48 protein-coding genes, 4 tRNA genes and 1 pseudogene (1 of these 53 running past the window's edge) are annotated in these 56687 nt (G+C 73.6%); 26 read left to right on the top strand and 27 right to left on the bottom strand.

Annotated elements, in window-relative coordinates:
• Both ABZW14_RS15450 and ABZW14_RS15445 read right to left on the bottom strand, forming a co-directional pair.
• Window positions 1-823, bottom strand: partial view of a nicotinate phosphoribosyltransferase gene (locus ABZW14_RS15450; protein ID WP_355345864.1) — the 5' portion only. Its footprint begins 464 nt before the window's first position; 823 of the gene's 1287 nt are visible here — the first part of the coding sequence; the start codon lies at window positions 821-823; its stop codon lies beyond the left edge, outside the window.
• Window positions 824-839: 16 nt separating this feature from the next.
• Complete coding sequence (locus ABZW14_RS15445) at window positions 840-3518, bottom strand: LuxR C-terminal-related transcriptional regulator (protein WP_355345861.1); 2679 nt, start codon at window positions 3516-3518, stop codon at window positions 840-842.
• 198 nt (window positions 3519-3716) lie between these two features.
• Between ABZW14_RS15445 and ABZW14_RS15440 the strand changes: the two genes are divergently transcribed.
• The 7 genes from ABZW14_RS15440 to ABZW14_RS15410 all read left to right on the top strand — a co-directional run bounded on the left by ABZW14_RS15440 (window position 3717) and on the right by ABZW14_RS15410 (window position 9076).
• Window positions 3717-5282 carry a hypothetical protein gene (locus ABZW14_RS15440; RefSeq protein WP_355345858.1) on the top strand — a complete coding sequence of 522 codons (1566 nt, stop codon included), beginning with the start codon at window positions 3717-3719 and terminating at the stop codon, window positions 5280-5282.
• A 115-nt stretch (window positions 5283-5397) separates the two neighbouring features.
• Window positions 5398-5688 (top strand): ATP-dependent Clp protease adapter ClpS, encoded by a 291-nt coding sequence (gene clpS / locus ABZW14_RS15435; protein ID WP_091269570.1) that lies wholly within the window; start codon window positions 5398-5400, stop codon window positions 5686-5688.
• Window positions 5685-6188: a DUF2017 domain-containing protein gene (locus ABZW14_RS15430; RefSeq protein WP_355345855.1), complete on the top strand. Its 504-nt coding sequence runs from the start codon at window positions 5685-5687 to the stop codon at window positions 6186-6188. Before clpS ends, ABZW14_RS15430 begins: the two co-directional genes overlap by 4 nt.
• Window positions 6189-6243: 55 nt before the next feature.
• The gene (locus tag ABZW14_RS15425; protein ID WP_355345852.1) at window positions 6244-6729 is read left to right on the top strand and encodes a M67 family metallopeptidase; all 486 of its coding nucleotides are present in this window, start codon (window positions 6244-6246) and stop codon (window positions 6727-6729) included.
• Window positions 6730-6800: 71 nt separating this feature from the next.
• Entirely contained in the window at window positions 6801-7136 is a 336-nt protein-coding gene (locus ABZW14_RS15420) for a MoaD family protein (protein ID WP_254331931.1), read from the top strand.
• Between the two features lie 11 nt (window positions 7137-7147).
• Window positions 7148-8113 (top strand): pyridoxal-phosphate dependent enzyme, encoded by a 966-nt coding sequence (locus ABZW14_RS15415; protein ID WP_091269574.1) that lies wholly within the window; start codon window positions 7148-7150, stop codon window positions 8111-8113.
• 216 nt (window positions 8114-8329) lie between these two features.
• The gene (locus tag ABZW14_RS15410; RefSeq protein WP_355345847.1) at window positions 8330-9076 is read left to right on the top strand and encodes an MBL fold metallo-hydrolase; all 747 of its coding nucleotides are present in this window, start codon (window positions 8330-8332) and stop codon (window positions 9074-9076) included.
• Between the two features lie 79 nt (window positions 9077-9155).
• On the opposite strand, the gene ABZW14_RS15405 is transcribed toward ABZW14_RS15410, so the two are convergent.
• Window positions 9156-11987, bottom strand: a complete 2832-nt coding sequence (locus ABZW14_RS15405; RefSeq protein WP_355345844.1) for a M36 family metallopeptidase — start codon at window positions 11985-11987, stop codon at window positions 9156-9158.
• Window positions 11988-12337: 350 nt separating this feature from the next.
• On the opposite strand from ABZW14_RS15405, the gene ABZW14_RS15400 reads away from it, so the two are divergent.
• Window positions 12338-14107: a hypothetical protein gene (locus tag ABZW14_RS15400; protein ID WP_355345841.1), complete on the top strand. Its 1770-nt coding sequence runs from the start codon at window positions 12338-12340 to the stop codon at window positions 14105-14107.
• A gap of 56 nt (window positions 14108-14163) precedes the next feature.
• Here ABZW14_RS15400 and ABZW14_RS15395 read toward each other — a convergent pair whose 3' ends face one another.
• Window positions 14164-14838 (bottom strand): DUF305 domain-containing protein, encoded by a 675-nt coding sequence (locus ABZW14_RS15395; RefSeq protein ID WP_355345838.1) that lies wholly within the window; start codon window positions 14836-14838, stop codon window positions 14164-14166.
• A 170-nt stretch (window positions 14839-15008) separates the two neighbouring features.
• Here ABZW14_RS15395 and rph point away from each other — a divergent pair, with 170 nt between their 5' ends.
• Together rph and rdgB are read left to right on the top strand one after the other, a co-directional pair.
• On the top strand, window positions 15009-15734 hold the full coding sequence (gene rph, locus ABZW14_RS15390) for a ribonuclease PH (protein WP_355345835.1): 726 nt from the start codon (window positions 15009-15011) through the stop codon (window positions 15732-15734).
• A 34-nt stretch (window positions 15735-15768) separates the two neighbouring features.
• Window positions 15769-16386 carry an RdgB/HAM1 family non-canonical purine NTP pyrophosphatase gene (gene rdgB / locus ABZW14_RS15385; RefSeq protein ID WP_355345832.1) on the top strand — a complete coding sequence of 206 codons (618 nt, stop codon included), beginning with the start codon at window positions 15769-15771 and terminating at the stop codon, window positions 16384-16386.
• A gap of 49 nt (window positions 16387-16435) precedes the next feature.
• On the opposite strand, the gene hutH is transcribed toward rdgB, so the two are convergent.
• The 6 genes from hutH to ABZW14_RS15355 are packed head-to-tail and all read right to left on the bottom strand — an operon-like array spanning window position 16436 to window position 24359.
• Entirely contained in the window at window positions 16436-17974 is a 1539-nt protein-coding gene (hutH, locus tag ABZW14_RS15380; protein WP_355345829.1) for a histidine ammonia-lyase, read from the bottom strand.
• Window positions 17962-19194 carry an imidazolonepropionase gene (gene hutI / locus ABZW14_RS15375; RefSeq protein ID WP_355346280.1) on the bottom strand — a complete coding sequence of 411 codons (1233 nt, stop codon included), beginning with the start codon at window positions 19192-19194 and terminating at the stop codon, window positions 17962-17964. Before hutI ends, hutH begins: the two co-directional genes overlap by 13 nt.
• Window positions 19195-19238: 44 nt before the next feature.
• Entirely contained in the window at window positions 19239-20591 is a 1353-nt protein-coding gene (locus ABZW14_RS15370) for a formimidoylglutamate deiminase (RefSeq protein ID WP_355346277.1), read from the bottom strand.
• Window positions 20588-21787 carry an allantoate amidohydrolase gene (locus ABZW14_RS15365; protein WP_355345826.1) on the bottom strand — a complete coding sequence of 400 codons (1200 nt, stop codon included), beginning with the start codon at window positions 21785-21787 and terminating at the stop codon, window positions 20588-20590. Before ABZW14_RS15365 ends, ABZW14_RS15370 begins: the two co-directional genes overlap by 4 nt.
• 55 nt (window positions 21788-21842) lie before the next feature.
• Entirely contained in the window at window positions 21843-23498 is a 1656-nt protein-coding gene (gene hutU / locus ABZW14_RS15360; RefSeq protein WP_355345823.1) for a urocanate hydratase, read from the bottom strand.
• A 12-nt stretch (window positions 23499-23510) separates the two neighbouring features.
• A complete protein-coding gene (locus ABZW14_RS15355) occupies window positions 23511-24359 on the bottom strand; it encodes a MurR/RpiR family transcriptional regulator (RefSeq protein ID WP_355345820.1) in 849 nt (282 codons plus the stop codon).
• Window positions 24360-24533: 174 nt separating this feature from the next.
• Between ABZW14_RS15355 and ABZW14_RS15350 the strand changes: the two genes are divergently transcribed.
• Window positions 24534-26612, top strand: a complete 2079-nt coding sequence (locus tag ABZW14_RS15350; RefSeq protein WP_355345817.1) for a trypsin-like peptidase domain-containing protein — start codon at window positions 24534-24536, stop codon at window positions 26610-26612.
• A gap of 23 nt (window positions 26613-26635) precedes the next feature.
• Here ABZW14_RS15350 and ABZW14_RS15345 read toward each other — a convergent pair whose 3' ends face one another.
• Window positions 26636-27613, bottom strand: a complete 978-nt coding sequence (locus ABZW14_RS15345) for an acyltransferase (RefSeq protein ID WP_355345814.1) — start codon at window positions 27611-27613, stop codon at window positions 26636-26638.
• 150 nt (window positions 27614-27763) lie between these two features.
• On the opposite strand from ABZW14_RS15345, the gene ABZW14_RS15340 reads away from it, so the two are divergent.
• A complete protein-coding gene (locus ABZW14_RS15340; protein ID WP_355345811.1) occupies window positions 27764-29923 on the top strand; it encodes a sialate O-acetylesterase in 2160 nt (719 codons plus the stop codon).
• An 8-nt stretch (window positions 29924-29931) separates the two neighbouring features.
• Here ABZW14_RS15340 and ABZW14_RS15335 read toward each other — a convergent pair whose 3' ends face one another.
• The 6 genes from ABZW14_RS15335 to ABZW14_RS15310 all read right to left on the bottom strand — a co-directional run bounded on the left by ABZW14_RS15335 (window position 29932) and on the right by ABZW14_RS15310 (window position 37425).
• On the bottom strand, window positions 29932-31278 hold the full coding sequence (locus ABZW14_RS15335; RefSeq protein ID WP_355345808.1) for an O-antigen ligase family protein: 1347 nt from the start codon (window positions 31276-31278) through the stop codon (window positions 29932-29934).
• A 1-nt stretch (window position 31279) separates the two neighbouring features.
• Window positions 31280-32614: an oligosaccharide flippase family protein gene (locus ABZW14_RS15330; RefSeq protein ID WP_355345805.1), complete on the bottom strand. Its 1335-nt coding sequence runs from the start codon at window positions 32612-32614 to the stop codon at window positions 31280-31282.
• The gene (locus ABZW14_RS15325; protein ID WP_355345802.1) at window positions 32611-33675 is read right to left on the bottom strand and encodes a glycosyltransferase; all 1065 of its coding nucleotides are present in this window, start codon (window positions 33673-33675) and stop codon (window positions 32611-32613) included. The genes ABZW14_RS15330 and ABZW14_RS15325 overlap by 4 nt, the downstream gene beginning before the upstream one ends.
• A complete protein-coding gene (locus ABZW14_RS15320) occupies window positions 33675-34640 on the bottom strand; it encodes a glycosyltransferase (protein ID WP_355345799.1) in 966 nt (321 codons plus the stop codon). Before ABZW14_RS15320 ends, ABZW14_RS15325 begins: the two co-directional genes overlap by 1 nt.
• A 66-nt stretch (window positions 34641-34706) precedes the next feature.
• Window positions 34707-36164 (bottom strand): sugar transferase, encoded by a 1458-nt coding sequence (locus tag ABZW14_RS15315; protein ID WP_355345796.1) that lies wholly within the window; start codon window positions 36162-36164, stop codon window positions 34707-34709.
• 190 nt (window positions 36165-36354) lie between these two features.
• A complete protein-coding gene (locus ABZW14_RS15310; protein ID WP_355345793.1) occupies window positions 36355-37425 on the bottom strand; it encodes an LCP family protein in 1071 nt (356 codons plus the stop codon).
• Between the two features lie 120 nt (window positions 37426-37545).
• On the opposite strand from ABZW14_RS15310, the gene ABZW14_RS15305 reads away from it, so the two are divergent.
• Both ABZW14_RS15305 and ABZW14_RS15300 read left to right on the top strand, forming a co-directional pair.
• Window positions 37546-38379 (top strand): class I SAM-dependent methyltransferase, encoded by an 834-nt coding sequence (locus ABZW14_RS15305; protein ID WP_355345790.1) that lies wholly within the window; start codon window positions 37546-37548, stop codon window positions 38377-38379.
• 67 nt (window positions 38380-38446) lie between these two features.
• The gene (locus ABZW14_RS15300; protein WP_355345788.1) at window positions 38447-39457 is read left to right on the top strand and encodes an expansin EXLX1 family cellulose-binding protein; all 1011 of its coding nucleotides are present in this window, start codon (window positions 38447-38449) and stop codon (window positions 39455-39457) included.
• A gap of 62 nt (window positions 39458-39519) precedes the next feature.
• Here ABZW14_RS15300 and ABZW14_RS15295 read toward each other — a convergent pair whose 3' ends face one another.
• The 3 genes from ABZW14_RS15295 to bcp form a co-directional block, all read right to left on the bottom strand.
• Window positions 39520-40050, bottom strand: coding sequence for a GNAT family N-acetyltransferase (locus ABZW14_RS15295; RefSeq protein ID WP_355345785.1), 531 nt, complete (start codon window positions 40048-40050; stop codon window positions 39520-39522).
• 67 nt (window positions 40051-40117) lie between these two features.
• Window positions 40118-40201, bottom strand: a tRNA-Leu gene (locus ABZW14_RS15290).
• Window positions 40202-40275: 74 nt separating this feature from the next.
• Entirely contained in the window at window positions 40276-40746 is a 471-nt protein-coding gene (bcp, locus tag ABZW14_RS15285) for a thioredoxin-dependent thiol peroxidase (RefSeq protein ID WP_355345782.1), read from the bottom strand.
• Between the two features lie 122 nt (window positions 40747-40868).
• Here bcp and ABZW14_RS15280 point away from each other — a divergent pair, with 122 nt between their 5' ends.
• Genes ABZW14_RS15280 through ABZW14_RS15265 form a run of 4 tightly spaced genes read left to right on the top strand, consistent with a single transcriptional unit; the run spans window position 40869 to window position 43561 of the window.
• On the top strand, window positions 40869-41588 hold the full coding sequence (locus ABZW14_RS15280) for an energy-coupling factor ABC transporter permease (protein WP_355345779.1): 720 nt from the start codon (window positions 40869-40871) through the stop codon (window positions 41586-41588).
• Window positions 41585-42025: a PDGLE domain-containing protein gene (locus tag ABZW14_RS15275; RefSeq protein ID WP_355345776.1), complete on the top strand. Its 441-nt coding sequence runs from the start codon at window positions 41585-41587 to the stop codon at window positions 42023-42025. The genes ABZW14_RS15280 and ABZW14_RS15275 overlap by 4 nt, the downstream gene beginning before the upstream one ends.
• Window positions 42026-42032: 7 nt before the next feature.
• Complete coding sequence (gene cbiQ, locus ABZW14_RS15270; RefSeq protein ID WP_355345773.1) at window positions 42033-42803, top strand: cobalt ECF transporter T component CbiQ; 771 nt, start codon at window positions 42033-42035, stop codon at window positions 42801-42803.
• Entirely contained in the window at window positions 42800-43561 is a 762-nt protein-coding gene (locus ABZW14_RS15265) for an ABC transporter ATP-binding protein (protein ID WP_355345770.1), read from the top strand. Before cbiQ ends, ABZW14_RS15265 begins: the two co-directional genes overlap by 4 nt.
• A gap of 73 nt (window positions 43562-43634) precedes the next feature.
• Here ABZW14_RS15265 and ABZW14_RS15260 read toward each other — a convergent pair whose 3' ends face one another.
• Genes ABZW14_RS15260 through ABZW14_RS15245 form a run of 4 tightly spaced genes read right to left on the bottom strand, consistent with a single transcriptional unit; the run spans window position 43635 to window position 46594 of the window.
• The gene (locus tag ABZW14_RS15260; RefSeq protein ID WP_355346274.1) at window positions 43635-44723 is read right to left on the bottom strand and encodes a hypothetical protein; all 1089 of its coding nucleotides are present in this window, start codon (window positions 44721-44723) and stop codon (window positions 43635-43637) included.
• 17 nt (window positions 44724-44740) lie between these two features.
• Entirely contained in the window at window positions 44741-45457 is a 717-nt protein-coding gene (locus tag ABZW14_RS15255) for a thioredoxin domain-containing protein (protein ID WP_355345767.1), read from the bottom strand.
• Window positions 45450-45965: a MauE/DoxX family redox-associated membrane protein gene (locus tag ABZW14_RS15250; protein ID WP_355345764.1), complete on the bottom strand. Its 516-nt coding sequence runs from the start codon at window positions 45963-45965 to the stop codon at window positions 45450-45452. Before ABZW14_RS15250 ends, ABZW14_RS15255 begins: the two co-directional genes overlap by 8 nt.
• Before the next feature lie 38 nt (window positions 45966-46003).
• Window positions 46004-46594 carry a sigma-70 family RNA polymerase sigma factor gene (locus ABZW14_RS15245; protein ID WP_355345761.1) on the bottom strand — a complete coding sequence of 197 codons (591 nt, stop codon included), beginning with the start codon at window positions 46592-46594 and terminating at the stop codon, window positions 46004-46006.
• Window positions 46595-46702: 108 nt separating this feature from the next.
• Here ABZW14_RS15245 and ABZW14_RS15240 point away from each other — a divergent pair, with 108 nt between their 5' ends.
• The 4 genes and pseudogenes from ABZW14_RS15240 to ABZW14_RS15225 form a co-directional block, all read left to right on the top strand.
• Complete coding sequence (locus tag ABZW14_RS15240) at window positions 46703-47347, top strand: zf-HC2 domain-containing protein (RefSeq protein WP_355345758.1); 645 nt, start codon at window positions 46703-46705, stop codon at window positions 47345-47347.
• 44 nt (window positions 47348-47391) lie between these two features.
• Window positions 47392-49074 carry a copper resistance protein CopC gene (locus ABZW14_RS15235; protein ID WP_355345755.1) on the top strand — a complete coding sequence of 561 codons (1683 nt, stop codon included), beginning with the start codon at window positions 47392-47394 and terminating at the stop codon, window positions 49072-49074.
• 16 nt (window positions 49075-49090) lie between these two features.
• Entirely contained in the window at window positions 49091-49822 is a 732-nt protein-coding gene (locus tag ABZW14_RS15230) for a YcnI family protein (protein ID WP_355345752.1), read from the top strand.
• 668 nt (window positions 49823-50490) lie between these two features.
• Window positions 50491-50916 (top strand): annotated as a pseudogene (locus ABZW14_RS15225) (hypothetical protein); the annotation flags it as partial.
• A gap of 140 nt (window positions 50917-51056) precedes the next feature.
• Here ABZW14_RS15225 and ABZW14_RS15220 read toward each other — a convergent pair.
• On the bottom strand, window positions 51057-52328 hold the full coding sequence (locus tag ABZW14_RS15220) for a glycosyltransferase 87 family protein (protein ID WP_355345749.1): 1272 nt from the start codon (window positions 52326-52328) through the stop codon (window positions 51057-51059).
• A 68-nt stretch (window positions 52329-52396) separates the two neighbouring features.
• On the opposite strand from ABZW14_RS15220, the gene orn reads away from it, so the two are divergent.
• Window positions 52397-52993: an oligoribonuclease gene (orn, locus tag ABZW14_RS15215; RefSeq protein ID WP_355345746.1), complete on the top strand. Its 597-nt coding sequence runs from the start codon at window positions 52397-52399 to the stop codon at window positions 52991-52993.
• A 102-nt stretch (window positions 52994-53095) separates the two neighbouring features.
• Window positions 53096-53171 (top strand) — tRNA-His (locus tag ABZW14_RS15210).
• Between the two features lie 105 nt (window positions 53172-53276).
• Here ABZW14_RS15210 and ABZW14_RS15205 read toward each other — a convergent pair.
• Entirely contained in the window at window positions 53277-54575 is a 1299-nt protein-coding gene (locus tag ABZW14_RS15205; protein ID WP_355345744.1) for an Ig-like domain-containing protein, read from the bottom strand.
• A gap of 214 nt (window positions 54576-54789) precedes the next feature.
• On the bottom strand, window positions 54790-56055 hold the full coding sequence (locus ABZW14_RS15200; RefSeq protein ID WP_355345741.1) for an Ig-like domain-containing protein: 1266 nt from the start codon (window positions 56053-56055) through the stop codon (window positions 54790-54792).
• Between the two features lie 187 nt (window positions 56056-56242).
• Between ABZW14_RS15200 and ABZW14_RS15195 the strand changes: the two genes are divergently transcribed.
• Window positions 56243-56315, top strand: a tRNA-Lys gene (locus tag ABZW14_RS15195).
• A gap of 142 nt (window positions 56316-56457) precedes the next feature.
• A tRNA-Lys gene (locus ABZW14_RS15190) sits at window positions 56458-56530 on the top strand.
• The last annotated feature ends 157 nt before the right edge of the window (window positions 56531-56687 follow it).

Here is a 56687-nt window from a genome sequence, read left to right as displayed (position 1 = left end):
TGGCGCCGAGCGAGTCGAGCAGTTCGCGGGACTGCTGGGCGATCACCGCGAGGTCGCCCGAGTCGATGCGGACCGCGCGCAGGTCCGGCCCGGCCACCGCGATGGCGTTGCGGATGCCCTGGCTGATGTCGTAGGTGTCGACCAGCAGCGTGGTGTCCTTGCCCAGCGTGGCGACCTGCGAGGCGAACGCGGTCCGCTCGTCGTCGTGCAGCAGGGTGAACGCGTGGGCGGCGGTGCCGGCGGTGGGGATGCCGTAGCGCTGGCCGGCGGCCAGGTTGGAGGTGAACCGGAACCCGGCCAGGTAGGCCGCCCGGGCGGCGGCCACCGCCGCCTCCTCGTGCGCCCGGCGGGAGCCCATCTCGATCAGTGCCCGGCCCCGGGCGGCGGTGACCATCCGCGCCGCGGCGGCGGCCACCGCGCAGTCGTGGTTGAGCACCGACAGCGCCAGCGTCTCCAGCACCACGCACTCGGCGAAGGTGCCGGAGACGGTGAGGATCGGTGAGCCGGGGAAGAACAGCTCACCCTCGGCGTACCCATCGACGTCGCCCGTGAAGCGGTAGTCGGTCAGCCACTGGGCGGCGCGGTCGTCCACCACGCCGGTGCGGCGCAGGAAGTCGACCTCCTCGGGGTCGAACCGGAAGTCGCGGATCAGGTCGATCAGCCGCCCGGTGCCGGCGACCACGCCGTAGCGCCGGCCGGCCGGCAGCCGCCGGCTGAACACCTCGAAGACGCAGCGACGGTCGGCCGTGCCGTCCCGCAGGGCGGCGCTGACCATGGTCAGCTCGTAGTGGTCGGTCAGCAGCGCGGGGCGAAGGGTGCTCACCGCCCCAGCCTAGAGTTCAGGCCGGAGTCCCGCCGTCGTGGCCCGGCATCGACCGCAGCGCGGCCCGCAGCTCCGTGCGGCCGGTCACGCCGAGCTTGCTGTAGACCCGCTGGAGGTGGTTCTCCACGGTGCGGGTGGAGAGGAACAGCCGCTCGGCGATGGTGCGGCTGGTCACCCCGTCGGAGGCGAGCCGGGCGACCTCCCACTCCCGGTCGGTCAGCGTCGGGCGGAGCAGCCGCAGCGCCGGCGTGGCCACCTCGTCGCAGCGGCGGAGCAGATCGGCGAGGCGTTCCCGCACCGGGCCGGTCGCACCCGCCCGGCCGCCGCGCATCCGGTGCAGCGCCATCGCGGTCGCCTCGGCGGCGTAGACGGTCAGCTCGCGGGCGGCGAAGCCGTCGGCCACGGCGAGCAGATCGTCGGGGGAGCCGTCGACGGCGGCCCGGGCGTACCGGGCGACCAGCGGCGGCAGCACCCCGTCGACCCGCTCGGACAGCTCGGTCAGGCGCTGCGCCACGGTCCGCCGGCCGCCGTCGGTGCAGGTCGGCCCGACCGCCGCGGTGGCCTGGTCGAACCGGACCAGGTCGAGTAGAACCAGCAGCTCGTGCCCGGCCAGGCCGTCCTCCCGCAGCCGGTCGGCCAGCGCCGAGAGATGCTTCGTGGCCGCCGGAAGGTCGCCGACCGCCGCGTGCACCGCACCCCTGGCCTGTTCCAGCCAGGGGTAGAGCACCGCCATGCCGGGCGCGTGGGTCCGGTCCGCCTCGGCCATCGCCTCCATGGCGTGCGCAGGATCGCCGCGCAGCGCCGCCGCCTGAGCGCGCTCGGCGTGCGCCAGGCCGGCGTAGACCCGGCTGGTGGCGAGCACGGCGCAGGCGCCGAGGCTGGTCTTCAGCGCCTCGTCGCCGCGCCCGCGCAGCCGCGCCGCGTACGCCTGGAGGATGGCCAGGTAGCCGGTGCCGAGCCGGAAGTCCCCGGCGCCGGCCAGGTCGGCGAACTCGTCGGCGACGATCGCGTCGATGCCGGCCAGGTCGCCGGAGAGCGCGAGCCGGGTGCCGCGGGCCAGCTCCATGGCGAGCTGGAGGTAGGGCATGTCACCCCGCCAGCGCGCCGCCTCGGCCTGCACCCGGGCGATCGCGGTGGCGCTGCGCCGGTACTGCCCCTGCGCGGCTTGGAGGTGCGCGAGGGTGCACCGGGCCAGTTCGCGCGCGGCCATCGGGGCCGCCGGCCGGTCCAGCACCGCCTGGGCCAGCCGGACCGAGGCGTCGGTGTCCAGCCGGTGCAGCCGCATGATCGCCTCGAAGGCGCGGACCCGGGCCCGGTCGGCGACGTCGGTCAGCTCGGCGGCGCGCGCGGCTATCTCCTCCACCGTGGACTCCCGGCTCAGCCCCCAGTAGCTGACCATGCCCCGGGCGGTCAGCCACCGGCCGCGCCGCCGGTCGTCCTGGATCTCCCCGCCCACCTGGTCGAGCACCGCGATCGCCTCGTCCGGACGGTCGGCGAACATGAGGATGGTCGCGAGCAGCTCCGCCGCGTCCGGGCCGCCCTCGCCGTCCAGCGCCGCCCGGGCCAGCCGGGTGGCCAGCGGCACGTCGTACCGGCCGAAGGCCTGGGCGGCCGCGTCGAGCAGCAGGGCCGGGTCCTGCGCCGTGCCCGAGTCGAGCCGCCACACGGCGACCCGCAGCAGGTCGTCGCGGCGCCGCTTGCCCACCCGTTCGAGCAGCCCGGCCAGGGTGGCCTGGAGCCGGCGGGTGCGGCTGACCGGGCACTGCTGGCGCATCACCTCGCCGTAGAGCGGGTGGGCGAGGCGGACGTTCAGCCGCCGGTCGTCGCGCACCATCGAGATCAGGCCGCGCTCCTCGGCGATCTCCACGTCGGCCGGGTCGACCGCCTGCTCCAGCAGGTGCAGGCCGAGCGGCTCGCCGAACGCGACCAGCTCGACGACCGCGCGCACGCCGGGTGTGAGCTGGCCGATCCGGGTGTCGATCAGCTCGGTGAGGCTGGGCGCCAGCTCCAGGCGGCCGGTCCACTTCCAGATCCCGTACGTTCGGCTCAGCTCGTCGCCCCCGGAGGCGGCCAGCACCAGTTCGCGCAGCAGCAGCGGGTTGCCGGCGGAGAGCCGGTGCAGCCGCTCCGAGGAGCCGGCGTCGACCGGCCCGCCCAGGATCGCGGCGAGCAGGCCGGTGGTCTCGCTCGGGCCGAGCGGCCCCAGCTCGACGAGGTCGACCAGGTCGTCGGTCCACAGGGCGCGGATCGGCAGCGGGATCTGCTCGCCGTTGCGCAACGTGCCGAGCACCGTGGCGTTCTCCGAGCGGGCGATGAGGTGCACGAGCGCCGCCGACGGCGGGTCGAGCAGGTGCGCGTCGTCGATCGCCAGCACGATCGGCCGGCCGGCGGCCTGCTCCTGGAGCACGTCGACCGCCCAGCGCAGGACACCGGCGGGGGAGAGGCCCTGCGGCTGCTCGGCCGGCAGCACCTGGACCAGCCCGCCGAACGGCAGCGCGGCGGTCGTGGCGCTGGCCGCCACGGACCAGATCGCGTAGCGGTCGGTGGAGAGCGTGGCCACCCCCTCGCGCAGCAGCCGGCTCTTGCCCACCCCGGCGCTGCCGCTGAAGAGCAGCCCGCGTCCCTCCGAACCGCCGGCCGCCGACAACAGACGGTTGAGCTCAGCCGTGCGGCCGACGAACTCCCACCGACTCATCGGTGCAGCATATCGATGGTGTTCCCTCCGCGTGTACACCGTCACGCAGCGAAGTTGAGTGATCTGTCGATCACTCCTGAGTATCGGATGTGTTCGGTGTCGGATCCGCGACAGCCGTACTCTTCCGGCATCCCCTGCGACCAGGGAGAATTCCACGTGACCGGACCGCAACCCGGTCGCCTGACCGGAGGCCGCCTGATGAAGCCAGGTCCACTCCCCTCGGTCGACGTGCCCGAACCAGGTGGGCTGGGCGAGTCACCCCGCTGCGCGCCGCTGCCCACCCGGCTCGGGGTGACCGAGCCGGGGCCGGACGAACCGCTGGGCGTCGTCGTCACCGGCCCGGCCGGCGCCGGCCGCCGCGAGCTGCTCGCCGGCCTGCTCGGCCTGGACCCCGGGATGCTCGCCGTGCCCGCCGGCAGCCACCTGCTCGTCCGTCACGCCAAGGTGACCACCCGGGCCGCCTACGTGCCGGGCTACCGCCAGCCGCACTCCTACGGGGCCGACCCGCTCGCGGCCGGTCCGGCGCTGGCCCGCCCACCGCGCCGGGTGGAGCTGAGCCTGCCGGATGCGCTGCTGCGCCACTTCGCCGTGCTCGACACGCCGGACAGCGACACCCTCGGCGTGGCCGGCGGCCGGGTGCTGCTCGACGCGGCCGGCCGGGCCGGGGCCCTGCTCTTCGTGATCTCCGCCGACCAGTCGTTCAGCGCGGCCGAGCTGCACCTGCTCGCCGAGGTGGCGCGCACCCGCGTCGAGGTGCTCTTCGCCGTCACCCCCGGCGTGGCCGGCTGGGCGGCGCCGGCGGCCGGCACGACGACGGAGGACACGGGGGCGTCCGGATCGTCGGCCGGCCGTTCCGGCCCGCCCAGCCCCGCCGCCCGCCGGTACGACCCGGTCGAGGTCTCCGTCGCGGCGCACCGGGCGGCGCTGCTGGCCGCGGTGCCCGCCCTCGCGCAGGCCCGCTGGTTCCCGGTCCGCCAGGGCGAGCACTCGGTGCTGCGCCGCGCGCTGGTCGGCTGGGCCGCCGACGAGGGGTTGCGACGGGCCAGCTCCCGCCCGCCGGAGCCGCCCGGCGCGCACGGCCGGGTGCCCGTGGTGGCCGGTCCCGAGCCGGCCGACCTCACCGAGCGGATCGACCGCCAGGCCCGCTCCTGCGCACAGCGGATCCGCCAGCACCTCGCCCTGGAGCTGGCCAACATCCACCTCCGGGTGGTGCAGGAGATCGTCTTCGGGGTCGGCTGCGCCGGCCTACCGCAGCTCCTCGACCGCGAGATGGAGGCGCTGTCGCTGCTCGCCACCGCCCAGTGCGACGAGGCGGTCCGGGGCATCATCGACGACGCCGCCGCCCGGGTCTTCGGCGCGCCCCTCGCCGACGGGGTGCGCCGACGCATCGTGCACGCCGTCCGCTGGGGCCTCGCCGACCACCCGGACGGCCGTGAGCTGGACCGCGTGCTCCTCGTCACCAGCACCGCCGGGGTGGCCGGGCTGGCCGGCGCCGGCGCGCTCGACGCGCTGTCCGGCTACCCGGACGCGGAGCGCGACGAGGCGCTCCCACCCGTCGGGGTGGCTCTCAACGGCGGGTGCTGGCAGCACTGGCGGGTCCCCGGCAACGCCGACCCGAACGCGGCCCGCTCGTGGGCGCAGCGGGCGCTGCGCGAGGTCGAGCTGGAGCTGTCGCGTCAGGTGTCCCATCGCTTCGAGGTGATCCGCCTCTCGCTCGGCGCGGTCCTCACCGATGCTGTCGACCACGGCATCCTGCTCGCCTGAGGCCGGGGCCGCCGCACCGCCGCCGGGTCCGCCGCACGAGGTCCGGGCGGGTGATCCCGAGCGCCGCGCCGTTCCGGTTCATCGGTTCCCCGGATCCGGTGGCACGATGGGGGGCATGGCGGCTCCACAGGTTGCGCCGGTCGAGACGCCGGACACCGAAGAGGTGCCGGTCTCCGACCGGCCGTGGGTGACCATCGTCTGGGACGATCCGGTCAACCTCATGACGTATGTGACCTGGGTGTTCCAGAAGCTCTTCGGATACAGCCGGGAGAAGGCCGAGCAGCTCATGCTTGACGTGCACCACAAGGGCAAGGCGGTCGTCTCCAGCGGGGCCCGGGAGCGGATGGAGCACGACGCGTCGCAGCTGCACGCGTACGGCCTCTGGGCAACGGTGGACCGGTCATGAGCATGTTCCGCCGCCAGGGCGACCGCTACGTGGCCACCTTCGCCGTGGACGAGGTCCGGGTGCTGCGCAAGGTCGCCTCCGAGGTGGTCGGCCTGCTCACCGACGGCTTCGACCACGGCGACCCGGTGGTCGGCCGGCTCTTCCCCGAGGTCTACCCGGAGGACGCGGCGGGCAGCGCGGAGTTCCGTCGCTACACCGAGGGCGACCTCAAGACCGCCAAGATCGACCAGGCCGGGGCGATCCTCGCCGCGCTGCCCGACGGCGAGGGCGGCGGGGAGGTGCGGCTCGACGCGGAGGCGGCCGAGGCGTGGCTGCGCGCGCTCAACGACGCCCGGCTGGCCATGGGGGTGCGGCTGGAGATCAAGGACGGCACCGACCTGGGTGAGGAACTGGACGACGCGGTCGCCGAGGACCCCACCTCCTCCCGGGTGTTCCAACTATCGGTCTACGCGTACCTGGGATATCTCCAGGAATCCCTGCTCAACGCCCTGATCGACTGAGCCGTGACGGCCGCCACCTCGCGGGCCGGGACGGCCAGGGGCTAGGCTTGGCCACGTGCTGAGCATCGACCGGTCGATCATCGACGCGATCGTGGCCCACGCGCGCCGGGACCACCCCGACGAGGCGTGCGGCGTGGTCGCCGGTCCCGCCGGCAGCGACACCCCGATCCGGCACATCCCCATGGACAACGCCGCCCGCTCCATGACCTTCTACGAGTTCGACTCGATGGAGCAGCTGCGTGTGTGGCGGGAGATGGACGACCGCGACGAGGAGCCGGTCGTCATCTACCACTCGCACACCGCGACGGAGGCCTACCCGTCCCGCACGGACGTCTCCTTCGCCGGGGAGCCGGGCGCGCACTACCTGCTCGTCTCGACCCGCGAGCCCGACACCGAGGAGATCCGCTCCTTCCGGATCGTCGACGGTGTGGTCACCGAGGAGCCGGTCGAGATCGTGGCTGCCGTGGACCCGCACGCCGTCCAGTCCTACATGTTCGGGCAGAGCCCGGCGACGGTCGACTACGAGTGTTCCGACCGCTGATCCTCCAGCGCCGGCACACCTTCTCTTCTTCCCGTCACCTGGCACGACCCGAACAAGGAGCACGAGACATCATGGCCATCGAGGTTCGCATCCCCACCATCCTGCGCAGCTACACCGGCGGCGCGAAGGTCGTCGAGGGCAGCGGCGACACCCTGGGCGACCTGCTCGCCGACCTGGACTCCCGGCACGCCGGCCTGCGGGCGCGGCTGGTCACCGACGCGGGCGCGCTGCACCGGTTCGTCAACGTCTACGTCAACGACGAGGACGTCCGCTTCCTCGGCGCGCTCGACGCCAAGCTCAACGACGGCGACAGCGTCACCATCCTGCCGGCCGTGGCCGGTGGCGCGTTCGGCTTCGCGGCCGCGGCCGCCATCGCCGGTCACCGCGCGGCCGTCGCCGCCCGCTGAGGGCGGGCGGCATGGCGCGGTACGACAGCCTGCTCGACGCCTGCGGCGGCACGCCCCTGGTCGGGCTGCCGCGGCTGTCGCCGACGGTCCCCGACGGGGCGCCGCCGGTGCGGCTCTGGGCGAAGCTGGAGGACCGGAACCCGACCGGCAGCATCAAGGACCGGGCGGCCCTGTTCATGGTCCGGGCCGCCGAGGAGGCCGGCCGGCTCCGCCCCGGCGACACCATCCTGGAGCCGACCAGCGGCAACACCGGCATCTCGCTGGCCATGGTGGCGAAGCTGCGCGGCTACCGGCTGGTCTGCGTGATGCCGGAGAACGTCTCCACCGAGCGGGTCCAGCTGCTCCGGATGTACGGCGCGGAGATCATCTTCTCGCCGGCGGCGGGCGGCTCGAACCAGGCCGTCGCCACCGCCAAGCAGATCGCCGCCGAGCACCCGGACTGGGTGATGCTCTTCCAGTACGGCAACGAGGCGAACGCCCGGGCGCACTACGAGACGACCGGGCCGGAGCTGCTGCACGACCTGCCGACCATCACCCACTTCGTGGCCGGCCTGGGCACCACCGGCACCCTGATGGGCACCGGGCGCTACCTGCGGGAGAAGGTCGACGGCATCCAGGTCGTCGCCGCCGAGCCCCGCTACGGCGAGCTGGTCTACGGGCTGCGCAACATCGACGAGGGCTACGTGCCCGAGCTGTACGACGCCACGGTGCTCTCCCGGCGCTTCTCGGTGGGCACCCGGGACGCGGTGCTGCGGACCCGGCAGCTCGTCGAGGTGGAGGGGATCTTCGCCGGCTTCTCCACCGGGGCGATCCTGCACGCCGCCCTCGCGGTGGCGCACGAGGCGGTCCGCGACGGCCGCCGCGCCGACGTGGCCTTCGTGGTCGCCGACGGTGGCTGGAAGTACCTGTCGACCGGGGCGTACGGCGGCACCCTCGCCGATGCCGAGGACGCCCTGGAGGGGCAGCTCTGGGCCTGACGGAACGACGGTCGGTCCGGTCCGCGGAACGGACCGACCGTCGCCTCCCAGGACCGGACGTGTGCGGGTGTCACGTTGATGACAACTTCCGGCAGATGATTCTTGCCCGACCGGGCCGACGCGTAGGCTGCGCAGCGTGGCGAGCGCGTCGGTAGAGATCATCGGCGGAGCGACCGCCGGCGTGTCGGCTACCAAGCGTGAGATCGAGGCGACCGGATGCGACTGACCGTCCTCGGCTGCGCGGGCAGTTTTCCCGGGCCCGAGTCTCCCTGCTCCGCCTACCTCATGGAGGCGGAGGGGTTCCGGCTCCTGATCGACTTCGGGGTGGGGTCACTCTCCACGCTCCAGCGTTACGTCGGGCTGCACGCCCCCGACGCCATCCTCCTCACTCACCTGCACTGCGACCACATGTTCGACGCGGTGTCCTACGTGGTGGTGCGCCGGTACGCTCCGGACGGCCCCTACCCGCCCCTGCCGATGTACGCCCCGTCCGGCGCGCCGGACCGGATCGCCAGCGCGTACGGGCAGGAGGAGGGCTCGGTGGAGGACGTCTACCAGTTCTACGGCCTCCAGCCGGGCACCTTCCCGATCGGCCCGTTCACGGTCACCGTCGACCGGATGAACCACCCGGTCGAGACCTACGGGGTGCGGCTGGAGCACGGCGGGCGGGTGTTCTGCTACTCCGCGGACACCGCACCCTGCGATGCCCTGTTGCGCCTGGCCCAGGACGCCGACGTGTTCCTCTGCGAGGCCAGCTACATGGACGGGGTGGAGAACCCGCCGGACCTGCACCTGACCGGCCGGGAGGCCGGCGAGGCGGCCACCAAGGCGGGGGTGGGCCGGCTGCTGCTCACCCATCTCGTGCCCGCCTGGGGCAGTGAGTCGCACACCGTGGAGTCGGCGGCCGGCGCGTACACCGGGCCGCTGGAAGTGGTCCGCGCCGGCGCCTCCTACGAGGTCTGACCAGGACGGCGGCCGGCCTGTCCCGCGCACGCGGAAGGGGACGCCCCTGGCCGGGACGCCCCCTTCGCCGGTGGCGGTGCTACGACTCGGCGACGAACTTGACGTAGGTGCGGTACTGGAATCCGTTGTCCAGGGTCAGCACGAACTCGCGGCAGGTGCCGGCCCAGGCCGGGTCGGTCTTCCACGGGTAGTTGTACTGGCCGTTGGCGTTGGCCGACAGGCTTGAGCCGCCGGGGTTGCGCGCCGCGACCGGGGTGGGCCGCGGGGTGATCGCGCCGTCGGGGCCGACGGTCCGGAGGGTGTCGCAGTCGACCAGCCGGGAGTACGGCGAGCCGCTGGCGAGGATGTCCAGGCCACGGTTGCCGGCGAGCTGGAACTTCATCGGCGCGGCGTCACCGGCGACGATCGTGTTGAGCGCCGGCTGGGCCGCGCGGCCGACGAAGTCGCCCCGGCAGGACGGGTGGGTGTCGAACGCCTCGGTGTTGTCGTCGCGGGCCGTGGTGCCCTGCACCGCGCTGTAGCCGAGACCCCGGCGGGCGAACGAGCCCCAGATGATGCAGGCGTTCTCGCCGCCGGTCAGCGCCGCGTCGGCGGCGATGATGGCGTTGCGGCCGGTGACGAAGCCGGGGCCGCAGCCCTGCATCTTGAGCCCGTCGACGACGAGCTGCAGGGCCAGGTTGTTGCCGCCGGTGCTCCACGATTCGTAGACGGCCGGGTTGAACCCGTGCCGGTCGATCAGGTTCCAGGTCATGTCCCACAGGACCGACGCCCACGCGTGCCCGATGCCGTGCGGCACCGCCAGGGACGTCCCGTTGAGCCAGCCGCCGGTCTTGATCCCGTCATAGGTGAACGGCTGGATCTCCATGTTCCGCGAGTACGGCCGCGGCCGGATGCCGGCGCCGTGCCGGTCGTCCTGGAACAGCACGTACGGGCCCATGCCGCGCTGCCCGTCGGCCGTGTCGAACGTCGGGTCGAGCAGCGTGGTGACCGCCATGAAGTCACTCCAGCCCTCGCCCATCTGCTCGTTGCCGGTCAGGCAGTTGACCGTCGGGCCGCCGGTGAGCCGGTTGGAGATGCCGTGCGTGTACTCGTGGATGATGACCCCGGCGTCGAGGTCACCGTCGCGGATACCCGGGTGGTTCGGGTGCTTGCGCACCGACCCGGTGGCCTCGCCCGCGGCGATGGCGGCCTTGATGGCGTCGCCGTCGGCCTGGGTCACGGCGACGGCCGGAATGGTGACCGCCGCGGTCGCCATGGAGCCGGTCAGCACCGGGGCGCTGCCGGTGGCGTTGTGAGCGACCACCAGTGCCTTGGCGCCGAGCGACTGGGCGACCTGGGCCCGCTGCAGGTAGCTGCAGGCCGCGGTGCCGCCGTCGGCCACGCTGATCCAGCCGCCCGAGGGCAGGGTGGCGGGGTAGGTCGCCGTGGTGCAGCCGGTGCCCGCGTACACGAGGCGGTGTCCGGCCAGGCCGGCGGTGGTCGGTGCCGGCGTGAACCGCGCCCAGGACGCGTCGAACGACCCGACGCCGTCGACGACCACCTGGTTCGGGCTGCCGAACTGGGTGCCCGGCCACAGGTACATCTGCATGCGCGGCGCGCCGACGCCGTCCACCGCCGGGGTGGAGAAGTTGGCGTTGTTGGTGCCGCCGCCGTCGGCCGCCTCGGCCCGGACGTAGTCGCCGCCCGCGCCGCCCCGGCCGTAGTTGTTCGCCTGGAAGTTCCCCGACGCCTCGTCGAAGCCGTACTGGTAGGTGACGTCGTGGATGATGTTGTTCCAGTAGAACAGGTTGTCGGTCGCGGCGTCCCGGTAGTTCTGGGCGTGCTCGCCCAGGTCGAGCGGGTGGTCGAAGGTCAGGCTCGCGCCGCCGTCCGGGCTGCTGCCGGAGTCGGGCGAGTTGTTGTTGTCCTGGTCCTGGTAGGCGTGGACGTTGTTGCCCTGGGTGGTGGTGTGCTCGGCCCCCGCGGCGCCGTCCACGTCGTGCCAGCCGTACGGCGAGGCCGTCCCGTCGGCCGGGTTGGTCACCAGGCTCCGCGGCGCGTCGTTCGGGCTCTCGGCCGGGCCGGCGAAGACCCGGTAGCTCGAGCCGTCCTGGACCGGGTTGCGTGAGCCGAAGGCCGCGCTGTTCAGCGTCGTCGCGCGGCCTGGAGCGCTGCGGTCCAGGTTGTCGGCGACCTCCTTGACGTCCTCGTGGATCGTCCAGTCGTCGGCTTTGAGCAGCTTGCCGCTCTGCGCGTCGACGGCGGCGTTCCACAGGTGGGTGTCGGTGGAGTCGTCGATGACGAGCTGCCAGGCCAGGCGGAGCCCGTCGGCGGTGGGTTGCCAGCCGAGCTTGGCGGGGATGGGCTGGTCGGAGATGCCGGCGCCGGAGACGACGGTGCGCTGGGCGGCGCCGCCGCTGCGGCTCATCACCTTCGGACCGGCCGGATCGGGCAGGTCCAGGGCGTCCGCGGCGGCGTGCACCGCCTCGACCGCGTCGAGCGTGGCGGTGCCGGAGGCCTTGTCGGCCAGCCCGGGGACCAGGGTGTCGCCGACGAACACGACGCTGCCGTCGCGGGCGATGTTCACGGTGGCGGTGGCGCCGAAGACCTCGAGGTCCTTGAAGCGCTGGGCCAGGTTGACGTGGGTGACGCCGTTGTGGCGGCTGGTGTAGCTGGAGGCCACCGCGAGGTCGGCCAGGTCGGTGGCGCGTACCCCGTATTCGGCGGGGTGCGCGCGCAGGTACGACGTGGCGATCTCGTTCGGCGTGCCCTGGTTGGGGCCGGTGAGGAAGGTCGGGTTCCCCGGGGCGGCCTGGTCGGGCGCCGCCCAGGCGGGCTGCGTGGTCAGCGTCGTCATGGACGCGACCAGGGTGGTGGACAGCAGCAACGCGGCGTTGCGGCGACCACGGGACGGGCGTGAGGGCAGGGGCACCGCTGCTCCTTTCGACGTCGGAAGAGACAGCGTCAAGCGCCGATCCGTCCCGCGCCGGACGTCACGGTCGGTGATCGAACCGGTGCGGGGCGAATTGCATCGACGCTACGGGGCGGCTCGTCGGCGGTTCATCCGACGAGTGGCGAAAGATCGCCCCCTCGGCCTTCGACGCCTGTCGTGACCTGCGGATCACGGGAAGGTAAAGGCGAAAAACTTGCCTTCGCAAATATGTACATACGCCACATCGGTGGCTTGACCTGCGGCTGGGCGTCGGTACGGTCCTTACTCACACGACGCGCCGTGCCTGCTATATGGACGCTGCGTCAGGTCCTTCGAACGGAAGGCATCGCATGACACACCACCTCAGTCCAAGGTCACGAAGAGGCTACCGGGCCCTCGGCCTCATCGCGGCCGGCGTACTCATGGCCGGCGCCCTGCCGGGCACGGCGTCGGCGGCGGAGCCCGACCCACGGATCGGACTCGGCGCCGGCTGGCTCGACGCGCAGTCGGCGATCAGCAACCTCGAGCAGGTCGCGCACCGCGACAAGCCCGCGGGCATGGTCGACCCGGCGAACCCTGGCAACGGCGGGTTCTACAACTCGGACTTCGCCTTCGGCGGCAGGTACGCGTTCACCGGCAACTACAACGGGTTCAACATCTTCGACGTCGCCAACCCCAGCGACCCGCAGCTGGTCACGAGCGTCGTGTGCCCCGGCGGCCAGGGTGACGTCTCCGTCCACGGCAACCTGCTGTTCATGTCGGTCGAGGAGACCCGCGGGCGGGTCGACTGCGGCACCAACCCCAACGTCGGCACCCGGTTCCAGGGCGTCCGGATCTTCGACATCAGCGACGTGCGTAACCCCACGCAGGTTGCGGCGGTCCAGCTCTGCCGCGGCTCGCACACGCACACCGTGGTGACCGACCCGAAGGACGCGAGCAACGTCTACATCTACGTCTCGGGCACCACCTCGGTCCGCCCGGCCACGACGATGGCCGGTTGCAACAACAACCCCGCGGACGGCGCGGACCCGTCGCGGTGGCGCATCGACGTCATCAAGGTGCCGCTGGCGGCGCCCGGGCAGGCCGCCGTGGTGAACCAGCCGCGGCTGTTCGCCGACCCGGCGACCGGCCGGATCGACGGCCTCCAGAACGGGCCGCAGACCCCCCGGCACCCGTCCGGGGCGACCTGGTCGCCCACGCCGAACACCAACGCCTGCCACGACATCACCGCGTACCCGGAGATCGGGCTGGCCGCCGGCGCCTGCCAGGGCAACGGCATCCTGATCGACATCTCGGACCCGGCGAACCCGCGCCGGATCGACGAGGTGTCCGACCCGAACTTCGCGTACTGGCACTCGGCGACGTTCAACAACGACGGCACCAAGGTGATCTTCACCGACGAGTGGGGCGGGGGCAGCGGCGCGCGCTGCCGTGACACCGACCAGCCGCAGTGGGGCGCCAACGCCATCTTCGACATCGTCGACCGGAAGATGACGTTCGCCAGCTACTACAAGCTGCCGGTGCCCCAGACGCTCCAGGAGAACTGCGTGGCGCACAACGGCTCGCTGATCCCGGTGCCCGGCCGCGACATCATGATGCAGGCCTGGTACCAGGGCGGCATCTCGGTGTTCGACTTCACCGACTCGGCCCACCCGCAGGAGATCGCGTTCTTCGACCGCGGGGCGGTCAACCCGAACTCCCTCGTGCTCGGCGGATTCTGGTCGGCGTACTGGTACAACGGCAGCCTCTTCGGCAACGAGATCGCCCGCGGCCTCGACGTGTTCAAGCTGACCCCCAGTGAGCACCTGTCGAAGGCGGAGATCCAGGCGGCTGAGGAGGTGCAGCTCGGCCAGTTCAACGCCCAGGGCCAGCCGAAGATCACCTGGACGCCGAGCTTCGCGCTCGCTCGTGCGTACTACGACCAGGCGGTCCGTGCCGACGCCATCGGTCACCCGCTGAAGTCCCAGGTCGACATGTTCCTGGAGCGGGCCGAAGGGTTCGCGGCCGACGGCAAGCGGTCCGCCGCCGCCGCTCAGCTGCGGGCACTGTCCAACAAGCTCGGCGCGCCCGAGCACCAGGCGCTGAAGAAGGCGGTCCTGGACCTGGCGGACACCCTCTGACCCGTCGCTCGGTGAAGGGCACCTCGGATCCGAGGTGCCCTTCACCCTGTCCGGGGTCAGCCCATCCTGGCCAGCATCTCCTGCATCCGCTGGATCTCGATGCTCTGGTCGGCGTTCACCTCGCGGGCGAACTGGTCGGTCGCCGGCTCGAGGCCGCCGCCCGAGGCGTAGAGCTCCTCCACCATGCTGAGCGCGCCCTGGTGGTGGCGGATCATGAAGGTGAGGAAGAGCCGGTCGAAGTCGCCGTTGCGGGCCCGCTTGAGCTGATCGAGCTGCGCGGCGGTGAGCATCCCCGGCATGAGCTCGTGCCCGGCATGGCCCGCGTTCGGCCCCGCGGTCGGCACGCTCCGCTCCGCCAGCCACCGCCGCATCCGGGTGATCTCGTCCTGCTGCGACACGTCGATCCGCTTGGCCAGCAGCGTCACATCCGGGTTGGTGGTGCGGCCCGGCAGCAGCGCGGTCATCTCCAACGCCTGCGCGTGGTGCGGGATCATGCCCTGGATGAACAGGGTGTCGGCCGCCTTGAACCCGGGCGGCGAGACCTGGGTCAGGTCGTCCGCCGACAGGGACCTGCCGGGCTGACCCGGCGCACCCGGCTGCACGACGTGGCCGCTCGGCGGACGGTACGCCGTAGGCTCGTCACCGCCGGCCCAGACGGCGAAACCCACCCCCGCCCCTACGGCGACCGTGGCGACGACGGCGGAAATGATCACGCGGCGCGAAAGGGGCATGTCCTGGACCTATCCGTATCGGGCTGCGCAGATGTGAAGGTCATCCTGCCTCATTCGCACAGGCCGAGGGAAGCCTTCGCGGGGCGGTCAGGGGTGGGGATCCCGACCGGAGCGAGCCGTCGTTGGGCACCCCGGGGTGGTTCGATCACGGCACCGCATAGGGTGCAGGCATGGCGCGACCTGACGGGCGGCGGCCCGACCAACTCCGACCGGTGACCCTGACCCGGGGCTGGAGCACCCACCCGGAGGGCTCCGTGCTCGTCGAGTTCGGCGCGACCCGGGTGCTCTGCACGGCCAGCGTGACCGAGGGCGTGCCCCGCTGGCGCAAGGGCTCCGGGCTGGGCTGGGTGACCGCCGAGTACGCGATGCTGCCCCGGGCCACCAACACCCGCTCGGACCGGGAGAGCGTCAAGGGCCGGGTCGGTGGCCGGACCCACGAGATCTCCAGGCTCATCGGCCGCAGCCTGCGGGCCTGCGTCGACCTCAAGGCGCTCGGCGAGAACTCGGTGGTGCTCGACTGCGACGTGCTCCAGGCCGACGGGGGCACCCGGACGGCCGCCATCACCGGCGCGTACGTGGCGCTGCACGACGCGGTGACCTGGCTCGCCGAGCGCAAGGCCCTGGCCGGCAAGGTGGAGAAGGTCATGCACCGGTCGGTGGCCGCGGTCAGCGTCGGCATCATCGCCGGCGAGCCGCGACTCGACCTCTGCTACGAGGAGGACGTGGCCGCCGAGGTCGACATGAACGTGGTCTGCACCGGGACGGGTGACTTCGTCGAGGTGCAGGGAACGGGCGAGGCCGGCATCTTCGCCCGGGAGCAGCTGGACGCCCTGCTCGACCTGGGTGTGGCGGGCTGCCTGGAACTGGCCGACGCGCAGCGCAAGGCGCTGACCTGATGAACCGGCTGACGCGCAGCGGAAGGCGTTGACGATGAACACCGTGCTCCTGGCCACCCGCAACCGGAAGAAGCTCGTCGAGCTCCAGCGGATCCTGGACGGCGCCCTCGGCGCCCACCGGATCGCCCTGCTCGGCCTCGACGACGTCGAGGAATACCCGGAGCTGCCCGAGTCCGGCCTGACCTTCGGCGAGAACGCGCTGATCAAGGCGCGGGAGGGCTGCCGGCGGACCGGCCTGCCCACCATCGCCGACGACTCCGGGCTCGCCGTGGATGCGCTCAACGGCATGCCGGGCGTGTTCAGCGCCCGCTGGGCCGGCAGCCACGGCGACGACCGGGCCAACCTCCAGCTCGTGCTGGACCAGATCGCCGACCTGCCGGACGAGCACCGGGGCGCCGCCTTCGTCTGCACGGTGGCGCTGGTGCTGCCCAGCGGCAAGGAGCACCTGGTCGACGGCCGGCAGCCCGGCCGGCTGCTGCGCGCCCCGCGCGGCGACGGCGGCTTCGGCTACGACCCGATCTTCCTGGGCGACGGGCAGGAGCGGACCAACGCGGAGCTGACCCCGGAGGAGAAGGATGCGGTCAGCCACCGCGGCAAGGCGCTGCGCGAGCTGGCCAAGCTGGTCGCCAAGGTGCTGCCGCCGGCCGCCTGAGCGCACGTGGTGGCGGTGCCCGGCCCGGCCGGACACCGCCACACCCCGGTCAGCCCAGCGGGCCGACCTCGCGCTCGATGGCGGCGCGCAGCTCGGGCCCGCGCACGACGTCCCGCGCGGCCTCCATGAGCGGGGCGAGGAACACGTCCGGCCCCGGCTCGCCGGCCACCTTCCCGAGCGAGGCCAGCGCGGCCCGGCCGGCCGGCGACGGCGTCAGCGGGGCGCGGAGCTGGAGCCCGCGTACGGCGGCCAGCAGCTCGACCGCGAGCACGCTGGTCAGGTTGTCCAGCACGGTGCGCAGCTTCTTCGTCGCCGCCCAGCCCATCGAGACGTGGTCCTCCTGCATTCCACTGGTGGGCAGCGAGTCGACCGAGGCGGGTGCGGCCAGCCGGCGGTTCTCCGCGACGATCCCGGCCGCCGTGTACTGGGCGATCATCAGGCCGGAGTTGACCCCGGCGTCGGGGGAGAGGAACGCCGGCAGCTCGCGGGAGCGGGTGACGTCGAGCAGCCGGTCCACCCGGCGCTCGGCGATCGCGCCCACCTCGGACGCGGCGATGGCCAGGTAGTCGGCCGCGAAGCCGAGCGGCGCGCCGTGGAAGTTGCCGGTCGACTCGACCCGCCCGTCCGGCAGCACCACCGGGTTGTCCACCACCGACAGCAGCTCCCGCCCGGCCACCACCTCGACGAAGTCGAGGGTGTCCCGGGCCGCCCCGGCCACCTGTGGCGCGCAGCGCATCGAGTACGCGTCCTGCACCGCGTGCGCCAGGTCGTCGCGGTGCGAGTCCATCACCGCCGAGTTCTGCAGCAGCTTGTGGATGTTCGCGGCGGAGGCGGCCTGGCCCGGGTGCGGCCGGATGGCGTGCAACTCGGGCAGGAACGGCCGCTCGGAGCCGAGCATCGCCTCGATGGCCAGCGCGGCGGTCACGTCGGCCAGGGCGAACAGGTGCCGGGCGTCGTGGATGGCCAGCAGCAGCATGCCGAGCATGCCGTCGGTGCCGTTGATCAGCGCCAGCCCCTCCTTGGCGGCCAGCTCCAGCGGCTCCAGCCCGACCCGGCGCAGCGCGTCACCGGCCGGGATCCGGTCGCCGGCCGGGCCGAGCACCCAGCCCTCACCGAGCAGCACGAGCGCGCAGTGCGCCAGCGGCGCCAGGTCGCCGGACGCGCCGAGCGAGCCGTGTTCCGGCACCCATGGGGTGACCTCGTGGTTGAGCAGGTCGACGAGGGCCTCGGCGACCAGCGGGCGGACCCCGGAGCGGCCGAGGGCGAGCGAGCGTACGCGCAGCAGCATCATGGCCCGCACCACCTCGCGGGGCATGGGCGCGCCTACCCCGGCGGCGTGCGAGCGGATCAGCGCGTGCTGGAGCTCGGCCCGCCGCTCGGGCGCCACGAACGTGTTGGCGAGCGCCCCGAACCCGGTCGAGACGCCGTACACGGGCCGGCCGGCGGCCTCGATGCCGTCCACGATGGACCGGCTGGTCGCCATCGCCTCCACCGTGGCGGGGTCGAGGACCACCTTGGCGGTGCCGCGGGCCACGGCGAGCACGTCGGCGGGGGAGATTCCGGTGGGCTGGATGACTACGGTCGACATTGCGGCACTCCGTTGTGCAGAACCTGGCGGATCAAGGGCACACCGGGCCGGTAGGCCAGGTGCAGATGGGACGGGGCGTCGAGGATCATCAGGTCGGCCCGCGCGCCCCGCGCGAGCCGCCCCACGTCGGTGCGGCGCAGCGCCGCCGCCCCGCCGGCGGTCGCGGCCCAGACCGCCTCCGCCGGGGTCATGCGCATCTCGCGTACGGCGAGGGCGATGCAGAACGGCATCGACGACGTGTACGACGACCCGGGGTTGCAGTCGGTCGCGAGGGCCACGGTGACACCGGCGTCGAGCAGCCGGCGTGCGTCCGGGTACGGGGACCGGGTGGAGAACTCGGCACCGGGCAGCAGGGTGGCGACGGTGGCGGTGTGCAGGCCGTCCGGGCACATGCAGTCGACCCGGCGCGACGCCAGCGCGTCGATGTCCGCGTCGGTCAGGTGCGTGCAGTGGTCGACGCTGGCCGCGCCCAGCTCCACCCCGAGCTGCACGCCCGGCCCGGGGCCGAGCTGGTTGGCGTGCACCCGCACACCCAGCCCGACGGCCTGCCCGCAGGCGAGGATCGCCCGGGCGTGGTCCACGTCGAAGGCGCCCCGCTCGCAGAACACGTCGATCCAGCGGGCGTACGGCGCGGCGGCGGCGAGCATCGGCCCGCACACCATGCCCACGTAGTCGTCGGGGCGGTCGGCGTACTCGGCGGGGACCACGTGCGCGCCGAGGAACGTGGTGTCCTCGGTGAACTCGGCGGCGATCCGCAGCGAGCGGGCCTCGTCGGCGACGGTGAGCCCGTACCCGCTCTTGATCTCGATGGTGGTGGTGCCCTGCCGCATCGCCTCGCCGCGCAGCCGGCCGACGGTGTCGCGCAGCTCGTCGTCGGAGGCCGCCCGGGTGGCGCCCACGGTGGTCCGGATGCCGCCGCCCGTGTACGGCTCGCCGGCCATGCGGGCGGCGAACTCGGCGGCCCGGTCCCCGGCGAACACCAGGTGGGCGTGGCTGTCCACGAAGCCGGGCAGCACGGCCGCGCCCCCGGCGTCGATCCGCCGGTCGGCGGCCGGCGCGTCCCGGGCCGGCCCGACCCAGGCCACCTGGCCGTCCTCGACGAGGACCGCCGCGTCTCGGCGGATGCCGAGCGGCCCGCCCTCGCCGCCGATGTCGTTGGTGACCAGCTCGCCGATGTTGTCGACGAGCAGGCTGCCGGTGTGCCGTGGCGCCGGCCGCACCGGGTCGCCCGGCCGGACCGGGCGGTGCTGCCGGTCGCCCCCGCTCACGAGGTCACCTCCGCGATGGCCGAGTGCAGCTCGGCCGGCACGTCCACGGTCAGGTGCCGGCCGTCGGCCACCACCGTCCGGCCGTCGACCACCACGTGCGTCACGTCGGCGGCGGTCGCCGCGAAGAACGCCCCGACCGGCGGCACACCGGCGGTCCGGGCGCTGTCCAGCCGTACCGTCACCAGGTCGGCCCGGTCGCCGACCGACAGCCGGCCGGCGTCGCCCCAGCCCAGCGCGGCGTGCCCGGCCACGGTGGCCGCGCCGACCAGCTCGGCGGCGGCGAAGTGCCCGCGTTTCCGGGTACGCAGCCGCTCGTCCAGCTCCACCGCGCGGGCCTCCTCGAAGAGGTCCACCACGGCGTGACTGTCGCTGCCCAGGCTCAGCGGGCTGCCCGCCTCAGCCATCCGCCGGGCCGGCCCGATCCCGTCGGCCAGGTCCCGCTCGGTGGTGGGGCAGAGGCACACCCCGGTCCGGCTCTCCCCGAGCAGTGCGACGTCGGCGCTGGTCGGGTGGGTCGCGTGCACCGCCGTGGTGTGCCGGCCGAGCACCCCGTGGTCGGCCAGCAGCCGGGTCGGGGTGCAGCCGTGCACGGCCCGGCAGGCGTCGTTCTCGGCCGGCTGCTCGGAGAGGTGCACGTGCAGCGGCACGCCGTTGCGGTCGGCCCAGCCGGCCACGGTGGCGAGCTGCTCGGCGGGGACCGCGCGCACCGAGTGGATGGCCGCCCCCAGCCGGACGTGGTCGTCCTCCGGGCGGAACGCGTCCACCCGCTCCGCCCAGCGCAGCGCGTCCCCGTCGCCGTACCGGCGCTGCGCCCCGACCAGCTCCGCGCCGTCCACGCTCGCGGTCAGGTACGCGGTGTCCAGCAGGGTCAGCCGGATCCCGGCGTGCGCGGCGGCCTCGACGAGCGCGGCCGACATGGCGTTCGGATCGCCGTACGGCTTCCCCTCCGGGCCGTGGTGCAGGTAGTGGAACTCGCCGACGCAGGTGATCCCCGCGAGGGCCATCTCCGCGTACGCGGCCCGGGCCAGGGCCAGGTAGGAATCGGGATCGAGGCGGGCCGCGACGTCGTACATGACGTCCCGCCAGCTCCAGAAGTCGCCCCGCCCGCCGTGGGTACGCCCGCGCAGCGCCCGGTGGAAGGCGTGCGAGTGGGCGTTGGCCAGGCCGGGCAGGGTCAGCCCGGGCAGGCGTATGGCGTCGCCGAGCACCTCGACCCCGGCGGCGGGCGCACCGCCGCCCACCAGCGGGGTGACCGCGGTGATCCGCCCGGCCTCGGCCTCGATCAGCACGTCCGGGGTGGGCTCGGCGTGGTCGGGCAGCCAGGCGTACTCGGCCAGCCAGCGGGTCAGCGGCATGCCAGCTCCTCCAGCACCCGGGCCAGGGCGGTCACCCCGGCCGCGCAGTCGGCGTCGGTGGCGGACTCGGCGGGGGAGTGCGACACCCCGGTCGGGTTCCGCACGAAGAGCATCGCGGTCGGCAGGTGAGCGGCCAGCACCCCGGCGTCGTGCCCGGCCCCGGTGGGCAGCACCGGGGCGTCGAGCAGCGCGGCGAGCCGGTCGGCCAGCCCGCCGTCGAAGGACACCAGCGGGGTGGCCGACTCCTGGGTGCAGGTCAGCTCGGTGCCGTCCCGCTTCGCCCGCTCGGCGGCCTTGGCCCGGACCGCCTCGACCAGGCCGTCCAGCGTCGCCGGCTCGGCCGCCCGCGCGTCCAGCCAGCCGGTCACCTTCGACGGGATGGCGTTCGTGGCGTTCGGCTCGACAGCCACCCGGCCCACCGTGGCGTGCGCGTCGCGCAGCCGGGCCTCCTTGTTTGCCGCGAGCACCGTGAACGCGTAGGTGAGCATCGGGTCCCGGCGGTCGGCCATCCGGGTCGTACCCGCGTGGTTGCCCTCGCCGTGGAAGTCGAAGCGCCAGCGGCCGTGCGGCCAGATGGCGCTGGCCACCGCGACCGGCGCGCCGAGATCGACCAGCGCGCGGCCCTGCTCGACGTGCAGCTCCACGAAGGCCGCGAAGCGGCCGAGCAGGCCGGGGTCGGCACCCGCCGGCCGGTCGCCCAGCGCCTCGGCGAAGCTCACCCCCGCCGCGTCGCGCAGCCCGGCCGCGCGCTCCACCGCGATCTCCCCGGTGAGCAGCCGCGACCCCAGGCAGGGTACGCCGAACCGGCCGCCCTCCTCCTCGACGAACGCGGCCACCGCCACGGGCCGGACCGGGGCGACCCCGGCGGCCCGCAGCTCGTCCACGGCCAGGAACGCGCTCACGATGCCGAGCGGCCCGTCGTAGGCCCCGCCGTGCGGCACCGAGTCGAAGTGGCTGCCGGTGAGCACCGCATCACCGGCCGCCGGATCACCCCACCAGGCGAAGAGGTTGCCGTTGCCGTCCTCGGTGACCGGCATGCCGCGCTGCGCGGCCTGCTCCCGGAACCACGCCCGCAGCGTGAGCTCCGGCTCGGTGAGCGCGTAGCGCAGGTAGCCGCCGCTGCCCGCGTCGCGCCCGACGGGGGCGAGGTCGTCCCACAGTTTGCGGAACCGGACGGCGAGATCGCTCACGCTGCACTCCGGTTGTTCGCGACTGCGGGGCTGCGCTGCGCTGCACTCCGCGCGCTCACGCGGCACCCTCGGTCATGGGCACCCGGACGCCGGTGCGCGCGGCGACCTCGCGGGCGTCGTCGTAGCCGGCGTCGACGTGCCGGATGACGCCCATGGCCGGGTCGTTGGTGAGCACCCGCTCGATCTTCTGCCCGGCGAGCGCGCTGCCGTCGGCCACGCACACCTGCCCGGCGTGGATGGACCGGCCGATGCCCACGCCGCCGCCGTGGTGGATCGACACCCAGGACGCCCCGCTGGCCGTGTTGACCAGTGCGTTGAGCAGCGGCCAGTCGGCGATCGCGTCGGAGCCGTCGGCCATCGCCTCGGTCTCCCGGTAGGGGCTGGCCACGCTGCCGCAGTCCAGGTGGTCCCGGCCGATCACCACGGGCGCGCTCAGCTCACCCGAGGCGACCATCTCGTTGAACCGCACCCCCGCCTTGTCCCGCTCCCCGTAGCCCAGCCAGCAGATCCGCGCCGGCAGGCCCTGGAAGGCGACCCGCTCGCCGGCCATCCGGATCCAGCGGGCCAGGGACTCGTTCTCCGGGAACAGGTCGAGGATGGCCCGGTCGGTGGCCGCGATGTCCTTCGGGTCACCGGAGAGCGCCGCCCAGCGGAACGGGCCCTTGCCCTCGCAGAACAGCGGCCGGATGTACGCCGGTACGAAGCCGGGGAAGTCGAAGGCCCGCTCGTAGCCGCCGAGCTTCGCCTCGCCGCGGATCGAGTTGCCGTAGTCGAAGACCTCGGCGCCGGCGTCGAGGAAACCGACCATCGCCTCGACGTGCTTCGCCATCGAGGCCCGCGCCCGGTCGGTGAACTCGGCCGGCTTCGTCGCCGCGTAGTCCCGGGCGTCGGCCAGCTCCACCCCCTCCGGCAGGTACGACAGCGGGTCGTGCGCGCTGGTCTGGTCCGTGACGATGTCGATGGCGACACCCCGGCGCAGCAGCTCCGGGAAGACCGTGGCGGCGTTGCCGACCACCCCGACGCTGAGCGCCCGGCGGTCCCGCTTGGCGGCCAGCGCCCGCTCGACCGCGTCGTCCAGCGAGTCGGCGATCTCGTCCAGGTAGCGGTCGTGCGCCCGGCGCTCCAGCCGGCTGCGGTCCACGTCGACGATCAGGCAGGCGCCGCCGTTCATGGTGACCGCCAGGGGCTGCGCGCCGCCCATCCCGCCGCAGCCGGCGGTCAGCGTCAGCGTCCCGGCCAGCGAGCCGCCGAACCGCTTCTCGGCCACCGCCGCGAACGTCTCGTACGTGCCCTGGAGGATGCCCTGGGTGCCGATGTAGATCCAGGAGCCGGCCGTCATCTGCCCGTACATGGTCAGGCCGAGCGCTTCGAGGCGGCGGAACTCCGGCCAGGTGGCCCAGTCACCGACCAGGTTGGAGTTGGCCAGCAGCACCCGGGGTGCCCACTCGTGAGTGCGCATGACGCCGACCGGGCGGCCGGACTGCACCAGCATGGTCTCGTCCTCGCGCAGGTCCGTCAGCGTCCGGACCAGCGCGTGATACGACGGCCAGTCCCGGGCCGCCTTGCCGGTGCCGCCGTAGACCACCAGGTCCTCGGGGCGCTCGGCCACCTCCGGGTCGAGGTTGTTCATCAGCATCCGCAGCGCGGCCTCCTGCGGCCACCCCTTGGCGGTGCGTGCGGTGCCGCGGGCGGCGCGGACGGGCTGGTGCATCTCGTACTCCTCTCAGCCGAGGAACAACTGGCGACGGGTGGCGGACGACTCGAACGCCTCGAGCCGGGCCTGGGTTTCGGCGGGGGTGGCGTCACAGATCGCCTGGAGCACCACCATGGCCAGGGTCATCGGTGCGGTGTGCAGGTCGAAGACCAGATCGGTGCCGACGGCGGCGGGGAGCACCACCTCGGCGTGGTCGATGGCCGGGCTCACCGGGGAGTCGGTGATGGCCACGACGGTCAGCCCGGCCTCCCGGGCCTCACGCAGCGCGTCCAGGGTCTCCCGGGGGTAGCGGGGCAGCACGAAGGCGAGCAGCGCGCCCGCCCCGGCCGCAGCGGCCTGTTCGAGCCGGTCGGCCAGGAGGCTGCCGCCGTCGTCGAGGACCCGCACGTCCGGGTGCACCTTCGCGGCGAAGTACGCGAAGTACGCCGCGAGGGGCGCGGCGGCGCGCAGCCCGAGCACCGGCAGCGGCCGGCTGGCCGCGAGCAGCTTGCCCACCTCAGCGATCCGGCCGGCGTCGGCGAGCTGCCCGGCGAGCCGGTCGAGGTTGCCCATCTCGGCATGGACCGCCCGCTGGAGTGCGTTGCCGGCGTCGGCCGGTTCGGCGGCGCCGGTGGCGGTCAGCTCGCGCAGCCGGCGGCGCAGCGCCGGGTAGCCGTCGTGCCCGAGCGCCATGGCGAACCGGGTCACCGACGGCTGGCTGACCCCGGCCAGCTCGGCCACCTCCGCCGCGGACAGGTACGCCGCCGCGCCCGCCTGCTGGACCAGGCAGTGCGCGATGCGGCGCTGGGTCGGGGTGAGCCGGACGCCGTGGAAGAGGTCGAGCAGGCGGTCGGTGGGTGCCGCACCGCTTTCATTCACGGCCCGACTCTATGCATGAAAACTTTCAGAGCGCAAGCGTCCCGCGGCGCGGACCCGTTCTCCGGACCCGCCGGTGCGGGCCGCCCGGGCAGTGGTCACGCGGCGACCGGAGGACGAACGGGCGGGCATCGTCTCTGTACTATCCGCACGGCGGATAAGCAGAGGAGATGTGGCATGCAGCCGGTTGGTCCGTACAGGTTCACCGAGGTGATGGGCGTTTGCCAGGTCGGCAAAGCCTGGTGGGCCGTCGACGGGCAGGATCGGCTGGTGACCATCGCGGTGCTCGACCCCGCGGCTGCCCAGGATCCGGCCTGGCGTCAGGCGTTCTCCGGCATGGCGGAGACGCTGGCCGCTCCCGGTGGCAGCGGCCGGCCCTACCTGTCCGCCGACTTCACGGCCAAGGCGCCCTGGGTGGCGTACATCGCCGACGGTGGACCGGGCGCCGAACACCTCTTCTTCGCGCTCGGCCAGGAGATTCGCAGCGAGCAGGCCGCTGAGGACAGCACGGTGGCGATGCTCCAGGTGCCGACCGAGCAGCAGTCGCAGCCCGCCCCGTGGGCGTTGCAGGGCGACCCGCGGCAGGCGCAGACGGTCTCGCCCGCGCCGCAGCAGGCCCCTCCTCCCGCGCACCAGACGCCGCCTCCCGCCCAGCAGACGCCTCCTCCCGCCCAGCAGACACCTCCTCCCGCGCACCAGACGCCGCCGTTCGCACCGCACGTGCCGGCCCAGTCGCAGCAGCACGCCATGCCCGTGCCGCCGGTCTCCGCGCCACCGCAGCAGGTCTCCGCCCCGCCGCAGCAGGTGTCGGCCCCGCCCCAGCAGGTGTCGGCGCCCCCGGTATCCGCGCCGCCCCAGCCGACGTACCCGCACACCGCGCAGCCTGTCAGTGCCCCGCCCGGCGACCCGTTCAGCTCATCGGTCCGGCGGATCCAGCCCTCGCCGCCGCGCCCGCCCCGGCAGACCGGGCTCTGGGCCGCGCTCGCGGCGCTCCTGCTGGTCGCCGTGGTGGCCGGCGGGGTGGGCGCCTGGGGGCTCTCCGGCGACGACGCCGACCGGCCCGCGACGACGCCCACCGCCGCGTCCAGCGCCTTCCCCAGTGCCGCTCCGGTGAACCCGGGACTGAAGCCGTGGGCGCAGGCGGCGCTGCGCAGCCCGGAGGAACGCGCCCTGGCGACGGTCGGGCCGTCCATGGTGTTCGTCGAGATCACCTTCACCGGGTACGTCCGCAACAAGCAGGACAACGCCCTGCTGCGCAAGACCCCGATCACCTTCGCCCGCCGGTGCAGCGGATTCGTGGTCAACTCGGACGGACACGTTCTGACTAACACCCAGTGCGTCCGTCCCACCCAGGACATCCTGCTCGGCAACGCGCTGGGCGCCCTGGCCAACGCGATGGTCGCCGAACGCACCCTCCCTGCCAAGGACGTCGCCTCCTTCACCCGCTCCCGGATGAAGACGGCCGCCTTCACCGGCACCGGGCCCGGCACGGAGCCCGACGCCAAGCTCTACGGCCAGCTGAACGTGGCCAAGGGTGACGTCACGGACAGCCCGGCGATCCCGGGGGCGGTCGTCCAGTCGCTCGCCCTCGACGCGGGGAACCTCGCCCTCGTCAAGCTCGACCAGGGCAACCTGCCCGCCGCGGAGCTCAACCCCTCCGCCACCATCGCGGCGGACACCTCGCTGCTCATCCTCGGCTACAACACCACCGACACCAGCTACCGGTCCGCCACCTACACGGTGACGTCCAAGGCGGCGACGGTGACCGGTGTGGACGCCCAGTCGCCCGTGCAGGCCTTCCGGATCAACGACGACCTCGGGCTCTACTCGCGGGGTGGGATCGCCATCGACCCGAGCGGCCGGGTGGTGGGCGTGCTGGACAACGACATCCTCCGGCCGGACAAGGCGAACCGGCTCGTCGTGCCGGTGTCCACCATGGCCGGACTGCTCTCCACCGCCGGAGTGCAGAACACGCTCGGCGACGCCGACAAGGTGTATCGGAGCGGCCTCGACGCCTACTTCGCCGGCCAGAACTCCACCGCCGCCGATCGCTTCGGGGAGGCGGCCGAGGCGTCGCCGACGAACCTGCTGGCCCAGGTCTACCGCCAGGCTGCCATCGACAGCGGCGGCGGCGCGAGCTCCGCCGGCACGCCCGGCTGGGCGGTTCCGGTGCTCGTCGCGGCGGCGGTGGCGCTCGTCGCCGGGCTCGTGGTCCTCGTCATGATCCTGCTCCGGCGGCGCACCACCACGGCGTGACGCGCCGCGCGTGACGCCGCCGGTCAGCGACGCCCGGCGCCGTCCGTGCCGAGCAGGAACGGGCTGGCCGGCGTGCGGAGCGCCACCAGAGCGAAAGCCCAGGGCAGCACCAGGGCGGCGGCCAGGTGCGGCCAGCCGCCGCTCGGCGGGGTGTGCAGCACCCAGAGCACTGCGGCGTGACTCAGCACCACCGCGATGCCGCAGGCGGAGAGCCGGTTGATGGTGCGGGCCGCGCCGGGCGTCGTCCGTCGGTCCAGCTCCTCGGCGAGGGTCACCAGGCCGGCGCTGATCAGGACCGCGGTGACCACGCCGAGGACCGGGGTGCCGAAGTCGCCGGCCTTCAGGTCCAGCGGGGCGCTCAGGCCGGTGACCACCAGGCCGGCGCCCACGGCGAGCAGGATCGCCGCGACCGGCGCGGAAAGGTGCGGGCGCAGCTGCCGCAGCAGCCGCCCGGCGAGCACGAAGACCAGGCAGGCCGGCACCAGGAAGGCCCCCAGCGGTCCGGCGGTGACCACCTCCGGCGCCAGGTACGCGACCGCGAGCCCGGTCAGGGCGAGGGCCCAGGCCGCCACCGGGAACCGCTCCACGGCGCGGTACGCGAGCGCGAGCAGGAAGAGGACCGAGACGAACCAGAAGGCCGAGAACGGCCGGACCGCGGCACTGCCGCCGTAGAGCGCGTTGCCGAACGCCCCCTCGGCGACCTCGCCGGTGGCCGCGTCGGCGGCCAGGAGCGCGGCGAACAGCAGGACGAACCAGACGACGTACGGCAGGCCGAGCGACCGCCACCGCTTGCGCAACTCGCCCGTCAGGGGCCGGCCGGGCGTCCAGAAGTATCCGGTGAGTACAAAGAACAGCGGCACGTGCCACGGGTAGACGGCGGCCCGGGTGACCGGATCGGTCCACACGTGACCGACGACCACCGCGGCGATGCCGACGATCCGGAGAAGGTCCACGCCGGCGGAGCGGACGCCCACCGGTGCCGTGGTGCTCGTTGCGGCCATGGCGCGCATCATGGCAGACGCCCACGGCCGCGCACGTCCCCACCCGGTCCGGATGGCAGTCGTACCCCTCACGGGCCGCCCATCGCATAACCTTGCCCGCGACGCTGGCTGAACGGTCTGGAGGTTCGACGGGTGCTCTCAGCTCCCTCCGTGGCGCAGCGCCTGCGGTCCGTGCCGCGTACGGCGTGGATCGCCGTGGGAGTGACCGTGCTGCTGCTCGCGTCGATCGCCGTGGCCGCCTGGCCGTCGGACCGGTCCGGAGCGCCGGCGGGGGCCTGGTCCGCGCCGGGGGCGTCCCGGCCGCAGACGCCCGCCGTGCCGGTGGACGGCACGAACTGCGCGGCGAACGTCGCCGGCATGGCGGGTTTCACCCCGGTCGCCGCGCTGGACCTGCCGGCGCGGGCGAACGGGCGTGCGCCGACGTACACCTTCGACCGCACGGCGGCGGTGGCGTCCGGCTTCGACCGCGTCGGCTACTGCCTGGAACTGAACGGCCCGGCCGGACCGCAGTGGGTGTGGACCGCCATGGAGCCGTTCACCACCGACGCCCGGCGGCTCGCCCCGCCCGCCCGGGGAGGGCAGATCGTCCAGCAACGGGTCAACGACGTGGAGGTGGCCACCAACGTCGCGGGGGTGACCACCGGCACCGGCCTGCCCGGGTATCTGGAGATGTGGCCCAACAGCTATGGTCCGAGGGGCACCGGCCAGATCGCCGGAGCCGCGGCGGATCGCTACGACGCGGACGACGACGTGCAGCCCGCACTCACGTACGGCTCGTTCCAGGTGCACCTGGTGGCCGGGACCCGGCCCGCGACCACGCCGCCGCAGACCGTGCTGGCGGTCAACGGCTTCACGTCGCCGTCCGGCCCGCTCGCGCTGGGCATCGGCCCGGCGCCGACCGGCAACCCGGACTGGACCTTCGCCGGCAACGCCGGTGGCTTCACCCAGCGCCGGCTGACCGTCTACGCCCGCTCGTCGGTCCTCACCGTCACCCGGCACCCGGCCGACCGCCAACTGTTCCCGCGGGACGCCGGAAACGGCGCCGTGGTCGAGGTGGCCGGGAAGTTCACCGATCCCCGGGTGACCGCCGTGCAGCTCAAGGTGACCAGCGGCGCGGACGGCTGGGACTACGGTGCCATGGCCACCCACGGCGGCACGTTCTCGCTCCGGCACCGGATCACCGCCGCACTGCGGGAGTACCGCTTCGAACTCCGGGTGCTGGGCGACGGGGTCGCCCGCCGGGTCGGCCTATGGGAGGGCGTCGTCGCCGGCGACGTCTATGTCATCGAGGGTCAGTCCAACGCGGTCGCGGGGATGCAGCGTGGCTCCGCCGCGGCCGAGGAGTCGCCGTACCTTCGCAGCTACGGCTCGCCGGTGGCCGACGGCACTCGATCCGGGGCAGCCCGCGGCTGGAACTACGCCGTCGGCGACCTGACCCAGCAGCCGGGCTCCGTCGGCCAGTGGGGCATCCGGATGGCGCACCGGATCTCGGACACCTACCAGGTGCCGGTCGCCGTCATCAACGGCGGCGAGAACGGCCGGCCCATCGGCTACTTCCAGCGGGTCGACACCCGGCCGAACGATCTGCGCACCAACTACGGCCGGCTCCGGCAGCGGCTGGCGGCCGCCGGTGTGCTCCGGAACGTACGCGGTGTCTTCTGGTACCAGGGCGAGGCCGACAACGACAACGCCGCCGCCCACGTGGCCGGCTTCACCGCGCTGTTGCAGGACTGGCGGGCGGAACTCGGGGGCCCGGACACCCGCTACTACGTCTTCCAGGTGCGTACGTCGCCGTGCGGCGACGGCCGCTCGGCAAGGCTGCGCGAGGCGCAGCGCCGGATGGGCGACAGCCTCGGGGTCACCGTTCTGTCGACCAACGGGCTGTCCGGCCAGGACGGTTGTCACTTCGGTTGGGAGCAGGGCTACCGCGAACTGGGCGACCACGCCTTCGCCGTGGTCGCCCGGGACCTGTACCGGGGACCGGGCGACGGGATCGCGCCACCGAACCCGCGCTCCGCCTCCTTCGCCGACGCGGGGAGAAGCGCGGTGGTGGTCCGGCTCCGCGCCGACGATCCGCTGACCGTGCAGCCCGGGGTGGCCGCCGACTTCCGCATCGAGGGCAGCGCGGTGAGCGTCACCGACGTGGCGTACCGGCCGGCCGGAGAGTTGGTGCTGACCCTGTCCGCACCGGCGGTCGGGGCGACCGGGGTGAGCTACCTCGGCCACCCGGGCGCGGGGCCGTGGATCGTGAACGCCGCGGGCGTCGGCCTGCTGACCTTCCAGGGACTGCCCATCGCCGCGTCCAGCTGACCGCGTGGTCAGCCGGCGCTGCCGGCCGTCGTCCTCCGCCTGGCGGCGAGCGCACGCAGCCCGGCGAGGCCACCCGGCCGGTCCACGGCGTCCACCGGCCCCGGAGCGGCGAGAGCGTCGCGGGGGCTCCCCGCGGCGCGGATCAGCATGAGCAGCAGGAAGATCCAGGACAGCCCGTCCACCGACAGCGGGTTCCAGACCACCTCGGTGAGCGAGTAGACGAGGAACAGGACGACGGGCGCCTTCGCGGTGAACGCCCGCCCGTCACGGACCCGGCCGTGCAGCAGCGCGGTCGCCCAGAGACCCCAGATCACCAGCGCGATGAAACCGCCGGCGAAGATGGCCAGCACATAGCCCGAGTGGAAGAAGTGGGTCGGCGCCTCGCCGATGTCGCGCAGGTGGTACCACTTGGAGACGCCCACGCCGGTCACCTTCCGGTCCGCCATGTAGTCGCGGGCGTGGACCCAGATGTTGCCCCGGTTGCTGAGCGTCGAACGGTCGGCGCTGTACATCAGGTAGGTGGCCGCGGCCCCGAGGACCACCACCAGTCCGGCGGAGAGCACGAGGGGGATCCGCTCGAACCGGCGCCACCGTTCGACCAGGTAGCTGCCGGCCAGCCACGCGCCGCCGACGGCGAGCGCGAGGTAGCTGGTGCGCGAGCCGGTGGCCACGATGACCAGCAGGCAGAGGGCCGCCGTCGCGAACAGTTCCCGCCGCCGCATCGCGCAGAGCGCGGCGACCAGTGTGAACGTCGCGACCATGGCGACGTAGTTCTCCGACTCGAAGAAGCTCTTGAACAGCGCCCCGGCCACCGAGCACTTCTCCAACTGCCCGCCCGTGCAGGTGCGCCAGGCGCCCGTGCCGGAGAAGAGCGTCGGGATCGTCAGCAGGGCCAGCACGGCGAGTCCGGTGTACGCCAGGGCGCGGGTGGTCACCGCCGTCCGCGCGGCGACCAGCAGGCCGGCGAGCAGGAAGAACCCGGCCGCCGCGTACGAGACCAGCCGGGAGCCGTACAGGCCGGTGCCGACGATCGCGTCCACGGCGAGGCACCACAGCAGCAGCGCGCCCACCGTCCACCAGGCGAGCCGCAGCCAGCCGTCGGACGGCCCGCGCAGGCCCCGCCCGCCGGTGCCCACCACCCAGGCGAGCAGGCCCAGCACCAGCAGCCCGATCAGCGCGGAGCTGTGCTCGCCGGCCAGCACGGGCGCGGCGTTGGCCAGCACCACGAAGCCCACCAGCACGAGGGCGGTGCGGCTGTCGCCGAAGGCGGCGGCGATCTTCCGGCGCGCGGCCACCAACCAGGCGGCCGTCGCGACGCCGCCCACCGTGAGGAGCGAAGCGAAGAGGACGGTCAACTCAGGCCCTTTCCATGGTGCTGGTCGGTTCCCGTCGGGGCGAGCGGTCGCGTCGCACGGCGGCCACGACGCACCCCCACAGCAGCACGCCGAGGAGCGCGTCGCAGACGAGGCTGGAGGCCACCGCGCCCTGCCAGCCGTACGCCGGGATCAGCCAGACGTTGAGCCCGGCGTTGACCACGCCGACCGCGATCTGGCAGACGGTACGCCGACCCTGCATCCGGCTGCCGGAGAGGGTGTCTGCCGCGAGGTAGTGCACCGACTTCAGCACGAGCAGCGCGGCCAGCCCCTGGAGCGCAGTCGTGGCCGCCGCGTAGCCGGCGCCGAAGACGGTCGGCATCAAGCCGGCGCAGGCCACCAGCAGCAGGGCCGCCGGCACACTGAACGCCAGGTACCGGGGCAGCAGCCGGCGGGTCAGCCGCAGGGCAGAGCGCGGGCCGTCCCGCCCGGCCTCAAAGAAGCGCGGGTAGGCGACCGCCGCCATGGCCCGCCCCGGGGTGTACGCGAAGTCCACCACCCGGTAGGCGGCGGCGTAGATGGCCGCCCCCTCCGGGCTGCCGAGCTTCGACAGCATCACCTTGTCGAGGTCGTTGTAGACGCTCTGCGCCGAGAGGCCGACCGCGAAGAGCAGCCCGGCCCGCACCTGCCCGAAGGCGCCGGTGGCCGGCGGCAGGCCCGACCCGCGCAAGCCATACGCCAGCACCAGCAGGCAGATCACCGTGGACAGCAGTGCCGAGGTGACCGCCCAGCCATGCAGGGTCACCGGACCCGGTGTGAGGACACCGAGCACCACCGCGGCGGCCAGCCGGCACACGTGCAGCACGGCGGGGATCACCGAGGCCACGAAGACCTTCCCGCGTGCCTGGACGGAGGCGGCCACGGCCTCGATGAGCCGCCAGGCGACGAGGTCGGCGACGGCAAGTGCGGCGACGTCGACCGGGTCGACCTGGGCGGACCAGACGGCGGCACCCGCGGCGGTCACCAGAATCGACGCGCCGACGCCGAAGGTGACGGTCAGCACCAGGCCGCGGGCGAGATGCCGGGCCCAGTCCGCCGGCGCGTCGGCGTGGCTCTGGAAGATCAGGCTCGGTACGCCGGCGGACGCGAACGGCGACACCACCGCGATGAGTGCGGTGACGCCGACGAAGAGCCCGTACTGACCGATCGGCATCTCGCGGGCCAGCAGGACGAAGAGCGCGCCCTGGGCGAGGGTGCGCAGCAGGGTTCCGGTGAGGAACTTCGCCGCCTTGCCCAGGAAGCCGTCGCTCGGCCCGGCGGCATCCCGCGCCGGTCCCTCCCGGCCGGTCCGATCGGTGCTGGTGTCGGCGACGGTCATCGGGTCGCCGCCTCCACCCACCGGCGGCTGACCTCGGCGGGGTCCAGGATCGCCGACCGCGCCCGCCAGGCCTTCTCGAAGTCCGCGTGGCTCGGGCGGTGGTCGCCAGCCACCGCCAGGACCGCGTCGGCGAGTGCCCGGGGCGTCGACCGGGCGGCCAGCACGCCGGGTACGAGGGTCGGGACCAGCTCGTCCAGCGCGGGCACGGGCAGGGCGGCGACCGGGAGACCCGCCTCGGCCGCCTCGATCAGACTCAGCCCGAAGGTCTCGGCCCGGGACGGGTGTACCAGGACCTCCGCCTCCGCGAGCAGGTGCCGGACGTCCGCGATCCGGCCCAGGAATTCCACCCGGTCCGCCACCCCGAGTTGCCGGGCCCGGCTCGCCAACAGGTCGCGTTCCTCGCCGTCCCCGGCGAGGGTCAGCCGGTACCGCTCGGGCAGCAGGGCGAGTGCGGCCAGGGCGTCCCCGTGGTTCTTGAGCGGCCGCAGCGCGCCGGTGGTCACGAGCCGGACGTCACCGGGGCCGACCGGGCGCGGCGGGACGAACCCGCCGACCGGCAGCGGGTTCGGGATGGTGGTCACCGGCTGGCCGGGTGCGAGGTCGCGGACCGTCCGGGCGACCCCCTCGGACACCGCGACCACGAGGCGCGGCCGCAGTGCCGCGGTCCGGGCGACCCGGGCCAGCGCCCGTACCCGCCGATCGGCGGCGAGCCGCGCGGGCAGCACGGAGTGCTCCCAGGCGACGAAGCCGCGGCCGGAGCCGGCCAGCGCCGCGCCGACCGGCACCGTGGCCCACAGGCCACTGGACACGATCACGGTCTCGGCGGGCAGGGCCCGCAGCCGACGGCGCAGGGGCGGAACGGCCTCCACGAGACGGGTGATCCGGCTGCTCACCCCCAGCCGGTCGACGTCCAGGTCGCCGATGCCGGGTGGGACACCCCGGGACAGCACGGTCGCGGAGACCGGCACCCCGGCCGCCCGCAGGCTCCGCATGAGCAGAACGGCGGCGCGCTCCATGCCGTAGTAGGGCTCCAACTGGGGGAGCACGAAGTGCAGGCGCATCAGTGGGACCCGTCCGGCTGCCGAGGAACGGCGACGTCGGCGGCCGTGCGCGACCGCCTCATCGCCACGCGCTCGAGGGTGGCACGGGGCACCATACCGAGTGCGGCCAGCGCAGCGTTCGGCATGGACGGCGTGGAGTTCCGCCGGATCGCCCGCACCATCTCCCGGACCCCTTCCCAGTCGCGGGCCTGCAGGGCGTACCGGAGTGTCTGCGCGGCGATGAAGTCCGCGAAGGTCTCCCGCGCCCAGACGCCCTCCCAGCGGCGGGCCCACGCCCACGACGTACGCCAGTCCGCCCCGGCGGAGATCGACCCGGGGCTTCCCACGGTGTAGACGGCCGTGGCCTCCGGCACCTGGGTGATCCGCGCGCCGGGCAGGCGGGCGACCCGGACCAGCCAGTCCCAGTCCTGGTGCCGGGGCAGAGTCTCGTCCCAGCGGCAGGCGGCGGCCAGCTCGCCGGTGGTGAGCAGGGTCGAGGTGGGCAGCGACTGCCGGCCGATGCCGAGCCGGCGCCGACGGAAGAGATAGTCCTCGGGCAGCGCGCCGTCCGCGATCAGTGTCGCCGGCGCGGCAGTCGGTAGCGGCTCACCGCCGGCCTTGCGTTGCACGATCCGGGATGACACCACCGGCCGCCAGCCCTCCGCGGCCAGCCGCTCCAGCACCGGCACCTGGGCCGCGAGCTTGCCCGGCAGCCAGGCGTCGTCGTCATCGAGGAAAGCGACGTGACTGCCCGGCGCGGCGTGGGCGACGCCGAGGTTGCGCGCGTACGAGCCCCGGCGGCCCCCGCCCGTGCAGACTACCTCGTCCACCTCGCCGCGCAGCTCGCGCACGGTGGCGGGCACGTCCGCGAGGTCGCAGACCACCACGACGCGCACGGAGACGGCACGTTGGGCGCGGACGCTGCGCACCGCCTCGGCCACGCTGGGCCGGCCCGTCGTGGGGATGACGACCGAAACGTCCGGCAAGAAGATCTCCAAGTGATCAGGGACGGGACGTGCGTGGCAGGACGGGGCGCCCGGGGCGCCGGTCGGTCAGCGACCACCGGCGCGGAACACCTCGGCGACCGTGCGCAGCAGCACCTTGGCGTCCAGCCACAGCGACCAGTTCTCGATGTAGTAGTTGTCGAAGCGCGCTCGGTCGGAGATGGGCGTGTCCCCCCGAAGGCCGCTGACCTGCGCCAGCCCGGTCAGCCCCACCGGCACCCGGTGCCGCATGGCGTACGTCGGGTACTCGGCGGAGAACTTCTCCACGAAGTACGGGCGTTCCGGCCGGGGACCGACCACGCTCATGTCGCCGCGCAGGATGTTCCACAGCTGCGGCAGCTCGTCCAGCGACGTACGCCGCAGGAACCGGCCGATCGGGCCGACCCGGCGGTCGTGCGCGATGGACCAGTTCGTCTGCGACTCGTGCTCGTCCACCGGCCGCATGGAGCGGAACTTGATGATGTCGAACGGCACGCCGTGCCGGCCGATCCGCTCCTGCCGGAAGAAGATGCCCGGACCGCCGTCGATGAGCACGGCGATCGCGCACAGCAGCAGGACCGGGCTCAACACGAGCAGCGCCACCAGGGCGAACATCACGTCGGAGGCGCGCTTGAGCGCCCACCGGGGGCCGGAGAGCGTGGTGTCGCCGATCTTCACGATGGGAATCGCGCCGATGTGGTCGCCACCGTGCGACCGGGAACCCCACAGCCGCGGCACCGCCCACAGGTCACAGGCGGCGTTCGCCGGGCGGCGGAGCACCTCCATGAGCACCGACTCCTCGCAGTCCGGGTCGGCGATGATGAGCACGTCGCACTCGACGATCCGCACCAGCTGCTCCAGCTCGTCGAGGCGACCGATCAGCGGGTGCGCGGCCGGTCCGGTGCGGGACGAGGCGTCGACGCAACCGACGAAGCGCAGCCCGTACTGGGGATAGCGACGGAGCAGGCGGGCGAGTTCCACGGCGGTGGGGCCGCCGCCGATGATGATCGTGTTGTGCTCCACCCACCGGCGCTTGCGGGCGATGGTGGCGAACTCCCGGGTCACCACCCGGCCGACGATCACCAGCCCGGCGGCGACTCCCACCCCGCGGGTGAAGCCGAGGGCGTACTCGGCGGAGTCGTGCCGTACGGCGGCGATCATCGCGACGACAGCGGCCGAGGCCAGCAGACGCCCGCAGAGGCTGGGCAGCTCGTCGAGGATGCTCACGTGGCGCCGGGCGTGGTAGAGCCCGCCCGCGGCGAAGAAGGCGACCGTGAGGCCCGCCATCACCAGGGTGCCGCGCCAGTACTGATGGGTGACGAGCAGCGGACTGAGCAGCGCGGCCAGATCGACGGGCGCCGTCATCATCCACGCCCGTAGGCCCCTCGTGCGGCGGGAGGCACGCGATCCGGCGTAGGGCAGCACCGCCGTCACGTCCAGTCCGGGGCGCCCTGCCGCGCCGGACTGCTCGGGCGGCCGCGTCGTGGGGATCAGCGGCACACCGGAGCGGCTGTCGTCACCCGTCATCCCAGGTGTCCCTTGTGGACACTCGGCATGCTCCGCCGTCATGGCGGTCTGCTGGCCCGTCGCCGGTTGCCATGGCATTGTTGGTCCTTCCCCCGTGGCGCCCACGTCCCGAAGTGCCGACAGGACGGGGCGATCGCAGGATACGGTCGCGTCCCGTCCGTCGACAGGGCCACCCGGGCAGACCCGGGTCCTACTTTCCGGCGGCCGTGATCTCGGACACCGCGTCCCGGCGCACCGCGTCGTAGAACGTGCGGGCCTTGGCGTTGTCCGGGAACACCACGCTCTCCGTGCCGACCCGGCCGGTGCCCTTGGTGGGGCTGGTGTAGAAGGCCAGGTTCGAGCCGCGGAGGCTGCGCAGATCGGTCGCCATGTCCAGCAGGGACATTCCCCTGTCGACCGAGACCGACGAGGTGGAGGCCTTGACGAAGTCGTTCAGCTTGCCCGGGCTGGTGAGGATGCCGCCGGAGGCGGCCTTGTCGAGGATCGCCTTGATGACCTGCTGCTGGTGGCGGATCCGGGCGAAGTCGCCGTCCGGGAACTGCTTGCGCTGCCGGGAGTAGTCCAGGGCCGTCTCGCCGTCCATGTGCTGCACGCCCTTGGCGAACTTCCGGAACGGCGGGTGGATGGAGGTGAAGTCCCGGTCGGAGACGATGTCGATCCCGCCGAGCGCGTCGATGATCTCCTTGAATCCGGCGAAGTCCACGATGGCCACGTGGTCGATCCGCACCTTGGTGAACTGCTCCACGGTCTGCACCATCAGGGGCACCCCGCCCCAGGCGTACGCGGCGTTGATCTTCGCGTCGCGGTCACCGTGCTGCCCGTCCTTCGAGCGCGGCACGTGCACCCAGGTGTCCCGCGGAATGGAGATCAGTTGCGCGCTCTTCCGGCCCTTCGGCAGGTGGGCCACGATGATGGTGTCCGACCGCGAACCGCCGGTGGTCTCCGGGTCGCGCGAATCGCTGCCCAGGATCATGATGTTCATGGCGTCAGCCGCAGCGACCGGCGGCCGGGCCTCCTGCGGCACGCCCTCGAAGGCGTCGACCCGCTCGACGTCCGACTCCACCGACCGCAGATAGAGGGCCGCGGCTCCCACACCACCGCCGGCGAGCAGGGCCAGTACCAGCAGGGTGATCAGCAGGATCCGTCGGCCACGCCGCCGGCGCGGAGCGGGGGCGGAACCGGTCTCGGCACCACCCGGTTCCACTTCGGAGTTGCTGATTGACTCGTGCGGTCCGGCGACGGTCCGCTGGCGCTCTGACATGGGCGCGATGCTACTGACTCACGCTCTGTCACGCGGACCCTCGTCCGACCGGCCAACCTCGCCCACCCGTTCGGCGCTTTCCTCCTCGACCGTCGCTGTGAACCTGGTACAACGTCGGGGGTGGATGCAACGAAGCTCCGCCGGGCCATCGCCCGGACCCGGCTCGCGCCGGTCGCCGCCTTCCCCAAGCGCCTGGCCCGGGTGGCCCGGCACGACGCCCGCGTCCTGCGCACCTCGGCCCGCTGGCTGCTCACCTCCCGGGAGCACCACAACTACACGTACGAGCTGACCAAGCTCAGCCGGCACCACCTCGCCTGGTTCGTCAGCGTCGTCTGCGACGTACCCGTCAAGCAGGTGCGCGCCTGGTTCGCCGAGATCGAGGGCGACGACAAGCTCCGCGCCCACATCGAGGCCGCCACCGCCGCCGCCTCCCGCCGCGGCCTGGCCGACCGGCAGGTCCGCTACGCCCGCCGCATCGGCTGGTACGCCATCGTCCGCGCCCGCAAGCCCGCCCACGTCGTGGAGACCGGTGTCGACAAGGGCCTCGGCAGCTGCGTCCTGGCCGCCGCCCTGCTCCGCAACGCCGCGGAGGGCCACCCCGGCCGCCTCACCTCGCTCGACATCAACCCCGAGGCCGGTTACCTGGCCCGAGCCACCCCGTGGTCCGACGTGGTCGACCTCGTCATCGGCGACTCGGTCGCCTCGATCGGCGCGCTGGAGCGACCGGTCGACCTCTTCCTGCACGACAGCGACCACAGCCGGGTGCACGAGCGCAGCGAGTTCGAGGCCGTCGAGCCAAAACTCGCCCCCGGGGCGGTGCTGCTCACCGACAACGTCACCGCCACCAACGTCCTCGCCGAGCACGCCGAACGGACCGGCCGGCGGTTCCTGGCCTACCGGGAAACCCCGGCCCGGCACTGGTATCCGGGGGACGGCATCGGCGTCGCCTGGTGACGGCCCCGTCTTAGCTTTCGCTTAGCCCGCTTGTCCGGCTCCCACCGGTCCGGCAGCATCGACCGGCGTGACCGACGGCAGCGCTCCCCGCCGCCCCCTGCCCACCGCCGGCGAGCGCCCGCCCACGCGGGCCGGCCGCCGCCGCGCCCCGGCCGTCCCGCGCCGCTGGCTCGCCGCCGGCGGCCTCGCCGCGCTCGCCGCCGTGGTCGGCGTGACCCTCGCGGTACGCGGCGGCGCCGCCCCCGCCTGCGCCGCCCCACCGCCGCGCGCCCTGCCCGCCGGTGTGCTCGCCGCACCGCCGCTCGGCGGCACCGTCCACACCGGAAAGGCGACCTACTACGACTCGAAGGGCGCCGGCGGCAACTGCTCCCGGCCCGTCCCGCCCGCCGACCGGCTCTACGTTGCCCTCGGCCCCGGCGAGTACGCGTCCGGGGCGTCCTGCGGCGGCCACCTCGACGTGACCGGGCCCAGGGGCACGGCCCGGGTCGTCGTCATGGACCAGTGCCCGGAGTGCGAACCCGGCCACCTCGACCTCTCCGCCGAGGCGTTCGCCCGGATCGCCGACCCGGTGCAGGGCGTCGTCAAGGTCAGCTACCGCGCCGTGGTCGACCCGCCGTTGCCCGGCCCGCTCACCTTCCGCATGAAGGAGGGCGCCTCGCAGTGGTGGTTCGCCGTCCTGGTCGGCGACCACGGCAACCCGCTGCGCGCCGTCGAGGTGCGGCAGGGTGGTTCCTGGCGTGCCACCGCCCGCGAGGACTACAACTACTGGCTCATTCCCGCAGGCGCCGGGCCCGGGCCGTACACCATCCGGGTCACCGACGCGTACGGCCACCGCGCCACCGCCACCGGCATCCGGATGCTCCCCGGCCAGGTCCAGCGCAGCACGGTCCGGATGTACGGCGCCGGCACCCCGACCCGGTCGGCGAAGCCCAGCCGCTCGCCCTCGGTCCGGCCCAGCGCCCGGCCCATCGCCTCCGCCACCCCGTCTTTCAGCATCTCACCCGGCAGTCCCGCGGTTCTGGACGCGGCCGCCGGAGCACCGGCCACCGCCGCCCCGGTCCCCGCGGCCTGCGGCTGACCGTTCCCTGCGGCCGCCCCGACCTGGCCCGGCGCGGGCCCGGCCCGCGTCCGAGGCGACGGTCAGGCCGCGGAGGCGCCCAGGTCGAGCCACATGAAGACCTCGTCCCGGTCGTCGCCAGGGGCGAGGCGCAGGGCGCCGGGCAACCGCCCGACCTCCCGGTACCCGAGCCGCTCGTAGAACCCGCCCAGGCCCAGCCCGTCCCGGAGGGTCACGTGCAGCGCCGCGAGGCCCAGCTCCCGGCCGATCCGCTCGGCCTCACGCATCAGCGTCGCGCCGTAGCCGCGCCCCTGCGTGCCGGGGTGCACCATGACCCGCTTCAGCACCCGCCAGTGCGCCTTCAGGTGGAACCGGTTGCCCGCGATGATGAGGATGCCGACGAGGCGATCCCCCTCGTACGCGGTCAGCAGCCGGTCCGGCCCGTCGGCGATCCCGGCGAAGGTCGCCTCGGCCATGGGCCGCACGTCGGCCTCGGTCACCGGGGCGACGAAGCCGACCGCCCCGCCGGCGTTGGTCACGTCCACCCAGAGGGCGATGATCTGCTCGCGCAGCTCGGAGGTGAGGTCAGGGTCGAGGACGAAGCGCAGGTTCACGCCCGCCATCCTGCGCGCGACGACACGACGCGAACCCGCGTTCGTGACCTTCACGACATCGGACCAGTGCGGGAGAGGGGAGTCGAACCCCCACGTCCTTTCGGACAATAGGACCTAAACCTATCGCGCCTGCCTGTTACGCCACTCCCGCAGACCCGCTGAGTCTAGTGCGTCGGGCCTCCAGCGTGGTGAGCCCAGCCTCCCGGTAGGACTCCCGCGATGCGCTCAGTCGAGGCCGAGGTCGCGGCGCAGCTTGGCGACGTGCCCGGTGGCCTTGACGTTGTAGAGCGCCCGCTCGATCTTCCCGTCCTCGTCGACGACGAAGGTCGAGCGGATCACGCCGGTGACGGTGCGGCCGTACATCTGCTTCTCGCCGAACGCGCCGTACGCGGTCAGCACCGCCTTGTCGGTGTCGGCGACCAGCGGGAAGGTGATGGCGTCCCGGTCGCGGAACTTGGCCAGCTTCTCCGGCTTGTCGGGGGAGATGCCGACCACCTCGTAGCCGGCGGCCTGGAGCGAGGCGAGCGAGTCGCGGAAGTCGCAGGCCTGCTTGGTGCAACCGGGCGTCATGGCGGCCGGGTACGCGTACAGGATGACCTTGCGGCCGCGCAGGTCGGCCAGGGAGAGGGTCCCGCCGCTGTCGGTGGGGAGGGTGAACTCGGGGGCGGGGTCGCCGGGGCTCAGGCGGTCGGTCATGGCGCAGACGATACCGCCGCCGTCGGCTCCGGGGTGGGTGACGACGCGCCGTTCGGGTGATGATCACCATGGCTTGTTGCAAGGGATTGGCAACAACGGTCCGCCGCAAATAAGCTCAGCGCGTGGAAACCCTGGCGATGCACATCTCGAACGGGATCATCGACGGTCCCGTCGCGGGGGCGTTCGCGGCCCTCGCGCTGGCCGCGCTCACCTTCTGCGTGCTGCGCGGGCGCCGTGACCTCGACGACCGGCTGGCCCCCATGGCCGGCCTGGTGGCCGCGTTCATCTTCGCCGTGCAGATGCTCAACTTCCCGATCTTCACGGCCGGGGTCAGCGGCCACCTGCTCGGCGGCGCCCTCGCCGCGCTGCTGGTCGGCCCGTGGGTGGGCGCGCTCTGCGTCGCCGTGGTGCTGGTCGTGCAGGCGCTGGTCTTCGGCGACGGCGGGGTGGCCATGCTCGGCCTCAACATCACCAACATGGCGCTCCTCGGCACCGCCGCCGCGTACCTGCTGATCGCGCTGCTGCTGCGGGTGCTGCCGCGCACCAGGGCCGGGCTCGCCGTCACGGCCTTCGTCTCCGCGCTGGTCAGCGTCGTGGTGGCGTCCCAGGGGTTCGTGCTCCAGTACTGGCTGGGTGGCACCACCGACCTGGGCGGCAACCTGGCCGGGCTGGCCGGCACGATGGCCGGCGTCCACCTGCTGATCGGCATCGGCGAGGGCCTGATCACCGCGACGACCGTGGTCACCGTCGCCAAGGTGCGCCCCGACCTGGTGTACGCCCTGCGTGCCCTCAAGCCGGCCGTGCCGGCTCCCGCCGTCCCGGTCGCCGGAGGTGCCCGATGAGCAAGCGTTCCTGGCCGTTCGTGCTCGGTGGCCTGCTGGTCGCCCTGCTGCTGGCCGGCGTGGTCAGCAACTACGCCTCGGCGCACCCGGACGGGCTCGACTCGTCGCTGCTCAAGGGCTGCACGGTGAACGCCGACCACGAGATCACCGGCGGCAGCTGCCCGGCGCAGCAGGCGAAGGACCACGAACTGGCCGACAGCCCGCTCGCCGACTACGGCGTGCGCGGGGTGAGCAACGGCTTCCTCTCCACCGGCCTGTCCGGGGTGCTCGGCGTGCTGCTCACGTTCGCCGTGGGCGGTGGCCTGTTCTGGCTGGCCCGCCGCCGCGGCCCGGCGACCGACCCGGCGGGCGGCGCGGGCGACCCGACCGCCGGCGACCCGGCCACCGACGACCCGGCCACCGACGAGCGGCGGGCGCGCGCCGCCGGCACCCGCTGAGCCCCGGATGGGTGCCGGTCACGCCCACGTGCTCTACCGCGAGTCGTCCTCGCCGGTGCACCGCCTCCCGCCGGAGGTGAAGATCACCGCGATGGTGCTGTTCACCGTCGCGGTGGTCGCCACGCCCCGGGCCGCGTACTGGGCCTTCGGCGGCTACGCCCTGCTGGTCGTGGCCGTGGCGGCGCTGGCCCGGGTGGGGCCCCGCTGGCTGCTCGGCCGGGCGCTGATCGAGCTGCCGTTCGTGCTGTTCGCGTTCGCGCTGCCGTTCTTCGGCACCGGCGAGCGGGTCGAGGTGGCCGGGCTGAGCCTCTCCGTCGACGGGCTGCACGGCGCGTGGAACATCCTCGCCAAGGGCACGCTCGGCGTACTCGCGTCGCTCCTGCTGGCGGCGACCACGACGACGCGGGACCTGATCGTCGGCCTGGACCGGCTGCGCTGCCCGCAGATCCTCACCCAGATCGCCACGTTCATGCTGCGCTACCTGGACGTGCTGGTGGGCGAGGCCCGGCGGATGCGGGTGGCCCGGATGTCCCGGGGCGACGACCCGCGCTTCCTGTGGCAGCTCCGCGGGTTCGCGGCCGGGGTCGGCGCGCTCTTCCTGCGTGCCTTCGAACGGGGCGAGCGGGTCTACCTGGCCATGGTCTCCCGTGGCTACACGGGCCGGATGCCGGCGGTGTGGCAGGGCGGGGGCGCGGCCACGGCCGGCCAGTGGGCGGCCGCCGCGACGGTGTCGGCGATCGCGGCCACCATCGCCGCCACCGCGCTCGTCCTGACATGATCGGGTACGTGCAGCAGCCGCCCTCCCTGGACGTCCGTGGCGTCCGGTATGCGTACCCGGACGGTCACGTCGCCCTGCACGGGGTGGACCTGACCGTGCCGCGCGGCGACCGGGTGGCCCTGCTCGGGCCCAACGGCGCCGGCAAGACGACCCTCGTGCTGCACCTGAACGGCATCCTCACCCCGACCGAGGGCACGGTCAGCGTGGGCGGCCTGACGGTGAGTCGGGAGCGGGACACCCTCGCGGAGATCCGCCGCCGGGTGGGCATCGTCTTCCAGGACCCCGACGACCAGCTCTTCCTGCCCACCGTCGCCGAGGACGTCGCGTTCGGGCCGGCGAACCTGGGGCTGCGCGGGGCGGAGCTGGCGGCCCGGGTGGACGAGGCGCTGGCCGCGGTCGGGATGGCCGAGCACCGGGACCGGGCGCCGCACCACCTCTCCTTCGGACAGCGCCGCCGGGTGGCCGTGGCCACCGTACTGGCCATGCGCCCGGAGATCCTGGTGCTGGACGAGCCGTCGTCCAACCTCGACCCGGCCGCCCGCCGGGAGCTGGCGGAGATCCTGCGCGGCCTCCCGGTGACCCTGCTCATGGTGACCCACGACCTGCCGTACGCGGCGGAACTCTGCACCCGCTCGGTGATCCTGGACGCCGGCCGCATCGTCGCCGACGCACCGACCCTGGAGCTGCTGTCCGACGAGCGCCTGCTCGCCGGGCACCGCCTGGAACTGCCCTACGGCTTCGCGCCCCGCCCGTCCTGACTCCCGCGATCCTGCACCTCCGGCCCGCGCGGACCGGGACGGAAGCCGCAGCTCCGGGGCCGCAACCGCAGGATCAGCGGGGGACGGGGACCGGAGGGGTGGCCTGGGCGGCGCGGGAGGCGGTGCGCAGGCGTAGCAGCCCGGCGGCGACCGCGCCGAGGCCGGTGGCCAGCGCCAGGGTGACGAGCACGCGGGCGAGGGTGGGTGGGCCGGCGACCGGGGCCACCGAGCGGGTGAGGACGGCCAGGTTCGAGATGCCGGCGAACAGGGCCAGGCACGCCCCGGCCAGGGCCAGCGCGAAGTCGGCGGCCGGGCGGCGCGCCAGCGTGTAGGCGCCGGCGGCGAGCGCGCCGAGCCCGGTGAGCAGCGTCCACGTCTGCCCGGTGAGCAGGTCGAGGAGCACCCCGCCCGCGCCGGCCGCGCCGCTGTCCACGGCCTTGCCGACGGTGAGCGCCACGGCCGCCGCCCCGCCCAGGGCGAGCAGCGCGCCCACGCCGCGCAGCGCGCGGACGCCTGCGGCGGTCCCGGCCGGGACCAGACCGGCCGCGCCGATCACCAGGAGACCGAGGGTGGCCGTCACCCACCACGGGTACGCGTCCGGCGGCGGCACCCAGTCCAGCGTGCCGCGTACCTCGACCGTGCCCGTCCCGGCGCGCAGCGGCACCACCCACTCGCGAACCCGCTGCACGCGGTCGGGTCCGGCGGCCACCTGGGCCGGCGGGTCCGACTCCAGCCAGAGCGTCCGCTGGTCGTGCCAGCGGGCCGTCGGGCCGTCGGAGATCCGCCGCCAGACCGGCGCGGCGGCCGGGTCGGCCTCGGGCGGGAGCTGGGTGTTCCCGGCGAGGGTGCGGTTGAGGTAGGTGGCGGGGGAGCGGGTGTTCTCGTACACGCCGCCGGGGCCGATCCGCAGGTACGGCTCGCCGGAGTAGCCGAGCACCTCGACGTCGGCCGCCGTGCGGTTGGTCAGTTCGAGACGGGCGCCGGCCTCGACCATCCGGGCGGTGAGCCCCGGCCGGGCCGGGCCGATGCCGGTGACCTCGGCCCGGTAGTCGGTGCCGTCGGGGGCGTCCGCGCCGTGCGCGGCGGCCGGGCCGGCGAGGGTGAGGAGGACGGCGAGGGCGGCGGTGACCACCAGCGCGGCCCGCCGCAGCGGTGCCGGGATGAACAGCGGTGCCGGGATCACTTGCCGGCCGCCTCCACGGCCGCCCGGATTCCCTCGGGGCTGCGGTCCTGGACGTCCTTGCCGTTGACCCGGATGGTCGGGGTGCCGGTGACACCGGACTTGCTGGCCTCGTCGGTGACGTGCTCGGTCCACGTCTTGTACTTTCCGTCCCGCACGCAGGAGGCGAAGTCGTCCCGGTTGAGCCCGACGCCCGCGCCGAGCCCGATGAGCTCCTCGTCGCTGAGCCCGGCGCTGCCCTCGGCCGGCTGCTGGGCGAAGAGCTGGTCGGTGAACTCCTTGAACTTCCCGCCCTGCGCGGCGCAGCCGGCGGCGGCCGAGGAGCGGGTGGAGTACTCGGTGGTGGAGAAGCGGTTGAGGAAGGCCACCGGGTGGAAGTTCACCCGGATCTTGCCGTCGCTGATCAACTGGTTGATCGTCGCGCCGCTGGTCTGCTGGAACTGCTTGCAGACCGGGCAGAGGTAGTCCTCGTAGAGGTCGACGGTGACCGGGCCCTCGCCGAGGACGACGGCCGTGCCGGGCGGGTTGGAGCCGGGCGGGGTGTTGAAGGTCTTCGACTTCTGGCTGGAGAAGACCGCCCAGCCGATCAACCCGGCGATCACCAGCACCGCCACGGCGGCGACGGAGGTCCAGATCGTGCGGGTGCGCCGCTTCTCCCGGGCGATCTGCGCGCGGACCATCTGAGCCGCGTTCTTCCGCCCCTTGCGACTACTCATCGTCGACCTCCACGGTGTCGCCCGCCAGCCAGCCGTCCACCGAGAACGGGGTGCGGGGCCAGCTCAGCAGGAACCCGGCCAGTACCAGGAATCCCAGGTCCCGGAGGATCTCCGGGAGATAGCTCGGTGCCTGGCCCGCGGCGAGCTGCCCGCCGCTGCCGAAGCACCCGCAGTCGATCGCCAGGCCGCGCGACCAGGCCGAGGCGATGCCGACGATGAAGACCACCAGCAGCGCGGCGGAGACCCCGGCCACCACCCGGGTGGCCAGCCCGACGAGCAGGAGCACGCCGAGCGCCAGCTCGACGAAGGGCAGCGCGGCGCCGATCACCGTGGCCAGCTCGTACGGCATCACCTGGTAGGCGTTGACCGCCCGGCCGGACGCGGCCAGGTCGTCGACCTTCGAGGCGCCGGCGACCAACCAGACGGCGGCCAGGCCGAGGCGGGCGGCGATGCCGAGCCAGGGCCGGACGGCGGGCCAGCGGCCGGACCGGGTGGGGTGTGCGGTCACGGTCGTTGGTCGCTTCGGATCCGAGGAAAGTTCCACGATCAACCGGTCAACGCGTCGCCGACGGCCTCGACCAGCTCGTCGCGGGCCCGCGCGACCCGGGAGCGGATGGTGCCCACCGGCACCCCCTCCACGGCGGCGGCCTCGGCGTACGACAGGCCGAGCAGCTGGGTGAGCACGAACGCGGAGCGCCGTTCGGCGGGGAGCCGGCGCACCAGGTCGGTGGCGCCGAGCTGCCCGGACGGGTCCGGGTGGGGCCGGTCGGTGACCGCGTGCGCGGCGAGCCGCGCGTCCAGCCGCCGGCGGCGGACCACGGTGCGGAGGTGGTCGGCGCAGGCCCGCCGGGCGATGCCGAGCAGCCAGGTCCGGGCGGTGGACCGGCCCTCGAAGCCGGGCAGCGCCCGGAATGCCCGCAGGTACGTCTCCTGGGTCAGGTCGTCGGCGCTGTCCGGGTCGACGAGGGCGGCGGCGAAGCGCCACACCTCGGCCTGGGTGGCCCGGACGAAGGCGGCCTGGGCCACCGGGTCGCCCTCCCGGGCGGCCAGTGCCCAGTCGGTCGCGCTGTCCCGGGCAGCCTCGTGCGCCGCCGCCGCGGGGCGGCCGGCGGAGGTGTCGCGCGGGGCGGGGATCACGACAGACGAGGTTACGCGGCGTACCTGTGCCGGACAGGGTCCTTCGGCCCACTACGTGGTCCCGCCCACGCCGGGAACTTTTCCCGCCCGCCCGCCGACTACCCGCCTATGAGGTGCGACGACGTACGCGTGGCGCTCTCCGCCGGGCTGGACGGGGAGGATCCGCGGGTCCCCGCGGCCGCCCTGGCGGGGCACACCGCGGCCTGCCCGGGCTGCCGGTCCTGGCTGGCCCGCGCCGAGCGGGTCACCCGGCTCGCCCGGTTGCAGGCGGTGGCCGTACCCGATCTGACCGCCCCCGTCCTGGCCGCGGTCGCCGCGGACCGGGCGGCGGCGGAGGACTCCGTCGCGGCCACCCGGCGGGCCCGTCGGCAGGTGCTCCGGGTGGCGGTGGCCGTCGCCGCCGTCGCGCAACTCGCCGTCGCGCTGCCGATCCTGCTGGCCGGGGCGGGCATCGACGCCGACCCGCACACCGGCCGGGAGATGGCCTCCTTCGACGCGGCACTCGCCGTCGGGTTCGCCCTCGCCGCCTGGCGGCCCGAGCGGGCCCGGGCGTTCCTGCCGGTGGCGCTGGTGCTGGCGGTCTGCCTGGCCGGGACCAGCGCCGTCGACATCGCCGCCTCGACCACCGCCCTCGTGCACGAGCTGGGTCACCTGGCCGCCGTGGCGCAGGCCGGGCTGCTCTGGGCGTTGGGGCGGGTGAGCGGGGAGGCCGAGCACCGGCTGCCCACGGCGCTGGCGCCGGGGCGCGGATGAGGTCGGGTCGCCGGTCGCCGGTCGGTTCGGGAAGCATGACGGTCATGACTGCTGCCGTACGCCGCCGCCCCGTGGCCGTCGCCGACCGGCCCTGGGCCGCCCGGCTGGGAACCGCCGCCGGACTGCTGGTCACCCTCGTCGCCCTGCTGCTGGCCCCGGCCACCCCGGCCAGCGCCCACGCGGTGCTGGTGAGCAGCAGTCCCGCCGCCTCGTCCGTGGTGCCGAGCGCGCCCGCCGAAGTCGTGATCACCTTCAGCGAGGGGGTCCGCAAGGTCCCCGGCAAGGTCCGGGTGATCGCGCCCGACGGCTCCCGGGCCGACCGGGGTGAGCCGACCTTCAAGGGCGCGGTGGTCACCATCCCGGTGGACCCGTCCGGCGCCCGTGGCACCTACCTGGTCAGCTACCGGGTGATCTCGGCCGACAGCCACCCGGTCTCCGGCGCGTTCACCTACTCGGTCGGCGCGCCGTCCACCCCGCCGACCGACACCGGCACGGACACCCGGGCCAACCCGGTGGTCGGCAACGCGGTCAAGGTGGCCAAGTACCTGGGCTACGTCGGGCTGCTGCTGCTCGTCGGCCCGGCACTGGTGCTGGCGGCGTTGTGGCCCCGCCGGCTGTCCCGGCGCGGCCCCGCCCGGCTCGCCTGGTCGGGGCTCGGCCTGCTGGCCGTGGCCACCCTCGCCGAGCTGTGGCTCCAGGTCCCCTACACCAACGGCGGCGGCCTGTTCGACGTCACCGGCACCGGCTTCGGCGACGTGCTGGGCAGCACCTACGGCACCGCGCACCTGGTCCGGCTCGGCCTGCTCGCCGCGGCGGCGTTCCTGCTCCGCCCGCTCTTCGCGGGGCCGGTCGGCCGCACCGACGGGCTCATCCTGGCCATCCTCGGCGGGGCGGCGCTGTTCACCTGGCCCCTCGCGGGGCACCCGGCGGCGTCGCCCGCGCCCGCCGTGTCGGTGGTCGTGGACGCCGTGCACCTGGGCAGCATGGCCGTCTGGCTGGGCGGCCTCGTGATGCTCGCGGTGTTTTTGCTGCGCCGGGCCGACGAATGGGAACTGGACGCGATCCTGCCGATCTGGTCGCGCTGGGCGGCGCTGGCGGTGGCCGCGCTGCTGCTGGCCGGCACCGTGCAGGGACTCATCGAGGTGGCCACCCCGAAGGCGCTGATCGACACCACGTACGGGCAACTGCTGCTCGCCAAGATCGTGCTGTTCGCGGCGGTGATCGGGGTGGCCGCCTACTCCCGGGCGCTGGTGCGGCGGCGCGCCGCCGCGGGCCGCCCCGGATCGATGCGGCGGGCCGTGGTGGCCGAGCTGGCGATCACCGCGGTGGTGCTCGGCGTGTCCGCGACGCTCGTGCAGACCACCCCGGCCCGCACCGCCTCCGCCACCGTGGCCGGAGCACCGGACAACTTCTTCTCCACCACGCTGAGCAGCCCGCTGTACTCGCTCCAGGTCGAGCTGGACCCGGCCGAGACCGGCAGCAACTCGCTGCACCTCTACGCGTACACGAAGGACAACCGGCCCCAGCCGGTGCAGGAGTGGAAGGCCACCGCCGCCCTGCCGTCGGCGGGCATCGAGCCGATCACGATCCCGCTGCTGCCACTGACCGACAACCACGCCTTCGGCGAGTTCAACCTGCCGGCGGCGGGGCAGTGGCAGCTCCGCTTCACCGTCCGCACGTCCGACATCGACCAGGCCACGGTGACCGCCACCGTGCCCGTCAAGTAACGGAAGGCTCGCCCACATGATCCGTCTCCGGCGCCCCGCAACCGCCGCCGCGCTCACTCTCACCGCCGTGGCCGCGGCCGTGCTCGGCCTGGCCGGGCCGGCCTCCGCGCACGTCACCGTGAACCCGAAGGAGGCCACGCAGGGCAGCTACGGCCGCTTCGCCTTCCGGGTGCCGAACGAGAGCGACACGGCGTCGACCACCAAGGTCGAGGTGAACCTGCCGGAGAACGCTCCGGTCGGCTCGGTCTCCACCATGCCGGTGCCCGGCTGGACGGTCGCCGTCGAGAAGCGCAAGGTCGACCCGCCGATCGACGTGCACGGCAGCCAGCTCACCGAGGCGGTCGCCAAGCTGACCTGGACGGCCGCACCGAACGGCGGGGTCAAGCCGGGCGAGTTCCAGGAGTTCCCGGTGTCGATGGGGCCGCTGCCGCAGGTCGACCGGATGGTGTTCAAGGTGCTCCAGACCTACTCGGACGGCAACGTCTCGCGCTGGATCGAGGAGCCCACGCCGGGCGCGGAGGAGCCGGAGAACCCGGCGCCGGTGCTCACCCTGACCGCCGCCTCGGCGTCCGCTTCGCCGGCCGCCAGCGCCCCGGCGGCCGCCGCCGCCGATGACGACGACGACGACGCCGACACCGGCGCCGCCACCGCGCTCGGCGTGGCCGGTCTGGTCGCCGGCCTGGCCGGCCTGATCCTCGGCGGGCTGGCCTTCCTGCGTACCCGCCGGGAGCCCGCCGCGAAGTCCTGACCCCACGCTCGCGCCGCCGGCCCGTCGGATCTTCCGGCGGGCCGGCGGCCTTTCCGTGGTCCTTCGGTCGCATGCCGTGGATATCCGGCGATTGTGTGGCCGCCGTCGGTAAGGTCGGCCGGGGTACTTCGCTACCGAGGGGGACGACGCGAATGCGTTTCGTGCGCACGATCGCCGGCATGCTGCTGTTGACCGTGGGAATTCCGGCCCTGCTGGCGGGTGCCGGGCTGTGGCTCGCCGCTCGGCACACCGACCCGGACGGCGGCTTCGGCGCCCGCCTCGAGACGATCCGCACCCCCGCCCGGGCGGTCGTGGTGACCGACGTGGACGCCGTGCTCCGCGCGGAGGCGCCGGTCGCCCGGTCCGGGCAGGCCCGGCTGCGGCTCACCGCGCGGACCGCCGACGGCCCCGCCTTCCTCGGCCTCGCCCCGACCGATCAGGTGCGACGGTGGCTCGCCGACGTGCCGCACGCCACCGTGCAGCGGGTCGCGCTGGCGCGGGGTCCACTGCCGGTGCGCCTCGACCCGCCCACCGCCGGCACCGCGACCCCCGTCCCGCTCGGCCAGGACCTCTGGGTACGCGAGGGGATCGGCTCTCTGGAGTGGAGCCCGGCCGAGGTGGCCGGCCGGTCGCTGAGCCTGGTGGTGATGCGGCCGGACGGGCGCGGCGACCTGGCCCTGGACCTGCGCGCCGAACTGCGCGCCGGCTGGTTCCCCGGGGTGGCCTGGGCGCTGCTGGCCGGCGGGACGCTGCTGGTGGTCCTCGCCGTGGTGCTGCTGCTGCGCCCGGTGCGCCCGCGCGAGGTGGTCTTCGTCGTCGAGCCGGACCAGGTTCCGGTGCTGGCCGGCCGGCTGGGCGTCAGCTCACTGAGCGGGCTGGGCCGGCAGCCGGAACCGTCCACCGTGCCGGACCGGCAACTGGTCTCCGTCGGGTCGGCGCCCGCCGGGCGGTCCCGCGCGGCCATCGGCCCGGTGCCGAGCCGGCGGCCGGAGAGCCTGGCCGACCTGCCCGCCGACCCGGAGTGGTCCTGGCCCCCGGTGACCGCCGCGGGCTCATCCCGCCCGATCCGGCCGGCCCCGCCCGCCGACGAGTGAACCCGGCATTACGGCGGTGGCCCTCCGCGCTGCCGACGCGGAGGGCCACCGTCACCGGGGGATCGGTGCTACCTGGGAGAAACCTGAGGTAGTTGAGACCAGATTAGCGCCGAACGGCGCTTGTCGCGAGTTCTGTCCAGTTAGTGCCCGTTTCCGGCGGGAGCGGCAGCCCGCTCCGGCGCCGGCCGGCGGGTCGGCAGGACGACCAGCAGCAGCAGGCTGAGCAGCACGTACGCGTTGCGGACGACGAACTCGGCGGGATCGTCGGTGCGCGCCGGGGCGACGCCCCAGTCCTGGAAGGTGACCACCCCGTAGACGATCACGAAGCCCGTGCCGGCGGCCAGGACGAGCAGCCACCGCCACCGGCGGGCACCCGCCACGGTGGTGCGGTCGGCGTCCAGCGCCGCGTCGACCAGTACCACCACCGCCGGGATGAACCAGTACAGGTGGTGGGTCCAGGTGATCGGGCTGACCAGCCCGCCGACCAGGCCGGTCAGCGTGAGGCCGGCCAGGGCGTCCCCGGCCCGCGCCGCCCGCGCGGCCCGCCACAGCCCGTACCCGGTGACCAGCAGGACGAGCAGCAGCCAGGGCAACTGGCTCGGCTTGTCCGGCGCGGTGATCCGGCTGAGCAGGCCGAACAGTGACTGGTTCCCGGTGTAGTCGGTCCGACCCACCCGGTCGGTCGCCCACAGCTCGTGGGTCCAGAACCGCCACGAGTCGCCGGGCGCGATCGCCGCCGCGAGCAGGGTGGCCAGCGTCGCGGTCACCGCCGCCACCATGGCCGCCCGCCAGCGCCGGGTGGCCAGCAGGTAGAGCACGAAGATGCCGGGAAACAGCTTCAGCGCCGCCGCCAGCCCCACACCCACGCCGGCCCAGCGCCGCCCCTGGGGGACGGCGAACAGCAGGTCGCCCAGGATCAGCACCACCAGCAGCATGTTGATCTGCCCGAAGGTGAGCGTCTCCCGGGTGCTCTCCACCGCGAGGACCAGCAGCACGGCGACCGTGAGGCTGAACAGCTTCGGCAGGTCGTGCCGCCGGAGCACGGGCAGCACCAGCCAGCGGGTGGTCACCACCACGCCGACCACGGTCAGCACCGTGAAGATCGCGATGGTGGCGCCGAGCGGCAGCAGCGCGAACGGCCGCAGCAGCAGGGCCGCGAACGGGGGATAGGTGAAGTAGAGCGCGCCCTGGACCCGGTCCGGCTGGACGTAGTCGTAGAGCGGGTGACCGGCCGACCACCAGTCCATGGCCCGCATGTAGATCTTGAGGTCGAAGAAGTCGTGCACCAGGCCGGGCAGGTAGAGCGCGGGCAGCACCGCCGCGAGCGCCACCACCGCGACCAGCCGACGCGCCGTACGCCCGCCCGGATCGTCCTCGGTGACGGCGGGTGGTGCGACGGGTTCGGCTGGCACGGGGAAACCCTAGCGGTCCACCTCGGCCAGGGTGCTTCAGGCGCGGGCGGGTCGGCGGCGCGTAGTCTGTGGCGGTGGCTGATCTTCTCGTCTGGATCGACTGTGAGATGACCGGGTTGGACCTCGGCCGGGACAAGCTGATCGAGGTCGCCGCGCTCGTCACCGACCCCGACCTCAACGTGCTCGGGGAGGGCGTCGACGTGGTGATCCACGCCGACGAGGCGGCGCTGGAGGCGATGCCGGAGATCGTGCGCACCATGCACGCCAAGTCCGGCCTCACCGAGGAGGTACGCCGCTCCACGGTCACCCTGGCCGAGGCCGAGGACATGGTGCTCGACTACGTCGCCAGCCACGTCAAGGACCCGCGCACCGCCCCGCTGTGCGGCAACTCGATCGCCACCGACCGCGGCTTCATCGCCCGGGACATGACCCGGCTCGACGCCCACCTGCACTACCGGATGATCGACGTCTCGTCGATCAAGGAACTGTGCCGGCGCTGGTACCCGCGGGTGTACTTCGGCCAGCCGCAGAAGGGGCTGGCCCACCGGGCGCTGGCCGACATCCGGGAGAGCATCCGCGAGCTGGAGTACTACCGGCGGACCGTCTTCGTACCGCTGCCCGGCCCCGACGTGGAGACCGCCAAGGCGATCGCCGCCCAGCTCTGAGCCCCGCCGGGCGGCCCGGCCGCAACCCGCTGGACGGGGCCCGCAGGGGTGTGGCTATTATTAGTCCGCGCCCCGCCCGGGTCGACCGGCGCGGAGAGCATGGTGGCTGTAGCTCAGTTGGCAGAGCACCGGGTTGTGGTCCCGGTTGTCGTGGGTTCAATTCCCATCAGTCACCCCAGCGGAACCGAAGCCCCCTCCTCCGGGAGGGGGCTTCGGTCATTTCCGGGCGCGACAGCGGCGAGCGGCCCCGTCCAGGTGGAGGGGGCCGCTCGATGCCATCGGATTAGTTGGTCGGCTCGACGCTCGGCTCGTCGGCGGACGGGCTGGTGTCGTCGCCCGGCTCGGCCGGCGGCTCGTACGGCAGGGCGCTGCCCTTGACGTACTCGTCCCAGCTCATGTTCCAGTCGGTCCAGCCGTTGCCGTTCTGGAGCTTGCGCTCGGTGCCCTTCACCGTGATCGGGTCGCCCATGCGGGTGTTGGCGAAGAGCCAGTTGCCGTCCTTCATCGAGACGTTCACGCAGCCGTGCGAGACGTTGGTGCGGCCCTGCACGCCCTCCGACCAGGGCGCGGCGTGGATGAACTCGCCGCCCCAGGTGAGCCGCTGGGCGTAGTCGATCTCGGTGCGGTAGCCCTCCTCGGGGCCCAGCTCCTCCATGGTGTCGAAGACCGTGTGGCGGAGCTTCTCGATCACCACCATGGTGCCGCTGGACGACGGGGTGCTCTTCTTGCCGAGGCTCACCAGGATCGTCTTGATCACCTTGCCGTCCTTGGTGACCGTCATCCGCTTGGTGCGGTTCTCCACGGTCATCACGAACGACGGGCCGATCTTGATGTCGACGGTGAGGTCGGAGCGGCCGTACCAGCCGGCGCCGAGCGGCAGCCCGCCCGCCTGCACCTTGTAGCTGACCGTGCTGTTGGCCTTCCAGAAGGTCTTCGGGCGGTAGTGCACCTCGGTGGGGCTCACCCAGTGCCAGATGCCCTCCTGGGCGGGCTTCGCCGTGACGGTCATCCGGCGCTGGAGGTCGTCGCGGTAGTCCTCCGGGATGGCCCGGCCGAACTTGACGATCAGCGGCATGGCCACCCCGACGACCTGGTTGTCGCCGAGGAAGCTGGTGACCCGGATCTGCTTGCCCGGCTTCGCCATGGTGGTGAAGGTGCTGGTCGCGGTGGCCGGCTTGCCGTCGTCGCCGGTCGCGGTCACCGTGGCCGTGTACGTCTCGCCGTAGGCGAGCGCGCCGTCCGGCAGCCAGCTCTTCCCGTCCTTTGCGAGCTCGCCCTCGACGGCCTTGCCGGCGGAGTCCTTCAGCTCGACGGTGGTCTCCTCCGCGTCCTTCGTCGTGAAGGTGACGGCCGTGGAGGCCGGGACGTCCTTGGCGTCGGCCGCTGGCTCGGTGATGGTGGCCGCCGCCTTCGGGCCCTTCTCGCCGCCGCCCTGCCAGCTCGACGGCTTGTCCCCGCCCTTGTCGCTGGTGCACCCGGTCAGGGCCATGGCGGCGGCGAGCACCGCGGCCGCGAACACGCGGCGTCGCCCGCCGCGCCGGGCGGTGCCGCCCCGGATCAGCTCGTCCTGGCTAGCTCGCATGCTTCCCTCACAGTCGTGGTCCCGGGTCCCATCGTCCCCTACAGACGCACCGGAACGGTTACCCGTTGCCGGACGTGAACCAAAACACCCCGCCCGCGATGTAACAATTTTGATAGCGTGCGGCGCTTTGTCGGGCGGGGTGGTGTCTCCTCACGCCCGACGGACGCGGGCGAACGGCCACCGATGGTGGCGCGCCCGCCCACGTTACGCCTGGTCAGAAGGGCGATTCCTGCCCGCCCGCGGGCACCGGCACGGCGCTGCCCGCGACGAACTGCGACCAGCTCATGCTCCAGGCCGTCCAGCCGTTGCCCGGCTCCAGTCGCCGCTCGGTGCCCTTCACCGTGATCGGGTCGCCGACCAGCGTCTTGCCGAAGAGCCACCGGCCGTTCGCCATCGAGACGTTCACGCAGCCGTGCGAGACGTTCTCCCGGCCCTGCACCCCCTCGGACCAGGGCGCGGCGTGGATGTACTCGCCACCCCAGGTGAGCCGCTGGGCGAAGTCGATCTTGGTGACGTACTGGTTGCGCGGGTCCGGCTCGTCGCGGGTGTCGAAGACGGTCGACTCCTTCTTCTCCATCACCACCATCGTGCCGCTGGAGGAGGGCGTGCTCTTCTTGCCCAGGCTCACCGGCAGGGTGCGGATCACCGCCCCGTTCTCGTAGACGGTCATCCGCTTGGTCGCGTTGTCGACCTTCATCTCGAACGCGCGGCCGATCTTGGCGGTGGCGCTCCGGTCGACGTTGCCGTAGCGGCCGTTGCTCAACGGGATCCCGGCCAGCGCCAGCCGGACGGTGATCGTGGTGCCCGGCTTCCAGTACTCCGGCGCCCGGTAGTACGCCTGCGTGCCGTTGTAGACCCAGTGCCAGGCACCCGGCTGCGGCGGGTCGGTCTGCACGAACATCCGCTTCTGCACCGCGGCGCGGTCCTTCTTCGGGATGCCCGGCGAGAACTCGGCGACCACCGGCATGGCCACGCCGTACGTCTTGCCGCTGAACATGTAGAGCCCCGAGCCGATCATCGATTTCGGCTTGGCCATCGTGGTGAAGCTGCTGGTGCCCTGCCGCGCCTGGCCGTCGGTGCCGGTGCCGGTGACCGTGGCGGTGTACCGGGTCGCGTACTTCAACGGGGCCGAGGGCACCCAGGACGAGCCGTCCCGGCGCAGCCGCCCGGTGACGGTGGCGCCGTTGGCGGCGGTGAGGACGACCTTCGACACCTTCCCGCCGCCCGGGATCTTCGCGCTGATCTCGGTGCTGACCGGGCGCTTGTCGGACCCGTCGGCCGGGCTCACCGTCAGCGTCGGCAGGGCGGCCTGGCTCGGCTCACCCGTCGTGCCCGGCGACGTGGTCGCGACCGCGTCACCCTGCTGCGCGCCGGCCACGAACGCCGGCTTCTTCTGGTCGTCGCCGCACCCGGTCAGTGCCAGCGACGCCGTGAGGACCAGGACGCCCACCATCGCCCCGGACCGCGCGAACCTGCCCATCCCCACCTCTGTTCTCGCGTGCCTGGCGGACATCGTGCCGCATGGGAGCCCGCGTGCTGGGCCCCTCGACCTCGGGGGTGCGAAGTTTGTGGGCTTTCGCCGGTTAAGCTCGACCGAAGGGGGGAGCCCGGTATCGGATTGGAGCCCGGCTCGGCGCGCGTGCTAAGGTTCTTCCCGTTGTCAGCGAGCGCCGCTAGCTCAACTGGCAGAGCAGCGGACTCTTAATCCGCGGGTTCGGGGTTCGAGTCCCTGGCGGCGCACAGTTCAAGTCAGGCCCGGTGCAGTGCACCGGGCCTGACTTTTTGCGGTCACCGCAGGGGCGGGAGACGCCGGTGGTGAAACGGTGCCGCCCCCCGCGAGGGTGCATCGGCGGCGTGTTACCGTTCCTGCCGTTGCCGGCGAGCGCCGCTAGCTCAACTGGCAGAGCAGCGGACTCTTAATCCGCGGGTTCGGGGTTCGAGTCCCTGGCGGCGCACGGTTAGGTCAGGCCCGGTCCTCCTGGACCGGGCCTGACGCTTTTCCGCCCCGGTCATCGCGGGTCACGTCCCGCGGCGTGGTGTAGATCGCCTGGGTGAGGCTCTGTGCGCTGTTCAGTTTTCCGGTTCTCGGTCGGGCTGACAACGAGTCTGGTC

Origin of the sequence: Micromonospora sp. NPDC004551, from assembly GCF_040609975.1 — a bacterium.
Taxonomy (GTDB): Bacteria; Actinomycetota; Actinomycetes; order Mycobacteriales; family Micromonosporaceae; genus Micromonospora.
The sequence above is the reverse complement of the archived record's forward strand: the minus strand, read 5'-3'. Positions and strand labels throughout refer to the sequence as shown.

Bases quoted from the DNA above. Each gene is read 5' to 3' on its own strand.
- ABZW14_RS15200 (WP_355345741.1), bottom strand. From the start codon at position 56,055: ATGGGCAGGTTCGCGCGGTCCGGGGCGATGGTGGGCGTCCTGGTCCTC.
- ABZW14_RS15410 (WP_355345847.1), top strand. From the start codon at position 8,330: ATGCGACTGACCGTCCTCGGCTGCGCGGGCAGTTTTCCCGGGCCCGAG.
- ABZW14_RS15415 (WP_091269574.1), top strand. From the start codon at position 7,148: ATGGCGCGGTACGACAGCCTGCTCGACGCCTGCGGCGGCACGCCCCTG.
- ABZW14_RS15230 (WP_355345752.1), top strand. From the start codon at position 49,091: ATGATCCGTCTCCGGCGCCCCGCAACCGCCGCCGCGCTCACTCTCACC.
- ABZW14_RS15240 (WP_355345758.1), top strand. From the start codon at position 46,703: ATGAGGTGCGACGACGTACGCGTGGCGCTCTCCGCCGGGCTGGACGGG.
- hutH (WP_355345829.1), bottom strand. From the start codon at position 17,974: ATGTCGACCGTAGTCATCCAGCCCACCGGAATCTCCCCCGCCGACGTG.
- ABZW14_RS15325 (WP_355345802.1), bottom strand. From the start codon at position 33,675: ATGCGCCTGCACTTCGTGCTCCCCCAGTTGGAGCCCTACTACGGCATG.
- bcp (WP_355345782.1), bottom strand. From the start codon at position 40,746: ATGACCGACCGCCTGAGCCCCGGCGACCCCGCCCCCGAGTTCACCCTC.
- ABZW14_RS15205 (WP_355345744.1), bottom strand. From the start codon at position 54,575: ATGCGAGCTAGCCAGGACGAGCTGATCCGGGGCGGCACCGCCCGGCGC.
- ABZW14_RS15350 (WP_355345817.1), top strand. From the start codon at position 24,534: ATGCAGCCGGTTGGTCCGTACAGGTTCACCGAGGTGATGGGCGTTTGC.
- ABZW14_RS15440 (WP_355345858.1), top strand. From the start codon at position 3,717: ATGAAGCCAGGTCCACTCCCCTCGGTCGACGTGCCCGAACCAGGTGGG.
- ABZW14_RS15420 (WP_254331931.1), top strand. From the start codon at position 6,801: ATGGCCATCGAGGTTCGCATCCCCACCATCCTGCGCAGCTACACCGGC.
- ABZW14_RS15275 (WP_355345776.1), top strand. From the start codon at position 41,585: ATGAGCAAGCGTTCCTGGCCGTTCGTGCTCGGTGGCCTGCTGGTCGCC.
- ABZW14_RS15255 (WP_355345767.1), bottom strand. From the start codon at position 45,457: ATGAGTAGTCGCAAGGGGCGGAAGAACGCGGCTCAGATGGTCCGCGCG.
- ABZW14_RS15345 (WP_355345814.1), bottom strand. From the start codon at position 27,613: ATGGCCGCAACGAGCACCACGGCACCGGTGGGCGTCCGCTCCGCCGGC.
- rdgB (WP_355345832.1), top strand. From the start codon at position 15,769: ATGAACACCGTGCTCCTGGCCACCCGCAACCGGAAGAAGCTCGTCGAG.
- ABZW14_RS15400 (WP_355345841.1), top strand. From the start codon at position 12,338: ATGACACACCACCTCAGTCCAAGGTCACGAAGAGGCTACCGGGCCCTC.
- cbiQ (WP_355345773.1), top strand. From the start codon at position 42,033: ATGGGTGCCGGTCACGCCCACGTGCTCTACCGCGAGTCGTCCTCGCCG.
- ABZW14_RS15265 (WP_355345770.1), top strand. From the start codon at position 42,800: ATGATCGGGTACGTGCAGCAGCCGCCCTCCCTGGACGTCCGTGGCGTC.
- ABZW14_RS15430 (WP_355345855.1), top strand. From the start codon at position 5,685: ATGAGCATGTTCCGCCGCCAGGGCGACCGCTACGTGGCCACCTTCGCC.
- hutU (WP_355345823.1), bottom strand. From the start codon at position 23,498: ATGCACCAGCCCGTCCGCGCCGCCCGCGGCACCGCACGCACCGCCAAG.
- ABZW14_RS15330 (WP_355345805.1), bottom strand. From the start codon at position 32,614: ATGACCGTCGCCGACACCAGCACCGATCGGACCGGCCGGGAGGGACCG.
- ABZW14_RS15395 (WP_355345838.1), bottom strand. From the start codon at position 14,838: ATGCCCCTTTCGCGCCGCGTGATCATTTCCGCCGTCGTCGCCACGGTC.
- rph (WP_355345835.1), top strand. From the start codon at position 15,009: ATGGCGCGACCTGACGGGCGGCGGCCCGACCAACTCCGACCGGTGACC.
- ABZW14_RS15235 (WP_355345755.1), top strand. From the start codon at position 47,392: ATGACTGCTGCCGTACGCCGCCGCCCCGTGGCCGTCGCCGACCGGCCC.
- ABZW14_RS15445 (WP_355345861.1), bottom strand. From the start codon at position 3,518: ATGAGTCGGTGGGAGTTCGTCGGCCGCACGGCTGAGCTCAACCGTCTG.
- ABZW14_RS15310 (WP_355345793.1), bottom strand. From the start codon at position 37,425: ATGTCAGAGCGCCAGCGGACCGTCGCCGGACCGCACGAGTCAATCAGC.
- clpS (WP_091269570.1), top strand. From the start codon at position 5,398: ATGGCGGCTCCACAGGTTGCGCCGGTCGAGACGCCGGACACCGAAGAG.
- ABZW14_RS15315 (WP_355345796.1), bottom strand. From the start codon at position 36,164: ATGACGGGTGACGACAGCCGCTCCGGTGTGCCGCTGATCCCCACGACG.